We start from the raw sequence: 57671 nt of genomic DNA, 5'->3' as shown, positions 1-57671 counted from the left end.
GTTAAGGCAGCAGCCTCTTTTACTTCGTTATATAACTTAACGGTTTGTTCCGGGTTTAATTGGAAGAAGGTCCTAGCTGAAAGCTCAAATTCTAAGTCCCCTAATGTTTCCTGAATGAACTCTTTCCCTTCTAATTTGACTGTTTCCTCACCAAAAATTAGTGATGTTTTTTGACCGTTAATGTTTTGAACAATGGATTTTACTTCAGGAAGATGCTTCTTAATTCTTGCAATGATTTCTTCTTTTTTCGGAAGCTCTTTTTTGGATGTAATTAATACAATCTGTAGCTCGCCTGTTTGAACACCTGCTCTGGCTACGATTGTACGCACAAGGCCTTTTCTAGTTTTTTCATTATAGATAGGGATTTTTAAATCTTGTAAAATTCGTTTTACTGTTTCAGTAGCTTTATTCGTTAATGGATGTTGAACCACACATTGTTCAATGTCAATTAAACGGTGAGAGTTCAGACCGTAAAGACCTGCTAGTACTTTCCCATCTTGTTGTCCGACCTGGAATTGACTTTTATTTCGGTAATTCCATGGATCTTCCATACCAATCGTCTCTCTAATGTCCAGCTTGTCCACAGCAAGTTTCGTGTGTCTTTCAAGAGATTGTATTACAATATCTCTTTTCTCTTTTAGCTGTTGATCATAATGTAGATGCTGAAGTTGGCAACCTCCGCACTCTTCATAAACGGGACAAGGTGGTTGAACTCGGTGTTCAGACTTTCTTCTAATATTCTTAATTCTCGCTTCTGCAAACTTTGGATGTACTTTTGTAGCCTCAACTACTACTTCTTCCCCTGGTAGAGCTCCTGGTACGAATACGACTTGCTTTTTAAAATATCCGACCCCTTCCCCGTTAATTCCTAATCTTTTAATCGTTAATGGGAAAGTTTGTTTTTCTTGTATTTTCACTGTCTGTTCTTGTTTCATTCTTTTCACTCCATCTATTATTCGATACTTCTCCACAAATAGAGGGAAGCATAACTTAAGTATGGCTCCCAATCCTTCGTGTACTGTAGCATCTGTTCCTTTGTTGGTTTATTTTCGAGATTGTATAGCTTTTTTAATGCATTCTGCAGGCCAATGTCTGCTAGTGGAAAAAGATTAGGACGACCTAGCCCGAACATTAAAAAGTTTTGTACCGTCCATGGTCCTACCCCTCTGATTTTAATCAGCTCGTTTAGAACTTCTTCATCACTTTTTGTATATAAACCTTCTATATCTAATCTACCCTCAACTACCTCTTTTGCAATGCCAATTACATATTCTGCTTTTCTGCCGCTAAATTGTAAGGCTCTCAAGTCCTCTACTGTTAGGGTAGCCACTTTTTCAGGAGTAGGATAAAAATATACCCCATCTACCTGAGACCCAAAAGTTTTAACAAATCTTTCAGTAAGCGTATGGGCAAAAGAGAGGTTTAGTTGTTGATGGACAATGCATTTCATTAAACAATTATAGGGATGAAAATCAAGTACTAAAGGAGTTCCTCTGTGTTGGTTAGAAATATCCTTTAAGTCGGTTTGTTCGAAATGGGAATGGACTTCTTCAAGTGGGTTGTTCCACTGAAAAATATGCGTTAATTTATTTACAGCTTGCTCTTTATCCACCATGTCAATACCATCAATGATAAATTGGGGCTCATTCGTTGTACCGGTTGCCCGCACAGTAGCAACAATAGAAGCCTCACCGACTGTTATAGGGACCTTCACCACTCGTTTCTCTTTGTCTAAGGCGTGTAAAGGATCAAGTGATAATCGATCAAGTACCAGGTCAAAATTATAGGGCCCAGCTATGTTTATCTTTTCCATACTTTTTCCGTCCTTAATGATTTTCACCGTATTATAGCATTTTTTCCTGTTTACTACTAAGAAAGCATGCGAAAAGCCCGAATCAAAATGTAATTCGGGCTTCTTTCTAGTATTTTAACGGTTCAGGTAATTGATTATTGTTTGTTAGGTCGTCCAAACTTTTAAAGGTGTAGCCTTTCTTTTTAAGATCCTGAATGACTTTTTCTAAAGCATCCGCATTATCTTTTGATACCGTATGAAGAAGTAGTATCGCACCTGGGTGGATTTGCTTCATAATATTATCATAAGCATATTGCCAGCCCTTTTGGTTATCCGTGTACCAGTCAACAAAGGCAAGGGACCACATGACATGAATATAACCTTTTTCCTTCGCAAGCTTAAGTGTTCTTTCACTCATAACCCCTCTAGGTGGGCGTAAATACATCATATTTTTTTCGCCTGTGATTTTCTCTGCTTCTTCTCGTACTTTTTCAAGCTCTTTAAACAATCTCTCATCATCTACTTGTGTTAAGTCGGGATGATAATAGGAATGATTCCCAACAATATGTCCTTCCTTAGCCATTCTCACAACTAAATCAGAAGCGGATTGGAGATAATGCCCCGTTACAAAAAAGGTTGCAGGCACATTTTCTTTTTTCAATACATCAAGAATTTTTCCCGTATACCCATTTTCATAACCATTATCAAAGGTTAAATAGATCTCTTTCTTAGATGTATCCCCAAGGTAAAAGCCGTCGTACTTTTCTAATAGTTCGTTTAACTCTTTTCCAGCATCAGGCGGTTGTTCGTTCGCTGCTTTTTTGAATCCCCAATGGATGGGCTTATTTGACACGGCACTGGCTGAACCTATTCCAGAAAAAAGCATACACATGGAAAAAAGGACAATCAGAGGCTTTCTAAACATGCTCATCTGTAATCCTCCTAAACAACATTTTTTACTTATTGTTCGTTTAAGTGAGGAATATGATTCTTTACATTTTTTAGTAAAAAATGGACCGATGTTTAAGCTTCCGTTATTCGAATATAATATCCATTAGGATCCAACAATCTAAAGTCAGTTGATCCCCATTCCTGTTGAGATAATACTTCATCAATCGGATAGCCTGACTCTACTACTTCTTTATACTTTTTCTCAATATCAGGAACCTCAATTACTATTTCAACTCCCAATCCTAATCTCTCACCCTTTTGAGCTTTAAGTGGGTGACGGTCAGGTAATGCTTCTAACAATCCAATTCCGATTTCCACGGTTTCATACACAAGTTCAGCATAAGTCTGACTTGTTCGAACAAGTGTAAGCCCGATAATATCCTTGTAAAATTGAACCGTTTTTTCTATATCACTTGTAAAAAGCTCCATTCTTAATCGCATATTCTTCTACTCCTTAGATTAAATGATAAATTAATCATATCTAATCTAAGATAAACCGTATTGAATAATATGGTTGAGTTTTTCCTACAACTTTAGATGTACGATTTTAGAAACTGAATAATTTGATAAAAAAATAAGAGACTAAATCAAAAATATGATTTAGTCTCTTGCTTAGTGTGCTTTTAACCTTTTTATATAGCTTAGTTAAACACACGATCCTTAAATTGAGCTAATTTTTCTAATGAAGACTTATCAACATCACGGTGTAAGCTGTTTCCGTGTGAATCCATTGTTACAACCGCTGTGAAGCCTTCTACTTTTAAGTGCCACATGGCTTCTGGAATACCGAATTGCATTAAGTCTACGCCTTCTACTGATTTGATACAGTCTGCATAGTATTGTGCAGCTCCACCGATTGCGTTTAAGTATACACCACCGTGTTCTTCTAATGCTGCAAGTGTTTTAGGACCCATTCCACCTTTACCAATAACCGCTCTGATACCGAATCTCTTCATGATATCTCCTTGGTAAGGCTCCTCACGAATACTTGTTGTAGGGCCAGCCGCTTTTACATGCCACTTACCTTCGTCATCCTTTAACATAACTGGACCACAGTGATAAATAATTTGGCCGTTTAAATCAATAGGTGCATCGTTGTCTGATAAATATTTATGAATGGCATCACGGCCTGTATACATCATGCCATCAATTTTAACAACATCTCCTACTTTTAATTCACGGATTTGTTCTTCAGTAATTGGAGCTTGTAATTTTACGATACGAGATTCTTCTGAAGATGCTGATGCTTCCTTTTCAGCTTCTGTAGCTCCAAAGTCAACATTTTCCCCTTCTTGGTACATCCACTCGTTAATTTCCCCCGTTTCAGGGTTAACGGCTACACCTAAGCGACGGAACGCCCAACAGTTGTACGCAACAGATACGAAGAAACTTGCAGGAATACGGTTCATCACGCCTACTTTACAACCTAGAAGCGTTGTTTCACCACCGAATCCCATTGTTCCGATACCTAGTTCATTTGCATTTGCCATCACGTATTCTTCAAGCTTACGAAGATCTTCATTAGGATTTACATCATCGTTCGAACGGAAAAGCTGTTCTTTTGCTAAATCGTAGCCTGAAGAACGGTCTCCACCGATACCAACACCGATGAAACCAGCACTACAACCTTGTCCTTGTGCTTGATATACAGAGTGCATGATACATTTACGAATACCGTCTAAATCACGGCCAGCGCGTCCTAGACCATCTAGTTCACAAGGTAAGCTGTACTGGATATTTTTATTTTCACATCCGCCACCTTTTAAAATCAGGCGCACATCGATGTAATCTTTTTCCCATTGGTCAAACTTAATAACAGGCAGCCCTTCTCCAAGGTTATCCCCACTGTTATCTCCAGTTAGTGAGTCAACAGAGTTTGGACGAAGCTTGCCGTCTTTAGTAGCTTGTGCAATCGCATTCTTGATTGCCTTTTTCATTTCCATTTGGTTTGCGCCAACTGGAGTTTTAATTTTAAACGTCGGTAGACCTGTATCTTGGCAAATAGGTGATACATTGTCATCCGCCATTTTAATATTGTTTGTAATCGTTGCTAAACTCATCGCAGAACGAGTTCCTGCATTCTCACGCTCTTTTGCTAGTTTAATCGCACGACGAACATCTTTTGGAAGCTTAGTTGATGTTTCAACGACTAACTTATACATACTTTCTTGAAACTTTTCGATATTCATAAAAACATTCCCCTCTCCCTTAAGTCCCCATATTGCATCTATTTTATTATGAAATTTACAATTAATTGTACGTTAATTATTATACTCCTATCATGTAGTTATTGAAAGAGTTTCGTGTAATCGGTTGCAGCTAGAAAAGCGGAAGCGCCCCGGTTAGCGACGTATGGACTGGAGCTCCTCGACTGAGATAAAGGAAACACGAAGAGCGTGAGCGATTCGATGTTGACTTATCGTAGGGAGGTAAAAATCCTAAAGCCGATTTTTACTCGAGGAGCGAAGTCCACTAGTCGCTTGGCGCTCCTCGGAAAGAAAACCACTTTCCTTCGTGCGAGGCACCGCTTTCGTAGCTTATTCTTGTGGAGCTAGACAGTAATCTAACTTCAGAAATTATACTACCTTATCAAACAAAAAAGGAGTTAGTATGCTAACTCCTCAGCTTTCTTAACTAATAGATACCTTTGCATTCCTTTTGTTAATTGAATGGCTCTGTCGTGGTGGAGTTTTGCTTTTTCTGTGTTCCCCTGTTTTACACAGATTGCTGCTTGAATTTCTTCTTTCATCCATTCTTTTTGGATAGTAGGCACCATTTCTTGAGCTTTGCTTAGCTCTCCTTGTTCAATATGCATTAGAGCTGTGAAATAGTTCCGTAAGTTTTCTTGTTTAATTTGTTTGATGTCGTTCTCGTGTTGGGATAGTGTTCCTTTGTAGGCAGCATAGGAAACTGTATAAGCGGCAGTCCATTGTGGTGATTTGTATTTCTGTTTTAACTTATCTAATGCAATTTCAGCCTCGTCTTCAAGATTATTCGCTACTGCATAGTAAAAATGAAACAAAGGTTGCTTCTGCCTTTTTAACAGAAATTGTTCTACCTTATTCATATCTGTTGAAAGATAGACATTTGATATAAAAGGCCAATAAACAAATATAAATAGCAGTATTAATAAGACAATTAATACAATCCATGTCGATATATTTAAAAATCCGCCTACTAATCCAACGATCAACGCAATTATAAACACTAAAGCTAACTGATTTCGATCGGTCACTACCTCTTCCTCCTTTGAATGGAAATATATTATCGATTTTAGGAGATATCTCTCTAATTTTTTATATTTTATCGTTTTCGAAGGATATCTCAAAGATTTTAGCATCACTTTTGAGAGATATCTCTTCATTTTTTTATATATATTATCGATTTCAGGGGATATCTCTTCCATTTTTTTAATATATCATCGATTTTGAAGTATATATCATCAAATTTTTCAATATATCATCGTTTTCGAGCAATATATCATCGAATTTTTCTATATATCGTTTTTTCGACAAATCCTATTAAAAATGGAGTGTAATTATACACCCCATTTCTCCTTAACGATTATTAAATTCACGACATTTGTTTTCAATTTCATCAATCATTGAAATTAAGCGATCAATGTCTTCTAATTCCGTATTTTCAGGCTCAATGGAATCTAACACATCCATGAACATATTTAAACGTTGTTTTAAAAACGAAACTTGCTCTGTTTTTTCTTGAATTGGACTTCCCATAGGAATCTCTCCTTTCACTATCGTATCCATCCTACAAAAGATTTCCTTTATTCGCAATGTTTTTCTAATAATTTTAGTTTATAAAACCTATTACAGGCTTAATTAGAGTTTTCCCCACAAATGCCTTTTTAATGGCTATTTACAGAGTTCTTTTAAAACGTGTGATAGCATTGACAGAATGTACATAGGAATTGATAATACTTAAGGATTGATTTTTAAGGAGAATACAGATGAATACGAAAAAGCTTGAAAAAATTACGACTAGCTATGATCCATGGGAAGCTTACATGGATATAGATGAATATGGAAAATTAACTTTATCGAATATCGAGTTCACTACAACCACCCTCTGCAATATGCGATGTGAACATTGTGCGGTTGGCTACACGTTACAACCTAAAGACCCCGATGCCCTACCTATTGATTTGCTGCTCAGAAGGCTAGATGAAATACCCACACTTCGGTCTATCAGTATTACAGGTGGCGAACCGATGCTATCGAAAAAGTCCGTCGAAAACTATGTTGCTCCCCTTTTTGAATATGCACATTCGAGAGGTGTCCGCACACAATTAAATTCAAATCTTACTTTAGATTTAGAGCGCTATGAAAGAATTATTTCTTATTTGGATGTTCTTCATATTTCTCATAACTGGGGAACGGTGGATGATTTCGTTGATGGCGGATTTGCTATGATGGAGCGTAAACCGACTAGAGAGCAAAGAGCCGCTTTATTTTATAAAATGATTGAAAACAGCCGTGCTCTTGTTGATGCAGGTGTCATGGTGTCTGCAGAAACGATGTTAAATAAGAGAACTCTACCTTATTTATCAAGCATACATAAGCAAATCGTTGAAGAGATGAAGTGCCAAAGGCATGAAATTCATCCAATGTACCCTTCAGACTTCGCTTCCAATTTAGAGGTCTTAAATCTAGATGAAGTTCGTACTGCTATCCACCAGTTACTTGATACTCGAGATGAAGATACATGGATGTTGTTTGGTACACTCCCTTTTTATCCTTGTAATAGTAATGAAGACGATCTCATGCTTCTTAACCGCCTTTATCATTCGAAAAATGTAACAGTTAGAAATGATCCAGATGGACGTTCTCGATTAAATGTAAATATTTTTACTGGAGATGTTATTGTTACTGATTTCGGTGATACTCCTGCTCTCGGAAATATTGAGGAGGATAATTTAAATGATATTTTTGCAAAATGGCAAAGTACAGAGCTTGCAAACAGCTTGAATTGCCATTGCCCAAGCATTCGTTGTTTAGGGCCAAACGTGTTGGTGAAAAATAGTTATTACCAAGGAGTTAACTTTAAAGAGCGCTCTACTAATTTAACTTTAAAATAGTTCCATGCCGCTGGGGTTGTACTCCAGCGGTTTTTCTTTGGTTTGTAAAACTTTTGTAAATTTTTTATTACAATGTCTGGTTACACTATTATTAATGGTAAAATCTTAATATCGGATTTCGATATTGATAATCGATATTAGGGGGGGTGTTTATTTGGAAGATAAAGTGTTGCGGAAACTTTTTTTAGGGTTTATACAAATCCATATATTACACCACGCAAAGGAGCATCCCATTTTTGGTGCGTGGATGTTAGAAGAGTTGAAGGAACACGGGTATAACATGAGTTCAGGAACTTTGTATCCTATCCTGCACTCGATGGAATACGATGGGCTTTTGCTAAAAGAAGAGCGGAATGTGGACGGTAAGATTCGAAAGTATTACACCACGACAGAAAAAGGAAATTTAGTTTTAATTGAAGCACGTAAAAAAGCTTATGAATTGTTCGGTGAAATTAAGGATGAAAAGTCGCAATGAAAAGAGGGCTGCATCTAAAACAATTTCTCAAAAAGTCTATTTAAAAAGGAGCTAAAAATGAACAACAAGAAAACTGGATTAAACTCACTTTTAGAAATTTTACTCGTGTCTACTAGACTTGGGCTTACTTCCTTTGGAGGTCCTGTTGCCCACTTAGGTTATTTTCACACAGAATATATTCGTCGAAGAAAATGGATGGATGAAAAGAGTTATGCTGATTTAGTGGCACTTTGTCAATTTTTACCCGGCCCAGCGAGTAGCCAGGTTGGGATTGGGATAGGAGTCATGCGTGCAGGAGTGTTGGGAGGGATTGTTTCCTTTATCGGATTTACTCTACCTTCTGTCATAGCACTAATTTTGTTCGCCCTACTCCTTCAAGGTTTTGATGTTGGAACTGCTGGTTGGATTCACGGGTTAAAGGTTGTCGCTGTTGCTGTTGTTGCCCATGCGATCTTAGGGATGGCACAAAATTTAACACCTGATTTAAAAAGAAAAGCGATAGCCTTGTTCGCCTTAGTTGTTACTCTTCTTTGGCAAACCGCTTATTCACAAGTTAGTGTGATTTTACTATCCGCTTTGATTGGATATTTCATTTATAGAGACCAAAAAGAAACAACAGATGCAAAAATTAATTTTCCTGTATCCAAACTTTTCGCCACTATTTGTTTAGTGTTATTCTTTGCACTACTATTTTTATTACCGATTTTAAGAGAAGTAACTTCATTAAGTTGGGTTGCTATGTTTGATAGCTTTTACCGTTCAGGTTCATTAGTATTTGGTGGAGGTCACGTTGTTTTACCTTTACTGGAACGAGAATTTGTTCCAACTGGCTGGTTAAGTGAAGAAGCATTCCTTGCCGGTTACGGGGCGACACAGGCAGTACCTGGTCCATTATTTACTTTTGCTGCTTACCTAGGAACGGTGATTAATGGATGGCAAGGTGGATTGCTCGCAACTTTTGCTATCTTCTTACCTGCATTTCTATTAATACTAGGAACGTTGCCATTTTGGGATGCTCTTAGAAGAAATCCAAAAATTAAAGCTGCTTTAATGGGTGTAAATGCTGCTGTCGTTGGTATTCTGGTCTCTGCTTTTTATCAACCGATTTGGACTAGTTCCATACTTGCACCAATAGACTTTGCGTTTGCTGCTATTTTATTTAGTATGCTCGTGTATTGGAAGCTTCCTCCATGGGTCGTTGTTGTGACTGGAGCTGTTGGTGGAGCTTTAATTAACCTAATTTAATTGTTAGATGCCCTCCACATGATGAAGGGCATCTTTTATTTTTTCATACTGGAGTAGATACTATGAACTTTTCCAAAAATAAGAGCATCTTTCTCTCTAGTGAATCCGATCTTTTCTGCCACTCGTATCGATTGGATATTTTCCGGGTCGATGATACTGATTAGTTTATCCACATTTAGGTTCTCAAAGCCATAATTTCTGCAAGCTTGGGCAGCTTCCGTAGCATATCCTTTTCCCCAATAATTCCTATCAATGTGATAGCCTATTTCAACTTCCCTCTTATTATCTACTATTTGAGCTACTAAACCACAATCACCAATTAGCTCATTTGTTTCTTTCAAACAAACAGACCATAGTCCAAATCCATCAACTTCATAACGATTTTGATTCTTTTTTATCCATGCTGCTGTTTTTTCCATACTAAAAGGTTCTGGATAGAACTTCATTGTCTCTGGGTCAGATAAAATTTGATATAGCCTATTACAATCTTCTTCTCTAAAGCATCTTAAAGAAAGTCTCTCTGTTTCTAACTTAAACACACAACCACCTCTCCTATAATCTAACATAAAAAAGTGCCAAATCTTTAAGATTTAGCACCCTTCAATCTTATCTTGGCCTTTCCGTTGCTGAAAAACTGAATGAAACGTGGTCTTGAATTGGGATCCACGCGCCAATTCCTTGGGAAGTTACATTTTTAACGACAATTAATTTCTTACTGCCTTTTAACATTATATAAACTTCTCCGTAAGTAACTTTTCCTTTTTCATTAACCGCTGGAGCAAAGCCATATAAATACCCTAATCGTTTAGGAGGGATATTATAAATTTGATCTTTCTTTGTTCCTCCCCCAATAACGGTTTCAAAAGCTAATGGAAGGCCGGTCTTTTGTGCAGCTTTTAATAGCATCATTTTTTTCACATCTTCACTATCAGGAACCTTTGCTGTTAATCCACCACGGACAATCTTCTGAGCTTCTTGAACGTAGTGTATTTGATAGTTCTTTTTTCCACCACGGTTATCAAAGTAGTTTGTATTTATTTTTTGATATTCCCAGTTAGGTGCCGTTTCTGTTGATTCGTAACTTAACGGCCATTGACCTAAATAAATGATGGCTCGATATCCAACAGCAAAAGGAGTACTGTTGACGGAGGATTCATTTAACATTCTAATTAAGTCAGGATTTTCAATTTTAACCTTAGAAGAGTCAATAAGTGCCTGTGTGAGTTCACTTGGCTGTAAAGTAGGCATATCCTGTGTCGGATTAGGATAAGTATTTTCCTTTGTGATATTCATTACTGAATTTGGAATCTGTACAGCTTGCTTTGGCTGTGCTTCCTTTTTTTCAACTTGCTGTTCCGCTGCATAAACAGCATTAAAGGAAGACAACATGAGAAGAACCCCTGCTAGTAAAACAGTAATGTATTTTTTCATGATGTTGATTATACTCCTTTCAACTAATACATCTAGTATCTGCTGCCATCGATATTTGTTCCTTTAACTATGTAGTTTTAGAGTAACAAAGATACAGCAACAGCTTTATTTATAGTTTTTTCGGAGTATCTGAAAATTATCCACACTAAGCTTCCTTTATTAATTTATTTAGCCATTTTTCAAAATAAGGATAAAAAACTTGGATGCATGGACCCATACAAAATGTAATGATTAATGTCCCAATACCAATCGGCCCCTTAACTAAGAGGGCAAGTATTAAAGCAATGATTTCCGCCACTGTTTTAGCTATCATTAGATTTACTTTTAACCGGTATTTCAACGCCAACATAAATTGATCAATGGGGATTAGAGGGTATTTAGGTTGTAAGTATATGGCTGCCCCTAGCCCCACTGTGACCATCCCTACTACCAATACAATGATTTGTAGTAAAAGAGTCTCTAAGTGAAAGTTTTTCAATATAACTAACATCCAAAAGTCAATTAAGGCCCCGACAATCATGATTGTTAATAACGCTAAGTATTCGGGTTTTGTTCTGAGTAAGTATGCATTCATTAGCATTAAAAATAGCCCGACAATGATTACCCAACTTCCTATTGTTAAACCAATTTCTGTAGACAAACCCACGTTAAGAGCATCCCACGCTCCTGCCCCAAGGTCTGCCTTTATGGTTAAGGACACGCCAAACGTTAAAATAATCAATCCAATGATGAAAAATAAAGTGCGATACACATGCGCCAAAAGCCATCCTCCTTTTCCAATCTTTGTAACACAATTTTAATAATCTGAATATTTACAATCTTTGTTTTATTTATTATAATTAACGTACATTAAAAAAAGGAGGGTAGCCGATCAAACGCTAAAATTTTTAATAGGAGGTTTATTGATTATTAATTGTAGCACTCTCAAGTTCATTTCAATTTATGAATCCTAGTCTAGAGAGGTGGTTGATAACTTCTAAATTAATAGCGCTTGAAAGACTAACCTAAAAGCAATTTGTATTAAAAATACCTAAGTTTCACTTAATAAAACATATTCTTTAACATTCAGTTCAAGTACGCTTGTTTGATAGATAAAAAATTTTATAAAGGAGAGAAAAAAAGACTTTAGGGGAAACTCTAAAGTCTTTTTGCTGTACTTACTCATAAAAAACAACAATAGTGACAAGATTAAAGATAGTACTTAAGCTTTTTTCGCTTTTTCATTTGCAAGGAAAATTGCTTACATAAAGGAGAGAACAATAATGAGTGACTTAAAACAAAAGGTTATGGATATGTTTGAGAAACACCAGGTTGGTACTCTAGCTACGATTCGTAATGGCAAGCCATACAGTCGTTTTATGCTCTTTTTCCATGAGGATCTAACTTTATATGCCGCAACAAATAAAGAAACTCATAAAGTGGAGGATATGGAGAGCAACCCAAATGTTCATATCTTATTAGGATTGGATGCAAAAGGCTTTTCTAGTGCTTACTGTGAAATCGAGGCAACCGCTTCAGTAGAGGATTCCAATGATTTGCGTACAAAATACTGGAATGACCATTTGAAAGAATGGATGTCAGGTCCAGATGATCCGAATTATGTTTTATTAAAATTACAACCGGATTTGATTCGTTACTTTGATAAAGCTGGAAGCAAACCAGAAGAACTCACTTTATAGGATGCAAAAAAGGAAGAGTTAAGCCACTCTTCCTTTTGATTTTGGCGATTATCATTAACTTGGATATCATTTTTTCAAGAGATATCAAGATTTCAATTGAAACATCCTCATTTTTCAGAGATATCTAATCGATTTCCGATGATATATCATCACTTTGCTGCTATATATCTATGCTAATTGAAACATCCTCATTTTTCAGTGAATCTAATCGATTCCCGATAGTATATCATCACTTTCCTACTATATTTCATCATTTTAGTTGAAATATCCTTATTTTTCAGAGATACATCCCCGATTTAATTGATACATCTTCTATTTAAAATCATATATCATCACTTTCAAGAGATATATCATCGACTTCAATAAATATATCATCACTTTTCAGCAATATATCATCGATTTTTTCCATATATCGTTTTTTCGACAAAACTAGCTACAAAAAGCCATTCCCCCTACTTCACAATCTCAAAAGTCTCCTCAACCTCTATGCTTCCAATAACAGACTGCACCATGGAACAGTTCTTCTTAGTTAACTCCATTGCTTTATGTATTTTATTTTCATCTAGATCTGTTCCTGTAATTTTAAAATGAAGGTGTATTCTTTCTACTTTATTTGCCTCGGCCTCATTTCTTTGTACATCCGCTGAAATAGAAATATCTTCATAATTTAATCGCATTTTACCTAAAATGGTTCTTAACACCCCTCCGCTACAAACAGCAATTGAAGAAACTAGAAGTTGGTATGGACGAAATCCATGCTGCTCGTCTCCTGAGATATTCAGTCTCCCGTTTGCTGTTTCTGTGAAAAAACCTACTTCTTTCATTTTAAATTCCAATTCAGACACCTCTTATAAACATATTTTATTTTGAGATTACACTAAAATATAAAATTTAAAAAGAAACTTTTCTTGCAAAACCTTATTATTCCCGATACCATCATTTAGGAACACATAAAAGTTTGGAGCTAAAAAAATGTTAAAAAATATTGATTTTCGATTTTGGATACTGATTGCGATTGTTTCTGTTTCTGGATTCTCGCAAGGAATGTTGTTGCCATTAATCGCCATTATATTTGAACAAGACGGTGTACCTTCTTCCATTAACGGTTTACATGCTACGGGGCTTTATCTAGGAATTTTATTTGCTTCCCCTTTCATGGAAGGGCCACTGCGAAGATTTGGCTATAAGCCTATTATAATCATTGGTGGGATAGCGGTTATTATTTCACTCGCTTTGTTCCCTCTTTGGAAATCCTTTTGGTTTTGGTTTTTACTACGTTTGATTATTGGAATTGGAGACCATATGCTCCATTTCGGTACACAAACCTGGATTACCTCCTTGTCACCTGAAAGCAAACGTGGGAGAAATATTTCCTTGTACGGCCTATTTTTCGGCTTAGGGTTTGCAGCAGGACCGATTATGACTAGATTAATAGAGGTGAATCAAGCACTACCGTTTATGATTTCTGCAGGAATTAGTTTAATTGCTTGGGTCTCCATTTTTGCTTTAAAAAATGAACATCCTGATCAAGATATTGGAACGACTTCTTTCTTTGGTACTTTCCAGCGTTTTGGCCGCGTATGGAAATATGCTTGGATCGCGTTTCTTCCTCCTTTTAGCTATGGCTTTTTAGAAGCGTCACTGAATGGAAATTTCCCCGTTTATGCACTAAGAACGGGCATTGGAATTAATGCTGTTTCCATTATTTTACCTGCATTTGCTATTGGAGCAATCGTGTTTCAGCTTCCATTGGGGATTTTAAGTGATAAGTTTGGGAGAAAGAATATTTTAATGACCGTTATGCTGTCTGGATTCATTAGTTTTACAGTTGCTGGTTTTTTTCAAGAATCTGTACTCGGTCTAACTATTTGTTTCTTCATAGCTGGAATGTTAGTGGGCTCAACTTTTTCACTTGGAATTGCTTACATGGCGGATTTACTTCCCCGCCAACTCCTTCCATCTGGGAATTTAATGTGTGGAATATTCTTTAGCTTTGGCAGTATTAGTGGACCGTTTATTGGTGGGCTAGCAATTCAATACTTAAAAGGGGCAAGTTTCTTTTATGTGATTAGCAGTATGTTACTCATTATATTCTTCGCCTTAGTGAGTTTTAAACCAAACTTAGATTGGCGAACCGAAACGGTTAAGTGACAGAATAGAGAATCTTGTTCCCAACATATTCTAACCTTCATAAGTTAATAGTATAATAGGGATAAATTAAATAACTGTTTTTCAGAAGCCAGTACTGCTGTCATCTATATGATGACAGCTTTCGTCGTTTTATAAGGGTATTGAATGTGATTATTCTTCTCATTAAGCTTGATTGAAAATCAAAATTTGGATGGTGAAAACATATGAACCCAGAAGCAAAAGTACTTCCGGCTGCACAACCGAAAAGCCTATTTCTTGAAAAAGTAAAACAGCAATGGGAGTTAATCGCTGCAGCTACAAGTGGACTACTCATTCTCCTCGGCTGGATATTAGATAAAAATGAGTGGTCTACCCCTTCTGTCATTACTTTTCTTTTAGCCTTTATCATTGGTGGATTTGCCAAAGCAAAAGAGGGAATTTCTGAAACGATTGCCAACAAAGAGTTGAATGTTGAAATGCTTATGATTTTTGCTGCTACTGGTTCGGCCATCATCGGATACTGGATAGAAGGTGCCATATTAATTTTTATTTTTGCCATGAGTGGTGCTTTAGAAACTTATACGAAGAACAAAAGTCATAAAGAAATATCAGCTTTAATGGAATTGCAACCGGAAGAAGCATTAAAAATTACTAATGGAATGGAACAAGTCGTTCATGTATCAAGCCTTCAGATAGGGGATTTCATTTTAGTAAAGCCAGGCGAAAGAGTTCCTTCAGATGGAAAAATTGCAAAAGGGCAAACCTCCCTCGATGAAGCTGCTATTACAGGGGAATCGATTCCTGTTTCAAAAGGAGTGGATGAAGAGGTATTCGCCGGAACGGTTAATTTAAATGGTGCTGTTACTGTCGAGATAACCAAACCCAGTAGTGAAACACTTTTTCAGAAGATTATCCAATTGGTTCAATCCGCACAAAGTGAAAAATCACCTTCTCAACTTTTTATTGAAAAATTTGAAGGTAGCTATGTAAAAATTGTTTTAGTAGTTGTTGGTCTAATGATGTTTCTACCCCATTATTTGTTAGGATGGAGCTGGACGGAGACTTTTTACCGAGCCATGATCTTATTAGTGGTAGCCTCCCCCTGTGCCCTTGTTGCATCTATTATGCCAGCCTCACTTTCAGCCATATCAAACGGGGCAAGGCACGGAATATTGTTCAAAGGTGGAGTCCACTTAGAAAACTTAAGCCACTTAAAAGCAATTGCTTTTGATAAAACAGGGACCTTAACGAAAGGAAAACCAGAAGTAACAGATGTTTTAGTCCTGGATGGGTTAGCAGTCGATGATGTGTTGCTAAGAACAGCATCTATTGAAAACCACTCTAATCATCCTCTTGCACAAGCCATTGTTAAATATGTAAAGGCTAAATTAGATGATCACCCCCTTTTATATCCAGACTCTCTTGAAGATGTTTCTGGTTGGGGTGTTAAAGCTCAATTTGATGGGGATGAATGGAAAATTGGAAAGGCAGCATTTGTTGGTCATAGTGCGGCAGAAGCTTTTAAAAATGGTGCTTCTAAACAGTTAGCTAGTGAAGGAAAAACGGTTGTATTTGTCCAAAAGAATGATGAAATCGTAGCCATCATTGGATTAAAAGATGTGGTTAGACAAGAAACAAAGAACGCTATTGATCAATTAAAAACAAGAGGAATTTACACGATTATGCTAACGGGAGATAGTGAAAATACCGCTCAGGCTATTGCTAAAGAAAGCCATGTAAATGACTACTTATCGGAATGTTTACCTGAGAAAAAAGTGGAGCATCTTAAGGATTTGAAAAAACGTTTTGGAAATGTGGCAATGGTTGGGGACGGAATTAATGATGCTCCCGCTCTAGCAACGGCCAACGTTGGGATTGCCATGGGAGAAGGATCAGATGTTGCGCTAGAGACAGCTGATGTTGTTTTAATGAAAAACGATTTACCTCGTATTGCTGAGGCTATACATCTCTCAGAACGAATGAATCGAATTATTAAACAGAACATTGTGTTTTCCATCTCAGTCATTATGTTATTAATCGCTTCAAACTTCTTACAAATTCTAGATTTACCTTATGGAGTAATTGGTCATGAAGGAAGTACGATTTTAGTTATACTGAACAGTTTACGGTTGCTAAATCAACATGAGTGCAGCCAAATATTAAAAGGCCGGAATCCCGGCCTTTTCGTAACTTAGTGATATCCGTTCTGTCCGTTAGCAGAACCAGACGTTTTTTGCTTTGGCTTACTTTTACCCTTTTGCTTTGTTCCACCGTCTTTTTTGTTTGGCATTTCAGTGCCCCCCTTAATAAAATTACTTTCCCCTATCATAGTTTTTGCTATTAGAGGTCTCCTATTAGAGGGAACAAAAGGGAAATCAACAGCTACTATCTCTTATTTTACTTATAAGTGCATTTATTACGCCACCTAATATGATGATGACACCCGTTATATAAAACCAAATCATCAAGACAATGATGGCTCCAATACTTCCGTAGGTTGCCGTATAGTTACCAAAGTTGTTAACGTAATACGAAAAAGCTAGAGAAGTTAGAGACCACCCTACTGTTGCAAAAATGGCCCCCGGTATGGACCTGATACATTTGAATTTTTTGTTTGGCGCAAACCAATATAAACCTACAAAAACGACAAACAAAATGACCGCACTAACTAGCCATCTTAACGTATTCCAAACAGCTAAGAATTGGCTTGATAAACCAAATTCAGAGAATAAAAATAACCCGATTTGCTTTCCGAAAACAGGTAATAACAATGCTACGATGAATACAAGAATCATCCCGAAGGTCAGAAGAATGGCCATCCCTCTCGCAATTAAAAAAGGCCGATTTTCTTCCACCTCATAAGCTAAGTTAAAGGCTCTCACAATGGCGTTAATCCCATTTGATGCCGACCAGATCGTGGCAATAAACCCGAATGATAATAGCTTTCCATTATTCGTTTTCATAATGTCATTCAAGTTAGTTTCGATCAGCCTCATTGTTTCACCAGGTGCATAATCCTTTATAACACCAAGTATATCTTGCTGTGTGATAGGCAAATAAGGTAACAATGTTACTAAGAAGATTAACAACGGAAATAAGGATAGTAAGAAAAAGTAGGCTAATTGCGCTGCCTTCCCAAATACATCGTCGTTCTCTATCCTTTTCCATAGTAAGGGAAAAAAGCTTGAATTTCGTTGTCCCATTCAACCACCTCTATTTCTTTGTTGTTTTTTAGGAATACTGTCTAACCTTGTCCAACATTTCTATAGGAGCTCAATAATGAATGTTACAACTGTTTTAACTTTCTACCTTTTAAAATAACCTCGCCATTATATTATTTACGGTAAAGGGACATTTTCTTCATCATCTTCTATATTGACTTCATCATGAGTAAAAGCTTCTTTAGTTTCTTTTACAATGCCTGCTACCGCTGGAGTTACCTCTCTAAGCTCATCCACTTTTTCTGCGATAAATGAGACGTCTTCACTCACTTGTTCAAATGTAGTCTTAATTTTTTGTGTTGTTTCCCTAACCTGCTCAACCATTTCGTTAGGGTTCTTTATGTAGTATGAAACATCACTTGAAGTCTTTTTACAATTCTCTACTACAGCTTGTCTTGTTTCGCGGTCCAACAAGGCTACTGCCCCCCCAGCAATTGCCCCAAAGAATACACCTTTCCAAAATCTATTCATGCTCCCCATTATTAAATCCTCTCTTTCGTGATCTCTAATAATTGCTTACAGCCTTGCTCTAATAAATCAAAAACTTCTTGAAAGTTACCAGTAAAATAAGGATCGGGTACATCCTTCGTTACAATATGTGGAAGAAGGTCTAACAGTCTCAAAACTTCAGCTTTTGGATTAGCTTCCTTCAGCTTTTCAATATTCTTTTTATTCTCCGTATCCATTGCAATAATATAATCAAATTCAACTAAATCAGTTGATACGATTTGTCTCGCTTTCAATCCATCAAAACTAATATTGTTTTTCAATAAAATATCCTGTGTCCCTTTATGTGGCGGGTTACCAATATGCCAATCACCCGTACCTGCAGAATCTACAATAATTTTATGTTCTAATCCTTCCCTTTTTACCGTATCCCGAAACATAGCCTCCGCCATAGGGGAGCGACAGATGTTTCCTAGACAAACAAATAAAACTTTTATCATATGTCTTCAAACCTCCTCCCTCTTATTTTCATGGATATGCTCCCTATTTTGCAAATAATTATTTTGGTTATTTACGTTTATAGTAACCCATATATAACCTATGATTTATAATTGACTTTTTAAAATGAAAGTGAAAAGATAATGATAACTATATTGGGTTTTTGAAAGGGGTACATAATGAATTTATCAGAGAAGTCTGTTGAAAATGTTGAATTTATGATTGAAAAAATAAAAGAAAAGCTTAAGGTCCTAAACTTAGGTGCGATTAAACCTTCCCATTTTGATGAAAATATGTATGAAGAATTAAAAGAAATTTATGATTTAGTCATGAAAAAGGATTCTTTTAGCCCGAACGAAATGCAAGCACTTGTTGAGGAACTAGGTAACTTACGCAAGCAATAATACAAAAGCTGTCCGCTAAACAATGTGGACAGCTTTTTGTCTAATTGATACTAGTTACTTCATCAATCACCATTTCTTTTATTAGCAATGTGTAATGATCAGCAAGGGATAGTTCTTCTCCGTTATCTAGGTATCTTATGTATGGCCTTTGTAAGTTGCCGATAATTTTTGTCACAATGGCTTTACGATTATTATTTAATAACACTTTTGTGCCAGGTATGTAATGAGGGACTTCTTGAACAAAAAGCTTTACTAAGTCAGTGGTGAACATGGTGCCACTTTTAGTCATAATATACTCCATCACTTCATGTGGTGGAAGCCCTTCTTTTGATAACATATTTTCGTATAAATTTGCGATTCCACACACTTGGGCAAACTCGTGGATTTCCCCTTCTTTCATCCCTCTTGGTTTCCCGTTTCCATCAATAGTTTCATGGTGACCATAAGCAACGTGAGCCGCTAATAGGCTAATTTCTCTAACTTTCCGTAAATATTCAAAACCTACCACCATATGATCCTCAACCCGATGAGTTAATGCTTTTCCAATATCATGTAAAAGGGCACCCATGGCTAAATCTTTTAATTGCATTTGCGAGATGCCAAGCTTTCTTCCTATTTGTAAAGATAATAGTGTAACGTTCACAGCATGGGCGTACTCTCTTAGTTCCTCAGCAATAGAAGAAGTAGGGATTAAACATATAGCTTTACGTTTCCCCACTTCGTTTACTAATGTTATGACTAGTTTTTGTAATTGGCGAATAGGTAGTTCCTCTTTATTTGCGATTGCTTTAAAAGACATTTGTAATGTCTCAATAGCATCCATCCAAGTTGGCACATCTACCATTTCTTCCATAGAAATTCCAAAAGAAATAGAATCTTCAATGAATAAATAACGAATATCCATTGCAATTAATTTTTTTAAATAAGTAGGGTGGATAGCACGTCCAGCAGCAAGCAAAACTCTTTTATGCTTATCATATATCGGCCTAGCCAGCTGCATCGTTTTATCGTTGTACTCTTCTACGCTAATAAGTCTCATTTGCTGTCTCCTATTTTTATCTTTTTTATCTTTTATCCCAGTATCATTAATTACATTATATTCCTTCGTATCTCTAAATAAAATAAGCTTATTGTAGTATATAGTAGAATTCAAGATTGGCCCTTCGTTTCCCTTCAGAATATACCATATTAAGGTGTGGTTACTATTACCAAATAGGATCCATTGATTCCTACTTCCCAAAAAAACAGCCAACACTCGAGAGCATGGCCGTTAGCTTTAATATTCTTTTGCTTATCTCTCACCTTGGTCCGTTAAAATTATCGGTCCGTCTTTTGTAATGGCAATCGTATGTTCATATTGAGCGGAGTATTTTCCATCAATGGTTCGTGCAGTCCACTTATTGCTATCCATTTTCGTTTGATACTCTCCTACGTTAATCATCGGTTCAATCGTGAACACCATGCCTTCTTTGATTCTAGGACCTTTGCCAGGCAATCCATAGTGAGGAACGTTAGGGCTCTCATGAATGGTTGCACCAATTCCATGACCGACAAAGTCTCTAACAACCGAAAATCCTTCTGCTTCCGCATATGTCTGTATCGCATGACCGATGTCACCGATTCGATTCCCAATTTGAGAAGCCTCAATTCCTTTGTATAGAGATTCTTTTGTCACTTCCAATAGGCGTTTTGCTTCATCGGAAACTTCTCCCACTGCATATGACCAAGCAGAATCTGCTAACGCACCATTTAGGTTAACCACCATATCAATGGTAACAATATCGCCTTCTTTTAAAGGCTCTTTCCTTGGAAACCCATGGCAGATTTCATCATTTATACTAGCACAGGTTGCATATTCATACCCTTTATATCCCTTTTGTTCTGGAGTTGCTCCATGTTCTTTTAAGTATGCATCCACAAATTCATCAATCTCTAGGGTTGTAATACCCGGCTTTATAAGTTTCGCAATTTCTTTATGACAGGATGCCAATAACTCTCCTGCCTTTTTCATCATTTCAATTTCCCTTTGTGATTTCAAAACAATCATTCTTTTCCCTGCCTCTCCTTTAAACAATATATGCAATAAGTTTTCATTTCGTCTTCCTTAATATTATCGTTGTAAAAGAGGAATATCAAAATTTTGAATTCACTTTTCATTGAACAACCGATGTCAAATTTTGTTGAAGTGAGAGGATTTATAGTTAATCAAACGTTTGATTAAATTTTAATAAAACCCCATGCTTATTAGAATTATATTAATCTATCCATGCAAAATATGTAGAATTTAAATAAAAAGCTGTGGCTTAAAAAATCACCTCAGCCTTGATTTTTTATTTAGCTGACAGGTACCTTACACCCCATTATTTCTTCAAAATGTTTAAGGGAAATTAACTCCTCATCCATATATTCATTTAATCCCCATGTTTGATTTAAAAACACTCGAGCTATGATTAATTTTCTATCCCCACCAATAGCCGCATCTTTTAAAGCAACAACACTCTCGTATATCTTTGTCATTAATTTTGCAACACGTTTGCTATGGTATGTCTGGATATCCACGTCCCCTTTTGACAAGAACACTAATAATTCTTTTAAGCTTTCAATCCCTTTGTATATAGGTTCTGTATGTTTAACTAATGTTTCAGGAAGAGCTTCAAGTTCTTTTAAGACCGTTTGTAAAAACCATTCGTGAACTTTGTATTTTTTTATTAACCTAAAAACCTCTAAACCTAATATATTAGCTGTCCCTTCCCATACCGTTAACACTTGGGCATCTCTTAACAGTCTTGGAGTTACGAAATCCTCAATATAACCATTTCCACCGTGCATTTCAATTGCTTCATGTGAGAAGTGTATAGCTTGCTCTGCTGATTCCATCTTTAACAAGGCAATTAGTAGTCTGTTCATGGCTCTATCTTTTTCTGAGATAGCCGAATCATCCCCGACCATTTGATCAAACATGGCAACTAGAGAAAAAACAGCAGATGTCTCTACCTCTTGCTTTGCAGCTAGTTTTACTAAACTTTCCTTTATCATAGGAAATTCTGCTAAGTACTGACCAAATGTATGACGTGTAAAAGCATATTTTTTAGCTTCAAGAAATGCCCTCTGCATAATTCCTATCGATGCAATTGCATTACAAACGCGAGATAAGTTTAGAGCTTCCATCATATAGTAAAAGCCTCTACTTGAATCTCCAACTACAAATGCTTCTGCCCCGTTAAAAACAACTTCTGCAGATGGAACGGCCCTTACTCCGAGCTTATCTTTTAATCTTCTAATTTCTAGATGATTTAATTCCCCGTTATCTTTACGCCATGGAACTAAAAATAAACTTAATCCTTTTGTTCCAGGAGGGGCACCTTCCATTCTAGCTAAAACCATTGCCACCCCGCATTGCCCTGCATTTGAGGCAAAATATTTCTCACCATAAATACGATATTGTCCATTTTCTAATACCGCTTTTACCTCATTTGCCCCTACGTCAGATCCCCCTTGACGTTCCGTTAAAAAGGTTGCTCCTTCAAACAACTCAACATCACCCGTTGAAACAACATGCGGTAAATATTTTGATTTAAGCTCTTCATCTGCATAATGATCAATCAAATAGGCTGTAGCCATTGTTAAGGTTACAGGACAATAAAATCCGGGTTCGGTTTGAGATAACAAATATCCTTGTGCATAGGAATAAATGTAGTTCCCTTTATGACCTAATTCAGGAATTTCCTTATGTACATAACCAACAATTCCAGCGTGATAGGTTTGCTCAACCGTTTTCTTGTAACCCTCGTTCACCCACACATGAGAAATATCATTTCCCATCTGATCATACTTAATCAGCTTAGGTTGCCCTTCTCGGTCCGTGTGGGCTGCCCTCTCATCAATCTCCGTTCCACAAAGTTCTCCAAACTGGTCTAACTCTTTGTCTGCCCATTCAAAAAAGGACTCATCTAAATATTGTTTAAGAATAAATTTCAAATTAGGATCTTCGTTATAAAAGTTCATCGTTCATCACCCTTTTAATAAAATAAAAACATTAACAAAATATTCTGTTAATTAATTATAACATTTCTATTAACACCAGACTTACCTATAAATGTAATTCACTACTTTTTGTAAACTAGTAATATAAATAGTTAACATTTGTGATAAAATAGTTATAAAATCACATAGAACAATCTGTTCTAAATATGGAACTATTTGAATTTATTTGATATGATTAAATTATATATAGACAAAGGTGTGTGAGACTTTATGATCGGTGATCGCGTTAAGAAACTTCGCCAAGAAAGAAAACTATCCCTATCAGAATTAGCTGAGCAAGCTGGGGTCGCAAAGTCTTATTTAAGTTCATTAGAACGTAACTTACAAAGAAATCCTTCTATACAATTTCTAGAAAAAATTTCTGCTGTCTTACATGTACCTGTGGACCATTTAATCCATGAACAGCCAAACAAGGATGAGTTAGATTCTGAGTGGCTTAAAATTGTAAAAGAGGCAATGGATTCCGGGGTATCAAAGGATCAATTTCGTGAATACCTTGAGTTTAATAAATGGAGAGCCAATCAAAGTAAATAAATGTGAAATAATGATATACTATGTATTGAACCTGTCTTGGCAGGTTTTTATTTTTTTCAAACAAAGGCTGTATTCGTAATGATTATTGTTATTTGTAAAAATCCAAAAGCCGATTTTTACCCTTAATAGTTAAAGAGTGCTACAAATTTAGATGGTAAGGCTTTTTCTAAAACTGATAACCTTTTAAGCCCAATAAAGCATGATATATTATAGGCAAAATTATATATGTGAGAAGCAACAAAGTTTTAGAAAAGAGCCTAAACAAAAAAGCATTTCTCAAAAGAAATATCCCTTTTAAGAAACACTTAGCTTTAACAATATTCATCTGTCTATAGCTTTAGCGATTCTCAATAGTCATTTCCTTCATGCCATTTTGACTTAGAAATTCTTTAATGTCTTCTTTTTGTAACCCTAACCTCCTAGCCTCTAATATCAGCTGCATCCATTCAAAGTCAAGTTCCTCGATGACCACTCTAGATTCAATCACATTCTTTCCCCCCAAAATACGATTCGTATTCCAGGCAGTCCAGCCATCATAGCGCTAGTTTCTAACTACCTTAGACCCGAGACTTTGCGTCCCTACCTTTCAATAGGTTTGCCTTTTTCTGTATCTAATGACTTGCTTCCTTACTCCCTATTTATAGTTTACTAGGTTCGGTTCATTATCATGCGGGTTTTTTGTCAATTATAAATATTTTGTGAACTCCTTTCTTCTACAATTCTTGTCATTTTTATACAATATTACGCTATCATATTCTTTATAAAGGTAAATAAGTCAAAAAGTCACTAGGGGGATTTAGACTTATTTGCTATTTTTCATCGAATAATTTTTTTGAACTTTGTCTCCATATAGGACTTTAGTCATTGACAAACTTGTCTTTTTGTTTATACATTTTTAACTTCTTGCTAGACATATTCACATGTATCCTTTCAAAAGTGATGGCATCAAAGAACGGATGATTGGTTAAATCGTTCCCACAAATCGGACAGGCCCACTCACCAAACTCACTACTACTATAAGAAGATCTTAGACACTTATCGCAATCTTTACGGTACATTCTCCTCACCTGTCTTCATGGTTTTTAAAAGCATGTTAACAAAAGAACCTTTATCACAAACAAATCAATCAGTGTTCGACCTAATGAACTTAGGATCATCCAACAAATCTTCTTATACTAAATATGCAATCAAAGTAGATTCATTCTAGGTAATAACACCTTCCTTACTTCAGTTCCTTAGACCTAAGAACACACCAAAACGTTCTTAATAATGAATTATATATTCTATTTTATTGGTTTCATCTATAAAATAGAATGGCACTCAGTTATTTTTGTTCATTTTATCGAACGATTAAATGTAAAAAAAACACTATATTGAACAGGGTAAACAAAAAAAAACGAGCCTTTATTAATTCCTAAGGCTCGTCCAACATATTTTTATTGTTTATTTAGGCTTACTGCGATTTGCGCTCCTACTTCTGCATTGTGTTTTACTAAGGCAATATTGGCTGTCAAGCTAGCTCCTTCAGTCAGTTCTTTCACTTTTCCTAATAAGAAAGGAGTAACCTTTTTCCCAGCAATATTATTTTCCTTTGCTTCTGCTAACGCTTGCTCAATAATATTTGTAATGAATGATTCCTCTAGTGCATCTTTCTCCGGAATTGGATTAGCAATCACTACTCCACCATTTAGACCTAAGTCCCATTTCGTTTTTAACATTTTTGCTGTTTCATTTGCATCTTCCACTCGATAATTTACATGGAAAGGACTTGTTCGAGTATAGAAAGCTGGGAGTAAATCTGTTTTATATCCGATAACAGGAACACCGTGAGTTTCAAGATATTCTAGTGTTAATCCAATATCTAAGATGGATTTTGCACCTGCACAAACAACGGCCACATTAGTTTGAGCTAATTCTTGAAGGTCCGCAGATATATCCATTGTCGTTTCAGCTTCACGGTGAACCCCTCCGATTCCACCTGTAACAAATATTTTAATATCTGCTAATGCTGCACAAATCATGGTAGCAGAAACAGTTGTTGCACCATTTTTCTTGTTAGCCAACAAGTACGGTAAGTCTCTTCTACTTGCCTTCTCCACTTCTTTACTTTGAGCTAAAAACTCTAATTCTTCATCAGACAATCCAATTTTTATCTTTCCATTTAATATAGCGATAGTAGCAGGTACCGCTCCCTTTTGGCGAATGATTTCCTCAACTTCTTTTGCTGTTTGTACGTTCTGTGGATAAGGCATTCCATGTGAAATAATCGTTGATTCTAGAGCAACAACGGGCAGATTTTTTTCTCTTGCTTCAGCAACCTCTTTAGAATATTCAAGATAATTATTTAACATATTTATTCTCCTTTAAGGAAATTTTATTTAAAAATATTGACTATTTGTTTCCTCTATTTTACTTGGACTCAAGTTAGAATTAACCGTTTCTTTTGATTGTAAAGTTAAGATCGAACAGGTCATTCCAACTTTACATGCATTTTCAATATTTACCCCTTTTAATGAAGCATACATAATCCCGGCTACCAAGGAGTCTCCAGCACCTGTTACGTCTACCACTTCTACTTTAGGAGGAATTAAAACCCCTGATCCAAGATCTTTCGTATAGTAGATTAGCCCTTTATCGCCTCTTGTAATAATGACTTTCTCTACGCCTTTTTCCATGATGATCTCAGCGGCTTTAAATAAATCAGCTTCACTGGAAATTTTATAACCTGCGAGAGCTTCTGCCTCGTCTTGGTTAGCAATTAGCCACTTAACACCTTTTAAGCTTACTGGAAGTCGCTTTACTTTCGGTGTGGAAACTGTTGTTATACAAACGGGAATATTCTCTATTTCACAGCGAGTGATTATTTTCTCTAAAACATCTGCTGGGAAGTTTGTATCTATCATCACCAGTTCTGCAGAAGCAAAGTAACCCCACTTCTCATCTACAAAATCAGGATTAATGGAATCATATATAGACATACTAGCAAATGCCACTTGTAATTCTCCATCTTTATCAAGAACAGCTGTGTAAGTACCTGTTGATTGATTAGGAAGTTTTTGTGAAGGATCTACTTCTACAAAAGTTGCTGTTTTTTCGAGTAGCCATTTCCCCTCATGATCCTCTCCAACTACAGTCATTAAGGAAACATCTACATCCAGTCTCCCCAAATTCTCAGCTATATTACGTGCCACTCCACCACAAGAGGCGGAGCTATTAACAGGATTAGATGTGTGATTAACTAACTCTTCTAGCATCTGAAACTTTCTATCAATATTTGCTCCTCCTACGCAAAGAACTCTCTTTTTCTTTGGGATTACATATGCTCTACCTAGGAGTTTTCCTTGCTTTGTTAAAGAAGATACATAACCTGCAACAGCTGAACGAGATAAGCCAGTCTTGTCCGCAAGGTCATTTTGTGAAATAAAAGGATCCTCTTCAATGAGATTCAAGATTAAAGATTCTTTTTCACTCATGGTTTATCGCTCCCAAAATTATTAACAACACATGTCCTTATTATAAACAAATGTCTAAAAATGATGCAAGGTATTTTCTAACAAACCTTAATTTATGTATCGATAATAGCTTTACACGTATTGTCAATATTGATTATTGAATATTTCGTGAATAATAATTGTCTATAATGTGAACTTTGTCATATAATAATACCAAGATAATCCAATACGAAAGGGGTATTTCCATGACGGTGATTCATGTAATTAATTTTACAGTTCCGATTGCATGCATGTTTTTAGCTGGTGTTTTATTAGATCGTATGTGCAAACCGGAAGTACCGAAACAAGAAGTTAACGAGTAAATAAATCTATCAATAGTTTAATTACGAAAAGACGCATAGGTTTATACCCCATGCGTCTTTATTTTTAATTATTAATTTCTCGGTAATATAAGTATTTCTACACGTCTATTCTTCGCTTTACCTTCAGTCGTTTTATTAGAAGCAATCGGGTTAAATTCCCCAAATCCCTTTGCACTAAACCAACTAGGATCTAATTGATCGTTTTCCAACAGAATCTTCATAAAATTAATCGAACGCATCACACTTAATTCCCAGTTTGATGAGAACCGTGCATTCTTGATGGGAACATTATCCGTATGACCACTAATAACAATATTTCTAGGTGGACTCATGACTAACAAGTCTGATATTTCTTCAGCAATTTTTAAGTCCTGTCTTCTTACTTCATCACTTCCTGACTCAAACAACACGTTGTCACGAATCATTACTAGTAACCCTTCGTCAGTCATGGTCGCTTCAAGTTGGTCACTTAACTTCTTATCTTTTATGTAAGAGTTAACCTTTTTCTCAATCGACTCAAGCTCTCTCTTATCTGCTTGTTTAGCCAACATTTCCCGTTTTTCTTGATCAATCTTTGCTTTCTCTTTTTTATCCGTTTTCTCTTGATCTTCTTCTTTTTCTTGCTCATCAGGTGCAGCAGCCTTATCTTCTGGTATTGGACTCGGATATTCGAATATTCCCGTACCACTAGAAAATGCTTCATTAAATACTTCTGACATTGCTTGGAATTTTTTTGCGTCCAACGAACTCATGGAGAAGAGTACGATAAACAGGGCTAGTAAAAGTGTCAATAAATCCGCATATGGAATTAACCATGACTCATCAACGTGCTCTTCATGATGATGCTTTTTTCCCCGCTTACTCATCTTTCTTCACTTCACCTTCTGCAAGGATTTTTTTCCTTTCACTTGCTGGTAAATAGGACGCTAATTTTTGTTCAATAACCCTTGGTGCTTCCCCTTCTAGGATGGATAAAATTCCTTCAATCATCATGTGCTTAATCTTTGATTCTTGCTTTGACTTACGTTTTAATTTGTTCGCAAATGGGTGCCAAAGTACATACCCAGTGAAAATCCCTAAAAGCGTTGCAATAAATGCCGCACTAATGGCTTTTCCTAATCCATCAATATCATTCATATATTTTAACGCGGCAACCAGACCTACTACCGCTCCTAAAACCCCTAGAGTAGGAGCATATGTACCGGCTTGGGTAAAAATTAATGCACCGGCTTGATGTCTCTCTTCCATTGCTTCAATTTCTTCTGTCAATACATCACGAATGTAATCCGCACTTTGACCATCAACAGCTAGAGATAAACCATTTTTCAAGAAATCATCATCGATTTCATTCGTTTTTGTTTCTAACGCAAGTAAACCTTCTTTTCTAGCAAGTTGAGCCCAATCTGAGAACATCTTAATTAACTCAACGGGATCCATTAGCTTTTTTTCTTTAAATAAGATTCCAAAAAGCTTGGGTACCTTTTTTATTTCATCGGTTGGGAAGGCAATGGTTACTGCCCCTGCTGTTCCTAGTAAGATGATTAGAATCGCTGCTGGATTCAACAACGCTGCTGGACTAACTCCTTTAAAAAACATACCTACTAGAACTGCTACAAATCCTAAAATGAGACCTATTAATGACGTTTTATCCATGAATGTTCACCTGTCTTTTTCTGTTATGACTAAAATACTAATCTATTTATAGTTTAAATGTACTAAAAATAGTTTTTAATTGTAAATAAAATCTCTTATTTTTATTTATTTCGACAGATTCCTACTTTTTTTAAGGGATATTTATTTTATTTTTTATATAACTGTACAGGACATTGTAGGAATAAAGGATTAACCTCGTTTCCTCTAACTATAGGAATAAATTACTATTTACTATTGTTAAAAATATAATAAACTACTAAATGAATACATTTGTACTTTACTCTATTAAACAACTAAATTGTTTGTGAATATCGTATAGTACAAAGGATCTAAGGGGGTCAACATGGAGGCTATTCAGACTTTAAAAGCGAATGATATCTCGAAGAAAAATACACTGATGCTTGTCAGTTTTTCCATATCATTAGTCAGTGGTCTATTATTTACTATTTTATCAAACGATGAACTGCTCAAGATGATACTTTATGGTGGGGAGTTATTCTTCTTCCTCCTGTTTTATTTCTTATTTGGGAAGATATTAATAAAGCCTAAGATTTTTCCATATGCTTCGCTTTTGATGATATTTATCTTTACATTTGCTCAACTATTCATTTTTGGTGGGTCAGGGGCCTTTCTATTGGTACTTTTTTTCTTAGCTATTATCTCGTCTGTACATTTTAACAGAAATTTATTTTTATTAGGTTACTCTTTAGGGTTTATCGGCGTTATTCTGAATCATATGTATGCAACAGAGATGGTACCGTTTTTAAAAGAAATATTTCCACTAGCACTACTAGTTTACACACTTATTGGTTTAGTTTTGTTTATCTTAATACGCTTAAACACTGCACAGTATCGATCTCTTGAGACTTTCTTAGAACAGTCTGAATTAGAACAAGAAAAGAAAGAATCTTACAATCAATTACTTCAAAAAGAAATGGCTGTTATTACTGATAGTCTCAAAAAAATAAACAAGCAAGTTCAAACCCATGTTACTGCTCAGAGTGAGATGAGAATTGCTGTTTCAGAGATTTCTGCTGGAAGTCAAGTTCAAACAGAACAGATTAATTATATTGCGGGAAATGCAGAATCAACAAAACTGAAGATGGATGACATGTCTAGAGTGTCCGTTAATCTTTCAAATGAGACCACGATTGCTGCTCAATCAGTCAACAAAGGGGCAGAAAAAATGGAGGATCTTCAGCACGATATGAAGAATCTCGGGGAATCTATTACTGATTTAAGTGAAACATTTGCTAGCTTAACCAACAAAATTGAGGAAACAAATAGCTTTATAGGAAACATTCAAAGTATTACTGAACAAACAAATTTATTAGCTCTAAACGCCTCAATTGAAGCGGCACGAGCGGGTGAAGCAGGGAAAGGTTTTTCAGTAGTAGCAGAGGAAATACGTAAGTTAGCTGAAATTACAAGAGAAACTGCTATTCAAATCACAGAGAATTTATCAGAAGTTAATAAGACAAACTCTACTGCTTTCTCCAAAATGAAAGAAAGTAATTCTAAACTAAAAGAAAGCTTAGTAACAGTTGAAGAAGTTTCTGGATTTTTTAATCAAGTAGAGTCTAACCTAAAGAATTTAGATGTAGAATTTATACAATTCAAAGGGTCGGTTGATGATATCAAAACTCAATCCTTTGAGGTGGAAACAGCTACGAAAGAATTAGCAGCTGTTATTGAACAAGCTACCGCGGGTCTAGAAGAGATGAACGCAACAATCGAAACCTTAAATGAAGACAACCAAAAGATTGCTCGTTATGTGGAAGAGACTGCTGCTGCTGCAGACAAGATTAAGGATATGTAGATTATTACATTGAGGCTCTAATAGTATACGGCTTTTAGTACAAAGTTTTGTTTCAAAGCCCATACGAAGAGCCTCTTTTATTTGCCACAATCCCCCTCATCCTTCTACCCTATTGATAAATTGTTTTATCAGCATGTTTAATTCTTTTGGATTCTTTGTTGGAATTTGATGCTTTGCTTTTTTAATAAACTTCAACTCGTTATTCGGAATTCTTTCGTGAAGAAGATTGGCATAACTGTGAAATTGTTTATCTTTTTCCCCGTATACCAATAATATAGGAGGTTTAATATTTGCTAGACGAGGTGTACAGTTATAAACCATGCTATAGTGGTAATACTGCTCTATATTCTTTATATCCCCTTTTATTGCTTCTTTATATAAGCACTTAAATGTTTTGTTTGAATCTGAATTACCTAAACAAATACCCCCTGCCAAAAGCTTTTTAGCACCTATTTTTGCTAAATTTCTTGCAATAGAGATTTTTTTGTACAGCATTTTTTCTTTGGCATCTGAAATTCCCCCAATGAGCATTCCTCCTAAGGAACGGTCGAAATTGCTTAGTAAAAACTCCAACACAATTGTACCTCCCGTAGAATAACCACATAAAAAAGTTTCTTGAATACCCAAATGGTCTAGTAACTTTTTTATATCTTCAACAATCAGTTCGTATGTAATCGGAGTACTTGAATAATTACTTTTCCCGTGTCCCCTAATGTCAAAAGTAATAACCTTAAAAAATTTGGACAGCTCTTCTTTTTGATATTTAAAATTTTCACCTGTAAGCAGTGGTGGATGAACAAATACGATAGGTGTACCTTCTCCAGCTACAGAATAATGTAGGTTAATATCATCAATAGTAAGCATTGACAATGTCTTTCACCTTTTTCTCATGTGAATTAAAAAACCCGACCAAATCAAATCTTTAGTCGAGTTTTTATTATTATTTAGAATGCAAGTACACAATATTCAAGTATACTACCATTTGCTATTGATTTTTTGTTCATAGTTCTTAAACATAGATGAATGAGAATGCCCTCTCCGTTTATCCATCATTTGATTAAAACGTAAAAGCTTTTCGTTAAGTTTCTTTTTAAGTCCCTCACGCTCTTCGTTATCTTCAGTATTACTAATTAAATCTTCTAATGTCATCATTTCTTGCTTTAGCTTATTTTCTTCTCCTGGAGAGAATCCTGCATTTTTTAACATCCGATAGGCCATGCGTAAATCTTCCGGAATACTAGAAAGATCTTCAAGCTCTAATGGTTTTCCTAAGCCTGGAAGGTTTGTGAATTCCCCGTCTTCATAGGCTTTGCGAATACGCTCTTCTGAGATAACTGTGGAAAAATCCATCCTTGTCCACTCTCCTCGCCCTTTATGCTTTTATTATATCGTAATTCCCTATATTTGTAACTTCACACAGAAGAATCACTAGTAAAAATCCCGCCTATGGGCGGGATTAAATTTTTCCAATGTAATTAGGATCTGGTTTTATCCCTTGCTGGCCAGGAACCCAGTTTGCAGGTACCCCTTCGCCTGTCTGCCTTGCATATATAATTCCTTGCATCATTCTTAGATGCTCTGGTAAGTTTCTTCCAATTTCTCTAGGATAAATAAGTTTAGATACAATGATTTGATCTGGGTCGATAAATACAGATGCTCTAAAGGCAGCACCTGAGTTTTCATCTAATACTCGGTAGGCTCTGCTAATGACATGATTCCTGTCACTAACCATTGGAAAAGTTACATTTTTTAAGGAAGGAGAAGTTTCTTTAAATACTTTATGGGAATAGACACTATCAGTACTAATAGACAAAACTTCAACATTTAACCTTTGAAGATGTGGGTAAATAGCAGCGACCGCCGCTAATTCTGTCGGTCAAACAAAAGTAAAATCACTCGGATAAAAGAATAACAATACCCATCTGCCTTTAAAATCATCAAGATTTATTTTAGTAATTTGACCATTAATCAAGGCACTTGCTGTAAATAAGGGGGCCTTATCATCTCTTGAAGCACAATATACAGTAGGACACTCTGATAACTCTTTTGCTTCTAATCGTTCTTCCAAAGCCTACACTCCTCTCTATATAATCTATTTCTCCTTATAAATATGCTCGTTTTTAAATTATTGTCCTGTTTTTTGTTTTGATTTCCGAAGTCCTTTGCCCACTACATAGAAGTGACGTTTATGGAAATGCTAATGTATGTATGAATGTGTCAAACGACACGAACTAGAATTGAAATTGGAGGGATTAACATGGGACGCGGAAAAGATTTTAATCATAAGAAAAAAGGTCATCCAGGTAACTTCCCTGAAAATACACTTGTTGAAAAACATTCAAAAGATGCTATCGGGGATGAAGAGTTCTTAGTGGTTCGTGAAGCCTTTAAAAACCGTATAGAAACGGAAGATATTGAATAGACCTTGCCATTCGGCAAGGTCTGTCTTACATTATGATTGAACACTTGAAACCTTTTCTTCTCTAAGCCAAGTGGATATAGCTTCAATATCCTTTGAAAATACACGGTCTTTTTTGAATGAAGGAACGATTTTACGAGCATTCATATAGTAATTTCTCGTTTGTTCTGCCATTTTATCTATTCCTCTGTAATCCAATGCCTCCATTGCACAGATCAGTTCAATCGCCAAAACTTTGTTGCTGTTTTGGATAATTTGATAAGCATGCCTAGAACCAATGGTCCCCATACTTACATGATCTTCTTGATTGGCAGATGAAGGAATGGAATCCACACTCGCTGGATGGGCTAGTGTTTTATTTTCTGATACTAGTGAAGCTGCACAGTATTGCATGATCATCGCACCTGATTGCAAACCAGGTTCTGGACTTAAAAATGCTGGTAGATCGTTTAATTGTGGATTAACCAATCTTTCAATTCTTCTTTCAGAAATATTCGCAAGTTCAGCCACTGCAATTTTCATAAAATCCATTGCAAATGCGATAGGCTGACCATGAAAGTTCCCACCGGAAATGATTTTTTCACCATCATCAAAAATAAGTGGGTTATCTGTTGCCGCATTCATTTCGATCTCAATCTTTTCCTTCACGTAATCTAACGCCTGCCATGTAGCACCATGAACCTGAGGAATACATCTTAATGAGTACGCATCCTGTACTCTAAGTTCTCCTTGTCTCGTCGTTAACTGACTTCCCGCTAAATATTCTCTTATTCTTTTGGCTGTTTCTACTTGTTGAGAGTAACCTCTAGCTAAATGGATATCTTCATCAAAAGCATCGGTAATTCCTCGTAATCCCTCCATTGTTAAGGAGGCAATCATTTCACTTTGATAGGCTAATTTTTCTGCTTCTAAGTAACCGATTACTCCCATAGATGTCATTGCTTGAGTTCCGTTGATTAAAGCCAACCCTTCTTTTGCTTGTAAAGTGAGTGGTTCTAACCCTACTATGCTTAGGACTTCTTTGGTTTCTTTTATCTCTCCTTTATAAAATACCTGCCCTTCACCGACTAGAACTAAAGCGAGATGTGAAAGAGGTGCTAAATCTCCACTAGCCCCAAGAGAACCTTGACTTGGCACAACCGGATGGATTTCTCTTTTAAACAGTTCTAACAGTCTTTCAATTAACACGAGTCTTGCTCCCGAATAGCCCTTTAATAAAGCATTCGCCCTTAACAAAAGCATCGTTCTAGAAACAACTTCTGGAAAAAGCTCTCCCACCCCGCAAGCGTGTGAGCGAATTAAATTTAATTGCAATTCCTCAACATGTTCTTCATCTATTAACACATCACTGAACTTTCCAAATCCAGTATTAATCCCATAAATCACTCGTTTTTCCTTCACTATTCTTTGGACAGCCTCATGACTTTTATTGACTCTATCTATACTCTCTTGTGAGATTGAAACCTCTTCTTTATCAAAAACTACTCTACGTACTTCTTCAAGTGTCAAAGTATTCCCTGTTAAAATAACCATTTCTCTTCCCCCTAATAGTATGTTAGCGTGATAAAGAAAAAGGCTGCCTTCCAACAAATGTTAGAAGACAGCCTTTTTTAAATTTATCGAGTTTTGATGAGTTGCTCGCATAATAATCATCCTGAATTTTCATAATTTATGTGCAATTATGATTTATTGTATGATTTACAGTAGTTAGTTGTCAACAAATTCCCTGTATTTACCTTTGTTTTTTAAAGTTGGAGATTACTATTCCATTCCCAACCTCAATCTCTCCCACTTTTGTAAAACCTAGTCCAAGATAAAGTTGGATAGCTGGGGTATTTTTTGCTCCTGTTGAAACAATCATGTCTTTGTCATGATGGAGGTTTTCTATGTATTGGATAAGCTTTTTTGCAATCCCTTTTCTAAAATGATTGGGGTGAACCATTACTCGGTGGATATCTACCTCAGTTGAATTGGTCTTAAATGCCAAAGCCCCAGCTAAATCCTCCCCTTCAAAATAACCAATGAACTGTTCTCCACAAGATAACAGCTCTTCTAAGCTTTCTTTCAATGGCGGAATGTCCGTTGAACCAATCCATTCTGCCTCAACCATATAAGAATCCCTTTGCATTTGTAACACTTTTTTTGCTGTTTCTATATTTTTAATATCTATCTGTTTGACCAAATTAATCATCTACCTTTTTCTAAAGTAAATTTTATTAGAATGGCTTTTTTCGCAAAGATTGATGTTACTAACAACATTTGAAGCATTGAGTGGATTGTAGCGGAGGGCACTTGACTCCAGCAGGATATAGAGGAAAGGTCGAGACCCCACAGACGGAACGGCGAGGAGGCTCGACTTCCTCCCTGCGGAAAGCAAGTGCCTGGAGCAGAAAGGAACGGACAACATATGTATTCAAAACAACAATCATTTAGAAAAAAATCCTTTGAAAAATCTTACAATAAAACGGGTGTGATTACCATTCATTTTTGATTTCAGTTATACTGAGTAAGGGTATCGGTCCGTTTGGATTGGAATATCAGCTACCCGGTTAGAAAGGAAGATTAGATGAAATCACTCATACTTGCTGAAAAGCCAAGCGTAGCACGTGAAATTGCTCGAGTACTTGGCTGTAAGCAATCACATAAAAGCTATATAGAAGGTTCTCAATATATCGTTACTTGGGCACTGGGTCATTTAATCGAACTAAAAATGCCTGAGCACTATGACAAAAAGTATCAAACATGGAAAATGGAAGACTTGCCAATCATTCCAGATGAAATGGGTTTGAAGGTTATAAAACAAACAAGTCATCAATATAAAGCGATTGAACATCTTGCGAAAAGAAACGACATTAAAGAATGTATTATTGCTACAGATGCAGGTCGCGAAGGAGAGCTTGTCGCTCGATGGATTCTAGAAAAAGTCCGTTTTAGAAAACCAATTAAACGTTTATGGATCTCTTCACATACAGACCGTGCCATCCGTGAAGGCTTCCAAAAACTAAAGCCTGGTAAGGATTTTGAAGCATTGTATGCCTCAGCAGTCTGCCGTGCAGAAGCAGATTGGTTAATTGGACTTAATGTCACAAGAGCTTTAACAACGAAATATAATGATCCTCTTTCAGCTGGAAGAGTTCAGACTCCTACACTGGCGTTAATGATGGAACGAGAAAAAGCCATTCAAACCTTTGTGCCGAAAAAATATTGGACTATCCAAGCAGACATTGGCCCTTTAAATGCCGATTGGGAAAAGAATGGTGAGAGAAGAATTTTTTCTTCAGATGTAACAGATCAGACATTAAATAGAATTAAAGACCAAAAAGGAAGTGTCCAAGCAATTAATCGGAAAGAAAAATCAGAACAACAGCCTCTTCCCTATGATTTAACCGAATTACAAAGAGATGCAAATAAACGCTTTGGTTTTTCAGCAAAGAAAACATCCAATGTACTTCAGCGTCTATATGAACAATATAAACTAGTTACTTACCCTAGAACCGATTCGAAGTATTTATCTACCGATATGGAAGCAACTATGCTGGACCGACTTCAAGGAATGATGTCTGGTTATCGTGATGAAGTAAAGCCATTGATCGCAAATAAAGGAAGAGTTCTAGCTAAACGAGTGTTTAACAATGAAAAAGTCACGGATCACCATGCCATCATCCCAACTGAAGAACGATTACACTTGAGTGATTTAGACAATGACGAACGAAAGCTCTATGACTTAATTGCAAGACGCTTTTTAGCTTTATTTTACCCTACTTATAAATATGAAGTAGTTGATGCTGTCATTGATGTTGCTGGAGAAACCTTTGTTGCAAAAGAAACGATTGTTCTCGATTTAGGGTTCAGAGCTCTAACGGGTAAAGACGAACAAGAAAAGCAACAAAGTCTTGCAGCCATTTCTAAGGGACAAAGTTTTACTGTAAAGTCCGTTCAATCTAGTGAAAAATTAACAGAGCCTCCTCTACGTTTTTCGGAAGCTGATTTATTAGCACAAATGGAAAAATACGGTTTAGGTACTCCCGCTACTAGGGCCGATATCATCGAAAAGCTATTAAGCTCTGAGGTAGTTGAACGTCAGAATAGTCGCATGTATCCAACAGCAAAAGGAAAACAATTAATTGAACTAGTGAATGACGAGCTGAAATCTCCAGAATTGACTGCACGTTGGGAGCAGGAACTAGAAAAGATTTCAAAAGGAAAAGGTGACCCAAAAGTTTTCCTACAAAACATTCGAAAACAAACGAAACATTTAATCTCTGAAATTAAAATGAGCGATAAGAAATACCGCGCACATAACTTAACAGGCTCGAAATGTCCTGAGTGCCATTCCTTCTTAAAAGAGAAAAACACGAAAGATGGAAAAATACTTGTTTGTTCTAGTCTGGAATGTAACTATCGCAAACGTAAAGATCCTAAGCTTTCAAATAAACGTTGTCCGCAATGCAAAAAGAAAATGGAAATGCATGAAGGAAAAGCTGGTTTGTACTTCCAGTGTCGTCCTTGTAATGTGGTAGAGAAAGCCGAAGAAAAGAAAAAGGCAGTTAATAAACGAGAAGAACGGAAATTGGTTCAAAAGTATACGAAACCAGAAGAAGATTTCGGAACAAGCCTTGGAGACTTGTTGAAAGCTGCGATGAATAAGAAAGATTAACCCTTTTGCCAAACTCTTTGTGAGTTTGGCCTTTTTATTAAGCTTAACCAGTTGCTTTTATAAACAGAATGAGCAGAACTTATACCATTTTTGCAAAATAATGGTAAAATGCTAAGAGATATTAGAAAGGAGAATTCACTTGAAGAAAAAATACATACTATTAATAGTGGGAATTATTGTTATTCTTAGCACCATGGTTGTACTAGATATGCAGAAAATAAAACGAGAAGAGAAACCTCCCCTACCGATCGTTTCTGTCGGAGATAAAAATATTCCAGTAATCTATAATCTATATAACTGGCATAACGGGAATAAAGAACTAAATAATGAAAGACCTGCTACAACAAAAGTTGAACCATTTAACGACTTGCTAGTTCAATTCCCAGAGGAAGAGGAACCAGATGAGCTTACGATAGAGATAACAAACGGTGAATCCTACTATCTCGAGTATTTAGATGCCATTGTTAAAAATAACCGAATGAAGTTACCTGTTTATCCAACTACCGTACAATTATCCATCCTTGCAAAGTGGAAAGATAAAGGAGAGGCAAGTTATCGAGTAGCAGTTGACATTAAGAAAGAGACGTCCTATCAAAATTGGCTTTCCCCTTCTGAGGATGGCTATGGTCTATTAATAATCCAACCTGAAAATGAATCTAGCTCATTCGATATACCTTCTCATATTTCTGAAAAGGTATTAATGTTTGAAGAGATAAATGCACAATCCATTGAAAAAGTACAAGCAGATTATCCAGATTTAAATATACAGTCTCTTCCTACGTTTATTGCACTAGACCATAAAAAAATCTTACTTAGTACAAATCAGAAAGGGGAATTTACACATTTCTTGGATTCTCTAAAATAGAAACAATCCTAAATACTATCAGTCTATTTCTCTTGTAAATTCTTCCCAAGGAGATGTATGATATTCATATTGTACTCCTTAGGAATCGAGGATTAACACCATGAGAATTAGAGATTGGGATCATAATTTAAAAATTAGACTTTTCGGGGAAGCGGCTATGAATATTACGTTCTGGATGTTCTTCCCCTTTTTAACCATTTACTTCGCTGATGAGTTTGGAAAAGGAAAAGCAGGATTACTTCTTATCCTTTCCCAAGTGCTTTCCGTATTTGCTAATTTAATGGGCGGCTACTGTGCTGATCGGTTTGGTCGTAAAAAGATGATGGTGTATTCTTCATTAGGCCAAGGGTTTTGCTTTTTCGTGTTTGCTATCGCAAGTTCACCATGGCTTGACTCTCCATTAATTGCATTTATCGCTTTTGCCTTTGTTGGCTTTTTTGGATCCATCTATTGGCCTGCCAGCCAAGCAATGGTTGCAGATGTAGTAGATGAAAAAGATAGAAGCAGTGTATTTGCTGTTTTCTATACATCTATTAATATTGCGGTTGTATTAGGGCCGGTACTTGGAGCCATTTTCTATGTTCATTATCGCTTTCAACTATTACTTGTTGCATCCGTTATTTGCATCGGTCTGGCCTTTGTACTTTGGAAATGGACACGAGAAACGGCTCCAACCGTAACCGCTTTTGTTAATAGTAACGAGAATTCCAAATGGTACTCTGTTTTACTTAAGCAAGTTAAAGACTACGGAATTATTTTTAGAGACAAAACATTCTTCTTATTTATTTTAGGTGGAGTGTTGGCTGGTCAAACATTTATGCAATTAGATCTTCTACTCCCTGTCTACTCAAGCGAAGTGATTCATAACCAAACACTTTTATCCTTTGGGGATTGGTCATTTAAGGTTAGCGGAGAACAAGCTTTTGGAATCATTTTAGCTGAGAATGGTTTTCTAGTTGCCTTATTGACTGTTGTTGTAACGAAGTGGATGACAACTTATAGAGAACGGAATGTATTTGTCTTGTCTGCCACTATTTATGGTATTGCCATGCTTCTCTTCGGTCAAACGGAATGGATTTGGGGCCTAATTTTAGCCATGACTATTTTTACTTTCGGGGAATTGATGGTGGTTGGATTACAGCAAAGTTTTATTTCAAAAATTGCTCCAGAACATATGAGGGGACAATACTTTGCAGCAGCCAGCCTTCGTTTTACCCTCGGGAAAACAATAGCCCCTATGTCGATACCATTAAGTTTATGGGTAGGATACCAATGGACCTTTATCATCCTTGCCCTTCTTGCATTTTTGAGTGCGTTTATCTATTGGGTAATGTTTACTTTAGTTGAAAAACAACAAATGACTAGTGCAAATGAAAAAATTGTATAGCGTACTACTACTAGAGGAGCCAGGTATTTGGCTCCTCTATTCTTATCGAAAAATAGAGAAGGGTTTATGTTTCTTTTTATTCCCGAAACATATACAATGTAAAAGAAGATTCTGAAAAAAGGAGACATACATATGAGTAATTTTCAAAATAACTTAGAAAAATATGCAGAGCTTGCGGTTAAAGTCGGAGTGAATGTTCAAGAAGGCCAAACTCTTGTTGTAAACACCACTCTAGACTCTGCCGAATTCGTTCGTTTGGTTGTAAAAAAAGCATACGAAGCAGGAGCTTTTAATGTTGTTGTTAACTGGACAGACGACTTTGTTTCTCGCACAAAATATGACCTTGCTCCAACTGAGGCTTTCAATGAATACCCACAATGGAGAGCAAAGGAAATTGAAGAATTAGCAGAGAACGGTGCTGCCTTTATGTCAATCGTCTCTTCTAGTCCGAATTTATTAAAAGGTGTAGATCCTGAGCGAATCAGTAGTTTCCAAAAAGCTGCAGGTCAAGCATTAAGCAAATACCGTAAATTTGTTCAATCAGATAAAGTGAGCTGGACTGTTATTGCTACTCCATCTCAAGCATGGGCAGACATGGTATTCCCGGATGCACCTGCTGACAAACGTGTAGAAATGTTATGGGATGCTATTTTTAAAGCAACTCGATCAGATTTAGAAAATCCTGTTGATGCTTGGAAAGCACACGACAAATCATTACATGAAAAAGTAGACCATCTTAATGGAAAACGTTATAAAAAGCTACACTATAAGGCTCCAGGAACGGACCTTACAATTGAATTACCTGAAAACCATATTTGGGTTGGAGCAGGTAGTGTAAATGAAAAAGGAAATGAGTTCATGGCAAACATGCCAACAGAAGAAGTATTCACTGTTCCTTTTAAAACAGGTGTTAACGGAACCGTTTCTAGCACAAAGCCTTTAAGCTACGGTGGAAACATCATCGATCATTTCACTTTAACTTTTGAAAACGGTCGTATTGTTGATGTGAAAGCAGAGCAAGGCGAAGATATTCTAAAACGTCTTGTAGAAACAGACGAAGGTTCACACTACTTAGGTGAAGTTGCTCTTGTACCTTTCAACTCTCCTATTTCACAATCGAACATACTATTCTACAACACTTTATTTGATGAGAACGCCTCAAACCACTTAGCAATTGGGAGTGCTTATGCATTCTGTATTGAAGGTGGCAAAAAGATGACTAGTGAAGAGCTAGCTGAAAATGGTCTTAACGAGAGTATCACTCACGTTGATTTCATGATTGGTTCAGATAAAATGGACATTGATGGTATTAAAGAAGATGGAACAGTGGAAGCTGTATTCCGTAATGGGGATTGGGCATTTTAATATAGTTTTTGAAAAGGATCTTGCTTCGGCAGGATCTTTTTTTCATTAGAACCCTGTATTTATAAGGATAATTTCAATTTAATCAAACGTTTGATTAAATAATTTTCGATGTTAGGACAAATAAAGTCATGAAAAAAAGCAGAGAAAGTCTCTGCTTAATTGTTGTATGTTAAGGATGTACTTGCTTTGCCTTCTTCTTTTCTACAAACTTTCACTAACCAATATACGATCGGAGTATCGATAATGGCTGCACAAATTTTAAAAATATACTGGGTTACGATTAAGCCTAATAAAGCAGCTGTCGGCATCGTTCCGTAGAAAGCTACAAAAATAAAAACAGATGTATCCACTAATTGGCTTGCACCGGTAGATAAGTTGTTTCGCAACCATAATTTTTTATCACCATGCTTTTCTTTCAGCTTGTGAAACACCGTTACGTCAAGGTTTTGGCTAATAAAATAAGATAATAGACTAGCAATCGTAATGCGAATACTTCCATTTAAAATGGTTTCGAATTCTCCTTGAGCTTGGAAAAATGGTGCTGATGGAAGTTGAATGGCTACAAAGATGAAGACACTTGCAAAGATTTGTGTAATAAACCCTGCAATAACGGTCTTCCTAGCAGCATCCTTCCCATACACTTCACCAATGACATCCGTTATTGGATAGGTGAAAATATAGACAATAACTGCAGCCGGTAATACAGCCCAGCTACCTAAACTAAATAACTTTACTGCTAATATATTGGATAAAATTAAAAATCCTGCGAAGGCAGCATTTAAATATAATAACAAAGCTGTCTCCTCCTAATTATCGGTTATCAATTGTTTCTGGATATAAATCGTGGTTCATTAAACGGTAGTCTGCCATTTTTTCGTATTTCGTTCCTGGCTTACCATAGTTGCAATAAGGGTCGATTGAGATACCGCCTCTTGGAGTAAATTTACCCCAAACCTCAATGTATCTTGGATCCATTAATTCAATCAGATCGTTCATAATGATATTCATGCAGTCTTCATGAAAATCACCATGGTTTCTGAAACTAAATAGATATAGTTTTAGAGACTTACTTTCAACCATCTTTTGATCTGGAATATAGCTAATATAGATTGTTGCGAAATCTGGTTGCCCTGTTTTTGGACAAAGACTTGTAAACTCTGGACAATTGAACTTAACAAAATAGTCGCGATTTGGATGCTTATTATCAAAAGACTCTAAGATTGATGGAGAATATTCAAATAAATACTTTGTCCCCTGATTTCCTAATAACGTTACACCTTCTAATTCTTCGTCTCTTCTTCCGCCCATAAAAAAATGCCTCCCTATATGATCCGCATCAACAGGAAAGGCATGATTAAGCAAAATATCTCTTAAAATGACTAATAGTAGCTGAGAGAAAAAATAAAACCATATCTTTTTAGATATGGTTGACTTTTTATCATCAGAACCATAGTTTTTTATAGAGGGTTAATTGCTATGAACCTCTCCCGTGATGACGGGATAATTAAATTTAAATTTTAAACAACAAAAGTAACTATAGTGAATTTTTCACTTGTTGTCAATATTGATTTTTCTGATATTCTCTTAATCTATGGTTATCCTCGTATTACAAAAGAGCACCCATTTTAGTCTGGGTGCTCAAAACATACTTATTTTACTTTTTTATGGTTAGTTTTCGTGAAAACTTCATATGAGAATTCTACAGGGTTTTTACTACCTGCAGGTGCAGCGTATGAAGTAATCATATAACTTTTGCCGTCTTTAAATAACTGACGAAGTTCTAATGCCTTTTCGTCTGTTACGTTAAAAGGATCAACATGGATTACTTTGTAATTTGTTTTATTCTTACCAACTGTCTTTTCGTTAATAAAAGTAACAGTGTAGTTAACGTAGTTCTCTAATACTTGATCAACAGATTTAAAGCCTTCTGTAGATGAACCATCAGCACTGAAGCCAATCTCAGGAATCTCAATGTTATCGATGAACCAGCCAGTATCATTGTAACCCCAATCAGTTAAATAACGGAAAGAGACAAGAACTTTTTGACCTGCATAGCTACTTAAGTCAAATGTTTCTGTTTGCCAATCTACTGAATGACCTGTAAAACCTGGTACATTTTCTTTAATTTTTGGATACCCTTCTTCTACTACATCTGAACGAGTATTTTCATTAGCTAAACTCTTCCATGTTTGACCATTATCTGTAGAGACCTGAACAACGCCGAAGTCCCACTGTTCTTCAATATCTATAAAGTTATCAAACTTTAATGTAGCAGTACTTACACCTGTCAAATCTGCTTCAAAGATTAGAGCGTTGTCTGCTTCGTCACCTTCATTGCCCCAAAGAACTTGGTTAGTTGGATTCTTAGGATCTTTTACTGATTTCCAAGGATTTGGAAGGAAGTCAACTCCATCAAATGTAATCGTTCTAATTTTCTCATTGAAGTCAAGTACTTTAAAGTCTCCACCCCAAGCAGGAACTCCTTCTTTTTCAACTTTTAACGCTTCTTCGTAGTTAACCGTAATTCCACGTTTTGTTCCATTACTATCAACTGGTAAATCTCTCAAATCAATACTATCAAAATTATAAACACCATTTCCAACTTTATCTGTATCAAGAGCTAATGCCGTAATAAAGTTTTGATAAAGCTCAGTGAACGTTAATTTTTCACCATACGCCTTTAACGTAGCATTTACGCTATCGATTCCCGTAAGTTTACTTGTAGCTAACTCACGGATAAACTCTTTACCGAATTTGTCATACATGTATAGTGTGAATAAGTAAACTTGACCATAGTCTGCAATTGTTTCAGGACCCGTTTCTGTCACTCTATGCTCATCCCAGTTTACAAGGGAATTTTCTGGATGATCTAGATAGAAGTTGATAGATCCTTCACCATGACCATATCCACCTAAGAACTCAGAGAAAGTTGACATCCCTTCATTAATCCACGTTTCTTCTGAACCATCATTGTCAGCATGAATTAAGTGCTGTAATTCATGGATAGTAGTTGAAAAGAATGTAGATTCTAAACGAGTTTCCCAGCTATTTGTATCGATAGTGATGATATTTCTGTCAATATAGTTTTCTAGTGTTTGCCAGAAGAAACCAGCAACGAAGAACGGATAGGTTGGATCATTATAGTTATCATCTTGGATATTATCAACTAGCATAATAACTTTATCGCTACCTTCGTAATAACCATCCGGTAGTCCTACCATGGATGGTAGTGGTGAATGTGAACCGTCATGAACCTCAGGTACTCCAAAGAATTGTGTAGCCTTTGGATAAATATTGCTATCAAACTCATCTCTTAGCTTATCCACTTGCTCTTGTGTAACTACATGTGCTGGGCGCGTATCTCCCTCAGGGAAAGAAAGATCGTTTGCAACCCAAATCTCAACATTCTCACCTACACTACGTAAAGTGAATTTTTTAAATCCTAAATTTCTATCTAGGAAAAATTTAGTTTCTCCTTCATATGTAAAATTGCTACTAGCATTCTGTTCTGTGGAAGACTCTGTTTCGTTAAAATTAATCTGTTTAGCCTGTTCCTTTAACTGCGACTCAGCATTTTTCAAAAATGACTCATTACTAGATAACTCATTTAAGTAGGTATCAATATCTATTCGATCCCCATATCTTTCAGTGTTCCAGTTAGGTACCGATGTGTCCACTTTTGCCGTTGTTGTGCTAGTTGGACCAAATAATGATAAGGCTAGAGCCCCAGTCGATAAGACGGATAGTATTTTTTTCTTCAACCCAATTCCTCCTTATAGATTATATTTCATTCAATAATTATCATAACATGCATAATTTTCAGAATTAATAGTCTATTATAACCTAAATTTCAGATGGGGTTTGTGGGTATTTTTACTAGCCAATACCATTATTAGGTTAATCATTGGTTATTTAGATACAAAAATGGATTATTATACTACTTTTGTATTAAACTAGTGTCAATAATATGTTATTAGAACTGAGGTTTTGAACATGAAGTTAACCGTACTTGTAGATAACAATACTTATATAGACCGTTATTTTATTGGGGAGCCAGCTGTTTCCTATTACATTGAAGTAGATGGGTTGAAGATATTATTTGATCTAGGTTATTCGGATGCTTTCATTAGAAATGCAGCTAAGCTAGATTTAAATCTTAAATTGCTAGATTATGTGATTTTCTCCCATGGGCATAGTGATCACACTTGGGGACTGGACCCCTTTATAAGACTTTTAAGTGAAGCTGAACTTGAGTCTCTCTCTTATAAAAAGCCTACTTTCCTTTCTCACCCAAGTGCATTTGAAAGTAAACTATATGGAAGTCTTGAAATTGGTAGTATTCTTTCTGAGGAAAAACTGAAAAGACAATTTGATTTGAGGTTTTCGAGTGTACCCGTTCAGCTAACGGAGCGATTTTATTACTTAGGAGAAATAGAGAAAAGGAATGACTTTGAAGGGAAAGAGCCGATAGGAAAAACCTATATAAATGGCTCATTAGAAGAAGATTTCATTTTAGATGATACAGCTTTAGTGTATAAGAGTAGTCAAGGTTTAGTGATTATTTCAGGATGTTCACATTCCGGAATATGTAATATTATCGAGTATGCCAAGAAAGTGACAGGAGAAACTAGAATTCATGATGTCATTGGAGGATTCCATTTGCAAAATCCATCTCCAGAACAGCTACAACAAACCGTTGAATACTTTGCTGAAATCAAACCAGACCATTTACATGCATGCCACTGTACAGATTTAAAATCGAAAATTGCTCTATCGACTGCGGGGAACTTACATGAGGTAGGAGTTGGATTAAAGCTTCAGTATGATTAGAAAAGCGGAAGCGCCCCGTTTAGCGAAGTCCACTAGTCGCTGGGCGCTCCTCGGAAAGAAAACCACTTTCCTTCGTGCGAAGTATCGCTTCCGTAGCTACTTGTGGAGCTAGACAGTTGTCTAACTTCAAAAAGCTTATTAAGTTTGAAAAAAGGAATAACTACGCTCTAGTTATTCCTTTTTCCCCTTCGTCAATTCCCAAATCTCCCGCAGCACTGGCATTTCTTCCATTTCCTCTTCAGTAACTAAATCCCACTGAATTCCATTTGGCTTTTCAAAAGGAGTATGGGTTTGTATCAGCCCTTCCTCTGTTGCAATCCAATCAACGGTTAAATCAAAACGATCAATTGGAATGTCTTCCTCTACTACTTGTGCGCTATGTACGGTACCGATTACAGGAACAAGAGGATTACCTAGTTCTCTCAAGATTGCATACTCCCGGTCTGCATATCCCTCTCCTTTTCCAGCACGTCTTCCGTCTTTGTTCAATGCAACTGAGCCGGCAAAGATCAGATCAATCCTTGGTATGTCTGTTAACGGAATCTCTTTTCCATAGTTTTTAATATGAGAGAGACTTGCAGCTTTTTTCTCTTCACCAGCAGGGACCCACTCAGGCTTAACCATAATAAAACCTGCTTTCAAGCGCGGCGTCGGAACAAGGATCGTCTTTCCATCTCTTAATGCTTGTGCCCTGATTGGTAATTGAGGAGAATCAGGATTTACTTTAATAACCTTAGCATTTTTATATTCAGGCATTTGAAACACGAAATGAGCTGCCTTTTCAGCACCTTTAAAATTGGGTATTCTCCCTTTCAAAGGGAAAGGAAACCGACCAAGCTTCTCCTCCGTCATTTTTGTCCATACAAGGTTACGGATTTCATCTTTGTTCATATCAACCACTCCAGAATTCAATAGATAGTTTTAGTGTACACAAATCTCTCATTTAGCACAAAATACGAAAAAGCCCGCTATTTTGAAAATAGCGAGCCTAGCAAAACCAGCATAACCTAATTATTCAACGGTTACAGCTAACTCTTTAATGATTAATGATGGTGAACCGATATAGCCTGGTGCAACGAATGACATAGCAAACTCTAAATCTGAACCAAAATCCTCAACTTGATTTAACAGTTCAAAAAAGTTTCCTGCAATCGTCATTTGGTTTACAGACGTTTCAATTTTTCCATTCTTAATATAGAAACCACTTGCAGCTACAGAGAAGTCTCCAGATACTGAATTAGCCCCAGAGTGTAAACCTGATAAATCGGTTATTAACACTCCTTCTTCTATACTTGCCACTAACTCTTCAAAGGATTTCTCACTTGGCTGAATGAATAGATTCGTTGGAGCAACCGTTAACGTGCCTTTATAGGAAGCTTTATAACCATGTCCAGTTGACTGAACGCCTTCCTTCTTAGCCGTTTTCTGATTATGAAGTAAGGTCACTAGCTTTCCTTCTTCGACAACGACTCTTTTACTAGTAGCTACCCCTTCACTATCAAATGTTCGACTTAATAAACCTTCTTTTAAGGTAGGATCATCGACTATTGTTAGAGTAGAAACAGCAATTCCCTCTCCTACTTTATCTTTTAAAAGAGATTCGCCCTTTTGTGTTCTTTCAGCTGAGAAAATTGGTGAAAAAGTGTTAAATAAGCTACCCGCTGCATCATGGCGCAGTAATACACGATAGTTTTTACTATCGATAGATTTTGCACCTAATTGAGATAGTGCTTCCTCTACTGCTTGCTTAGCAATTTCTTGAGGATTTAGAGACTCAAAATCTTTTGTAAACTTTGAGTAAGCGCCATTTTTAATTTCGTCCCCTTGTTTCACGACAACAGAAACATAGAGTCCTAAATAATTTTGCTTTTCTTGAAGAGATAGTCCTTTAGAGTTTAAGAGAGCTCTTTCCGTCTCAGCACTGCTTAATTGAAAATAATCTGTACCTGTTACTCTCTCATCATATTCATAAATATATTTTTCAATTTCTTTAAGTAAATTCATTTTCTCTGGAATCGACACTTCTCTTAAGGGTTCAGAATAGAATGTACCTTCTTCATAGCTCTCGCTTCCTGCAAAGATTTCTTCATTCTCTTCTTCCACTATTTGAGAGTTTTCTTTAGCGTTCTCTAATAAAAATTGGATAGACTCCTCGTCTAATTTTTCAGAGAAGGAATTTCCCATTTTCCCGTTAAACACGCCGCGAAATGCAACACCAAATACTTCTGAAGTATCATACGAATCGATCTCACCTTTATATAACTCACAGCCAAACTTCTCTTCACGCTCATAAGCAAGCTCCATGTCTGTAAATCCATGTTCCTGACCGGCTTTAAATAGAAGGTCCTTAAATTCTAATAAGTTCATATTATTCTTCCCCCTTTCTTCCACCAACAGTCATTTCACTCACACGAAGCGTTGGCTGACCAACATTAACTGGAAGGCTTCCACTTGAAGCTCCACACATTCCTGCACCGTGAGCTAAATTATTTCCAACCATATCAACTAGGTGGAGTGTCTTTGGACCGTTTCCGATTAAAGTTGCCCCACGTACTGGTTTGTCTATTTTTCCATTCTTTACAAGGTAGGCTTCCATAACAGCGAAGTTATAATCACCCGTAGTTGGATTTACTTGTCCTCCACCCATGTATCTGGCAAAAATACCATTCTCCGTATTTGAGATGATTTCTTCACGTGTTGATGCACCTGGAGCAATGAACGTATTCGTCATTCTGGAAGTAGGAGCAAATCGATAGTTTTGTCTTCTACCAGAACCTGTTGAAGGCATTTCCATGCGGCGGCTATTGAATTTATCAATCAAGTAACCTTTTAAAATACCATTCTCAATTAACACATTTTTACCGACTTTTTCCCCTTCATCGTCAATGTTAATAGAGCCCCATTCGTTTTGAAGAGTACCGTCATCAATATATGTAACAAGATTAGATGCCACTTTTTCACCTATTCGGTTAGCAAACACAGAATTATTTTTTGCAACAGCCGATGCTTCTAAACCATGTCCACATGCTTCGTGAAAAATAACTCCTCCAAATTCGTTATCAATAATAACCGGGAACTTTCCACTTGGACAAGGGTCTGCTCCAAGCATAGCAACCGCTATACGAGAAGATTCTGTTGCATAGTGTTCTAGATTAAGATTTTCTAGAAATTCAAATCCACTATGTGCACCAGGGCCATAGAAACCATTTTGCATTCTGTTTCCATCGGCTGCAATCGATTGGATTGCTATACGGCTTCTCACTCTTCGATCTTCTACAAATTTCCCTTCAGAGTTTGCAATCAGGACGTTTTGCTCTTCATCCATATAGCGAACCGTTACTTGTTGGATTAGAGAGTGATAGTTTTTAGCAATTTCATATGCCTTCTTCATAACATTCACTTTACGAATTTTCTCTACTTCTCTTGGATTAAGAGGAATCGGGTGCTCTGACACTACTAATTGATTAACAAAGGCTTGAGGTTGAATGATTCTTTCCCCATTAATTGCATGGGCAGCATTTCTAGCAGCTTTTAATAAACCTTCTCTAGATGAATCGGTTGTATATGCATACACGCTTTGTAGTCCCTTAAAAATACGAATACCTACACCAAAGTCTCTACCAGACATACTACTATCAACTTTTCCACCTTGTAGGGATAAATTATTAGTATAGCGGTCCTCAACAAACACCTCTGAAAAATCACCGCCTGTTTCTAATGCAGCGTTTAGAACATCCTCTATTACGGATTTAGATAGCATGGAACCCCTCCTTGAATTACTATTCTGAATATTTTTATACTTTATATTATACTATATCTTTTTTACAAAATAGACCAATTTTAAGAATGAACTTATCTCCGTCTTGAGACGTAATTGGTATGAAAAACCCCCAGCCAATGACTAGGGATAAAAATCTGGTAGATTCAATTAGTTAATAGGTGAGTTTTACCAAGGTAGATCCGTGCCGTACTTCTGAGCCCACATTTCACTCTCTTTTCTTCTCTTTTTCCTAAGCTCAGCTCTTTCTTTTGCTGTATCGTATAAATTTTTTTCTTCTTCTGTCTGTGGTACAACCTCTGGTATCACAGTTGGTTTACCCTTTTCATCAATGGCAACCATGGTTAAAAACGATAAAGCACAAACATTTCTATCTCCGGTTATTAAGTTCTCCGCAATCACTTTTACAAAAACCTCCATAGAGGATCTTCCTGTATAGGTTACAAATGATTCCAAGCATACGGAGTGACCTTGAAAAATGGGGTGAAGGAAATCTACTGAATCAGTAGATGCCGTCACTACAGTACTACGCGCATGTCTCATAGCTGATATAGCTGCCACATCATCTATGTATGCCATGAGCTTCCCTCCAAAAAGTGTTCCATAACTGTTTGTATCTGGTGGTAAGACGATACTTGTCTTCACTACAAAGGACTCTCTGCAAAACTTTTTTTCCATCTACTTCATATCTCCCTTAAATAGCTCTATTCTCTTTATAGTATTTGTTTTTACAGCATGTGTATACGGAACTTAACACTCTGCTGAAAAATATGGAAAATTTTTTTGAAAATCTCTTGCCAACATTAGGAAAAAGAGTTATATTCTTATTGACCGGTGTTCAATAAAACTGTTCTAGTTGAAAGGTGATTCCATTGACTCCTAGAAAATCTGCTCAAGATGAACTTACTAAAGATGCAATCATTGATGTGGCCAGGGACCTTTTTGTCGCTGAAGGGTATGACTCAATCTCCATGAGGAAGATTGCAAAAGTGCTCCAATGCAGTCACGGTGCCATTTATTATCATTTTAAAAACAAAGCAGAACTATTTTACGAAATTATCAACCACGACTTTCAACAACTAAATCAAGAGTTAGAAGATACTATAAACGAAAATCAGATTTCCAATGAAGAGAAATTATTTTTAATTCTATATCGCTTTATCAAGTTTGGACTCACACATCAAAATCATTATGAAGTGATGTTCCTCATTAAAGATGATGAAGTAAAAAGTTATCTTGCAAATGGTCCATATGTAAGCTATCAAAGGTTTGCAGAGGCAATCGCTAAGCTTAGTCCAAAGCAGGTTCACATGAAAGATATTTGGTCATTATTTATTGGTCTTCATGGGTTTGTCACCCATTATAGTCGAACAGAAACGACTTTTGAGGAAGTTGAAGACTTAGTAAAATCTCACTGTCAATTTTTATTAAAGGCTCTATCCTAATAGAGCTCATATTTTTACAACAAATTGAACAGTGGTCAATTAAATAATATAGAGGAGAGATTTTAATGAAAAAAGCACTTGTATTAGGAGCAACTGGTGGTATGGGTTATTCGCTTGTAGAGGAATTAGTGGGACGTAATATTGAGACGATTGCATTTGGTCGCTCACAACAAAAGTTACAAGAGAACAAAGAAGATTGGGGCCCACTTGCCTCCATCATGGTTGGAGATGCTCTAAACAAAAATGACCTTAAAGAAGCTATATCAAAAGCGGATCTAGTTTTTCATTCCATTAATATTCCATATGAAAAATGGGACCCTACTCTACTAACTATACTTACAAACATCCTCGAGGAATGCCACAGCCAGAATAAACCATTCATCTATGTCGATAACATTTATTCCTATGGAAGACATTCGAATTTAGTGACAGAAGATACACAAAAGAACCCACATACGAAAAAAGGAAACTTTAGACTTAAGTTAATAAATGAGATCAAAAAGTCAGGGGTGCCTTATCTTATTGCCCACTTCCCAGATTTTTATGGTCCTAAAGCTGATAACACACTACTTCAATACACTTTTGAACAGGTGTTGAAAAAAGGAAAAGGTGGATACGTTGGAGATCCTACTATCAAGAGGGAATTTATCTATATAAAAGACGGGGCAAATGCTCTTGTTGAGCTTGCATTAAGAGATGATACTTACAACGAAAGCTGGAATATTCCAGGGGCGAGTACCATCACTGGCGAAGAGATTTCTGTAATTGCCTCCCAATATTTAAATAAAGATGTTAAGTTTAGTAAGGTCACTAAGTGGATGATTGCTATGATTGGAATCGTGGATCCTTCCATGAGAGAATATGTAGAAATGACATACTTAAATGAGACACCTGTTATTTTAAGTGGCTCGAAATATGAGCAAAGAATTGGACCAGTACCTAGAACTCCTTATGAAGTTGGAGTTGTAAACACCTTAATCTCTCTAGCAAAATAGGTTTGAATGTTTAATTTTAATAGATTCGGGTAAAGAAATACTAGAACGATCAAAAAATAGAAGGAGCTGGTATGATGGCAACCTCTCGAAATTTACGTTCTTATATTGCCGCAGGAATTGGTGTAGGGAGTGTGGTTATTCTCTCTGTAAAGCCGAGTAGGACAAAAATTCAATGGATGTTTGAACAACTAAGAGAGAAAATTGAAAGAACTAGGAAGAAAAACATCCCTATGGAAAAAACTGGTCACCCTGACCCATATGATGTAAAAGACAATGAAATGGTAAGTGAAGGTGCTCTTTACGCCGTAGATTATTATAATAGAAAAGAGCAATAGAAGTATATTAGACTAGCAAAAAGCTTGCTGTAAATTACAGCAGGCTTTTTATTTTTCCATAGTTAAAACAGCTTATGATGATATTCATTTATTAGAGAATAGGACCCATCCCTCTAGGTCATTCCACATTAATAACTGACCTCGAAATATGTAGAAATGATAATTCCCCTCGCCTATTAACGAATGTCCTAGCTTTCTGTACCATTATTAATAGTAAATACTTTTATTTACGAAATATCTTATACTAGGGGGATTTTTATGAAGAAAAAGATTTTATCTGTATCTTTATCAGGCATTATGGCACTAAGTTCTTTTGCCATGGTTGCTCCATCTGTTAGTGCTGTAGGTGAAGGGCCGAACTACAATGGGAATGAATCCATCCAAACTTCAATTTTACATACGTATGAAAGCATGGTTGACTACTTAAAGAAACAAGATGCTAAACAAGATGCTCTAGAACTTGAAGTAATTGGCCAAACGGTAAAAGGCCGAGATATTTATATGGCTAAATATATATCTAACCCTGATAATCCGACTATTCTATTTCTAACTCAACAACATGGAAACGAGCAGTTAACGACTGAAGGTGCATTAGAATTCATCAAGCATTTGGGAACGAATAAAACAAAAGGTGTACTAGATAATGTAAACGTTTTAGTGATCCCTATGTTAAATGCGGATGGTGCTATGGGAGATGTTAATTTCTCATTAGAAGACTATGTAGCAGATGGCGGTAGACACTTAACGCGTGCAAATGCTAATGGTTTTGATATTAACCGTGAGCATGATAAAGCAACTAGCGAAATGGTTGCTGAGGCTAGAGCTTTACATGAAAATGTACTAGCTAAATATAATATTGATTACATGATTGACCTACATCACCAAGGTACACAAAGTCAAATCAATGGCAAATACGTTTCTGGCTCAATCTTACATCCAACTAGCCCTAATGTGAAACCTGAGGTATTAGAGAAATCAAAGAAACTAGGAGCAGTGGTTTATCATTCAGTAGACTCTACAGGCTGGGGATTAATTGGAAAATATGCTGGTGGTAGTACGGAAAACATAGGTCGTAATGGAATTGCGTCTCGCTATGATATTTCTACTCTACTATTTGAAATGCGTGGAATGTCTGACCATTACTATGAGCCTTATGCACTTGGTCAAAAGAGTAACGGTTACTTAATCAAACAAACCATTACTACTCTAGACTCAACAGTAAGAGCTATTGCAGATAACTCTATTGAAACAGCTGACACAAGCTTCTGGGATACCCTTCCTTTCCAGACAAATAGACCTTCTGAGGAAGCGGATGAATAATATGATTTAAGTTAAAAGGAGAGTAAGTTTTAATATACTTACTCTCCTTTTAACTTCCTAGCTTCTTACCATTTGATATTTATTTTTCAAATTTTGTATACCTTCTTTACATACCCCATATGCGAGCCAAGAACAATCTTTACATAAATAGTCAAGGTCATCGGGATTTACTTTTGCTGCTGTTAACGATACTAACACAGACTTCGAATAAGTTTGTTCTTTCTCTAAACCAAGATGATTAATCACCTTTTCGTCCATGGATAAAACATGTTCGTTAGATCCTTCACTTGCTTCACATCTTGTTTTTCCTCTATGAGGACAAGCCATACAGGCAGTATCAAAGGCAGCAACTACTTTTATAGGGTAATCTTTATTATCGTTCCTAATATCTTTGACGATTTCTTCCATCCTCTTTACAAAATCAGGACTATACCCCATTCCTTTAAAACCGTGTACACAAAGGAGGTGGTGTCCTCGAAGTACTCTTTCCACTCGTTTCGGCCTCCGTTAACTAATTATTTTTTTAGTTAACATTTCTAGAAAACTAGTTAAAAACCCTTCCCCGTTTATAAAAATTAAGGTTGTTTTCGTAATGATTGTTTTTTTGTAAAAATCCAAATGCCGATTTTTACTCCTTAATAATTCAAAAGTGCTACAAATTTAGATGGTAAGGCTTTTTCTAAAACGGATAACCTTTTAAGCCCAATATAGTTGTATAATTTTATAGGTAGATTTATATATGCGAGAAGCAACAAAGTTTTAGAAAAGAGCCATATTAATATTGATTATCTACAATTCTTCTAAGAGACAATGAGACTCCGATTTTCTTGCAGATGGTAAAGTAGTGCATGAGTGTCAGTAAGACTGCTCCTACATTCATCCCTATCATAATTCCATCCATTTGGAATTCATGCATGGATCCCATTACATACATCATTCCGAAAGAAATAGCATGTGACCAGACGGTATGATAGAAAGCGTCCTTCATTAAACCTAGACCTATTAAGTAGGCTTGCATAGGAATTACGAAGAAGTGGAGCAAGAAATATGGCCAAAGAACTTGCAAATAACTAGCCGCTACACTGGAATCAAAGAACATTTGAGTTAGTGGTTCTGCAAAGAAATAGAAAGCAATTACAGCAGGAACACCATAGCATAAAGTAATTAACATCACCTGTTGTAATAGTTTTTGTAGTTTAGAGAAATCTTTTTCCGAGTAAGCTTTTGATACAGTTGGGATCAGCATAATCAGTAAGGAATGAGCAATAAAAGCTGGAAAGAAACCAATAGTCATGGCGACTCCCGCTAAAGCCCCGAATTGTTCTGTTGCTATATCTGAAGTTAATCCCGATTTGACCAAGGCAAATTTTATTAGAAAAGGCTGTACCGCATGCGTAAGGGAATGGAAAATTCTAAGTCCTGTTGTTGGAATTGAGACAGCCATTAAATTTTGTCTAACGGCTTTACCACTAATAAACTCTGAACGACGATTTTTAACCTGTTGATACTGAATATAGAACATATGAAGTAAATAAACTACAATCACGAATTCACTTGCAACAAATGTACAGAAAGCAATTAAAACTGAAGTGGTCATATCGAATTCAAATAATTGATAGAGAAATACTAACAAACCTAATTGAACTATTTTACGTAAAAAATGAGCCGTTGCAATCTTACTCATTTGCTGTTTACCCATGAAAAAGCCGCGGGCAATGGATGAGAAGGAGACCATTGGTATTAGAGCTATAACGAGCCATCTAAATAGTGGATGATATTGGTCAAATGCTGGAATAAAAGGGAGGAATATGGTTGCAAGCACTAATAGAACAGCTGTAAATATAATGGTAAGTTTTATTACATGCTGAAGCATACTTTTATGATATTTTTCTTCCTTCTCAGCTATAAATTTAGAGATCGATACTGGTAACTCAAAACTAGCGAGTAAAACAATTAAAAAGACCGTCGGGAGGACAGACATATACAAGCCTAACCCTTTTTCCCCTAACTCCTTTGCTAGCACCATATTAACTAGGAACTCTACACATTCCCCTAAGAAAGTTGCTCCAATGAGTAACAATGTACCCCTAAAAAAAGAATTCATGTTGTCTCTCCTAACTTAAAATGTTTCACTCCCTAAATATATGAGACAAGCCGAAAGAATATTTCAAACTTTTACCTTTAATCTTCTGCTTACAGGACTGCCTTGGGGAATTTTACTTTTACACTATAAAAATAGTAATAAATACCGATAAGAGAAATATGCTATTTATAAGGAGAAAGGAGGAGAGAAGATGAGCTTATACGGTTCAATTGTACTGATTCATATCATTGCTGCAGTTGTGGGTCTAGGAGCAAGCTTTGCTATGCCACTTGTATTAAAAGGGGCAAAAACTGCTTCTGAAGCAAGGTATTCATTAGATTTAAACATGAAGATTGAGAAGTTTGCGAAGATTGGTAGCATTGCCCTTTTACTCACTGGTCTTATTCTAGGTTTCTTAAATACTAATCTTTTTACAACAGGATGGTATATTACTTCTTTAGTTATTTACGTGGCTGTTCAGCCGATTGTTGCTGCTATCATGCCTAAGAAAATTAAGGCGGTAACAGAAATGATGAACGAACACAAAGGCGAAGAATTACCGGAGTCATATCAAAAAATGAATCTAGAATTACGTCCTTATAATATGGTTCTACATACTTCTGTTGTTGTTCTTATTATTTTAATGTCGATTAAGCCGTTTTAAGTAAAAGGGGGCTGTACAAAAAGTCTGTTACATGACTTTGTACAGTCCCCTTAGTTTTTTAGTTTTAGCGGCTTGCCTTAAAATAGTCTGTTGATTTCCGTTCCAGGCACTTCGCTTTCCGCGGGCGTGCCGGGGAGCCTCCTCGTCGCTGTGCTCCTGTGGGGTCTCCCCCACTGGCTTTGCACACCTTCCAAAATAAGTAAGTTGATGTATGAAGTTATAGACAAACGCAAAAAAAGCTCCTATTGTAGAAATGTTGAATGTTTGTTCCCTAAAACAAACTTCTACAAAGGAGC

Annotated in this window: 57 protein-coding genes and 1 riboswitch (1 of these 58 running past the window's edge); of the genes, 20 read left to right on the top strand and 37 right to left on the bottom strand. The window is 36.3% G+C overall.

The annotated features are described in order from the left end of the window. The 7 genes from rlmD to SM124_RS17625 all read right to left on the bottom strand — a co-directional run. A protein-coding gene (gene rlmD, locus SM124_RS17655) for a 23S rRNA (uracil(1939)-C(5))-methyltransferase RlmD (protein WP_322447843.1) crosses the window boundary here: on the bottom strand, nucleotides 1-935 show its 5' portion. 445 nt of this gene lie to the left of the window's left edge; 935 of the gene's 1380 nt are visible here — the first part of the coding sequence; its start codon is at nucleotides 933-935; its stop codon lies beyond the left edge, outside the window. Between the two features lie 17 nt (nucleotides 936-952). Further along, the gene (locus SM124_RS17650) at nucleotides 953-1813 is read right to left on the bottom strand and encodes a DNA-3-methyladenine glycosylase family protein (RefSeq protein ID WP_322447842.1); all 861 of its coding nucleotides are present in this window, start codon (nucleotides 1811-1813) and stop codon (nucleotides 953-955) included. A gap of 106 nt (nucleotides 1814-1919) precedes the next feature. Further along, entirely contained in the window at nucleotides 1920-2684 is a 765-nt protein-coding gene (gene pdaA, locus SM124_RS17645; RefSeq protein ID WP_407691420.1) for a delta-lactam-biosynthetic de-N-acetylase, read from the bottom strand. A gap of 131 nt (nucleotides 2685-2815) precedes the next feature. After that, on the bottom strand, nucleotides 2816-3184 hold the full coding sequence (locus SM124_RS17640) for a VOC family protein (RefSeq protein ID WP_322447841.1): 369 nt from the start codon (nucleotides 3182-3184) through the stop codon (nucleotides 2816-2818). Between the two features lie 200 nt (nucleotides 3185-3384). Beyond that, complete coding sequence (locus tag SM124_RS17635) at nucleotides 3385-4998, bottom strand: fumarate hydratase (protein WP_322447894.1); 1614 nt, start codon at nucleotides 4996-4998, stop codon at nucleotides 3385-3387. Between the two features lie 350 nt (nucleotides 4999-5348). Further along, nucleotides 5349-5978 (bottom strand): hypothetical protein, encoded by a 630-nt coding sequence (locus tag SM124_RS17630; RefSeq protein WP_322447840.1) that lies wholly within the window; start codon nucleotides 5976-5978, stop codon nucleotides 5349-5351. A 322-nt stretch (nucleotides 5979-6300) separates the two neighbouring features. Beyond that, a complete protein-coding gene (locus SM124_RS17625) occupies nucleotides 6301-6480 on the bottom strand; it encodes an SE1561 family protein (RefSeq protein WP_322447839.1) in 180 nt (59 codons plus the stop codon). Nucleotides 6481-6710: 230 nt separating this feature from the next. On the opposite strand from SM124_RS17625, the gene yfkAB reads away from it, so the two are divergent. From yfkAB to chrA, 3 genes are all read left to right on the top strand, one after another. Next, nucleotides 6711-7838, top strand: a complete 1128-nt coding sequence (yfkAB, locus tag SM124_RS17620) for a radical SAM/CxCxxxxC motif protein YfkAB (protein ID WP_322447838.1) — start codon at nucleotides 6711-6713, stop codon at nucleotides 7836-7838. Nucleotides 7839-7992: 154 nt separating this feature from the next. Continuing rightward, nucleotides 7993-8313: a PadR family transcriptional regulator gene (locus SM124_RS17615; RefSeq protein ID WP_322447837.1), complete on the top strand. Its 321-nt coding sequence runs from the start codon at nucleotides 7993-7995 to the stop codon at nucleotides 8311-8313. A 57-nt stretch (nucleotides 8314-8370) separates the two neighbouring features. Then, nucleotides 8371-9558 (top strand): chromate efflux transporter, encoded by a 1188-nt coding sequence (chrA, locus tag SM124_RS17610; RefSeq protein ID WP_322447836.1) that lies wholly within the window; start codon nucleotides 8371-8373, stop codon nucleotides 9556-9558. 35 nt (nucleotides 9559-9593) lie between these two features. Here chrA and SM124_RS17605 read toward each other — a convergent pair whose 3' ends face one another. The 3 genes from SM124_RS17605 to SM124_RS17595 all read right to left on the bottom strand — a co-directional run bounded on the left by SM124_RS17605 (nucleotide 9594) and on the right by SM124_RS17595 (nucleotide 11740). After that, the gene (locus tag SM124_RS17605) at nucleotides 9594-10097 is read right to left on the bottom strand and encodes a GNAT family N-acetyltransferase (RefSeq protein ID WP_322447835.1); all 504 of its coding nucleotides are present in this window, start codon (nucleotides 10095-10097) and stop codon (nucleotides 9594-9596) included. Between the two features lie 67 nt (nucleotides 10098-10164). Further along, entirely contained in the window at nucleotides 10165-10989 is an 825-nt protein-coding gene (locus SM124_RS17600; RefSeq protein ID WP_322447834.1) for a YfkD famly protein, read from the bottom strand. 145 nt (nucleotides 10990-11134) lie between these two features. Then, nucleotides 11135-11740 (bottom strand): YczE/YyaS/YitT family protein, encoded by a 606-nt coding sequence (locus tag SM124_RS17595; RefSeq protein ID WP_322447893.1) that lies wholly within the window; start codon nucleotides 11738-11740, stop codon nucleotides 11135-11137. Nucleotides 11741-12251: 511 nt separating this feature from the next. Between SM124_RS17595 and SM124_RS17590 the strand changes: the two genes are divergently transcribed. Beyond that, entirely contained in the window at nucleotides 12252-12668 is a 417-nt protein-coding gene (locus SM124_RS17590; protein WP_322447833.1) for a pyridoxamine 5'-phosphate oxidase family protein, read from the top strand. A 452-nt stretch (nucleotides 12669-13120) separates the two neighbouring features. Here SM124_RS17590 and SM124_RS17585 read toward each other — a convergent pair whose 3' ends face one another. After that, the gene (locus SM124_RS17585) at nucleotides 13121-13504 is read right to left on the bottom strand and encodes an OsmC family protein (RefSeq protein ID WP_322447832.1); all 384 of its coding nucleotides are present in this window, start codon (nucleotides 13502-13504) and stop codon (nucleotides 13121-13123) included. 136 nt (nucleotides 13505-13640) lie between these two features. Between SM124_RS17585 and SM124_RS17580 the strand changes: the two genes are divergently transcribed. Both SM124_RS17580 and SM124_RS17575 read left to right on the top strand, forming a co-directional pair. Further along, entirely contained in the window at nucleotides 13641-14819 is a 1179-nt protein-coding gene (locus SM124_RS17580) for an MFS transporter (protein ID WP_322447831.1), read from the top strand. Nucleotides 14820-15022: 203 nt separating this feature from the next. Continuing rightward, complete coding sequence (locus SM124_RS17575) at nucleotides 15023-16993, top strand: heavy metal translocating P-type ATPase (protein ID WP_322447830.1); 1971 nt, start codon at nucleotides 15023-15025, stop codon at nucleotides 16991-16993. A gap of 180 nt (nucleotides 16994-17173) precedes the next feature. Here SM124_RS17575 and SM124_RS17570 read toward each other — a convergent pair whose 3' ends face one another. The 3 genes from SM124_RS17570 to SM124_RS17560 form a co-directional block, all read right to left on the bottom strand. Next, nucleotides 17174-18001: a YihY/virulence factor BrkB family protein gene (locus SM124_RS17570; RefSeq protein ID WP_322447829.1), complete on the bottom strand. Its 828-nt coding sequence runs from the start codon at nucleotides 17999-18001 to the stop codon at nucleotides 17174-17176. Between the two features lie 135 nt (nucleotides 18002-18136). Further along, on the bottom strand, nucleotides 18137-18499 hold the full coding sequence (locus SM124_RS17565) for a YtxH domain-containing protein (protein ID WP_322447828.1): 363 nt from the start codon (nucleotides 18497-18499) through the stop codon (nucleotides 18137-18139). A 2-nt stretch (nucleotides 18500-18501) separates the two neighbouring features. Then, nucleotides 18502-18966, bottom strand: a complete 465-nt coding sequence (locus SM124_RS17560) for a low molecular weight protein-tyrosine-phosphatase (protein ID WP_322447827.1) — start codon at nucleotides 18964-18966, stop codon at nucleotides 18502-18504. Nucleotides 18967-19143: 177 nt separating this feature from the next. Between SM124_RS17560 and SM124_RS17555 the strand changes: the two genes are divergently transcribed. Then, nucleotides 19144-19368 carry a DUF1128 domain-containing protein gene (locus tag SM124_RS17555; protein ID WP_322447826.1) on the top strand — a complete coding sequence of 75 codons (225 nt, stop codon included), beginning with the start codon at nucleotides 19144-19146 and terminating at the stop codon, nucleotides 19366-19368. Nucleotides 19369-19408: 40 nt separating this feature from the next. Here SM124_RS17555 and SM124_RS17550 read toward each other — a convergent pair whose 3' ends face one another. The 3 genes from SM124_RS17550 to SM124_RS17540 all read right to left on the bottom strand — a co-directional run bounded on the left by SM124_RS17550 (nucleotide 19409) and on the right by SM124_RS17540 (nucleotide 23373). Then, nucleotides 19409-20407 carry an HD-GYP domain-containing protein gene (locus tag SM124_RS17550; protein WP_322447825.1) on the bottom strand — a complete coding sequence of 333 codons (999 nt, stop codon included), beginning with the start codon at nucleotides 20405-20407 and terminating at the stop codon, nucleotides 19409-19411. A 252-nt stretch (nucleotides 20408-20659) separates the two neighbouring features. Further along, nucleotides 20660-21415: a type I methionyl aminopeptidase gene (gene map, locus SM124_RS17545; RefSeq protein WP_322447824.1), complete on the bottom strand. Its 756-nt coding sequence runs from the start codon at nucleotides 21413-21415 to the stop codon at nucleotides 20660-20662. A 287-nt stretch (nucleotides 21416-21702) separates the two neighbouring features. Beyond that, nucleotides 21703-23373 (bottom strand): acyl-CoA dehydrogenase family protein, encoded by a 1671-nt coding sequence (locus tag SM124_RS17540; protein ID WP_322447823.1) that lies wholly within the window; start codon nucleotides 23371-23373, stop codon nucleotides 21703-21705. 249 nt (nucleotides 23374-23622) lie between these two features. Between SM124_RS17540 and SM124_RS17535 the strand changes: the two genes are divergently transcribed. After that, nucleotides 23623-23946, top strand: a complete 324-nt coding sequence (locus tag SM124_RS17535; RefSeq protein ID WP_322447822.1) for a helix-turn-helix domain-containing protein — start codon at nucleotides 23623-23625, stop codon at nucleotides 23944-23946. Between the two features lie 337 nt (nucleotides 23947-24283). On the opposite strand, the gene SM124_RS17530 is transcribed toward SM124_RS17535, so the two are convergent. The 6 genes from SM124_RS17530 to motA form a co-directional block, all read right to left on the bottom strand. Then, the gene (locus SM124_RS17530) at nucleotides 24284-24433 is read right to left on the bottom strand and encodes an anti-repressor SinI family protein (RefSeq protein ID WP_322447821.1); all 150 of its coding nucleotides are present in this window, start codon (nucleotides 24431-24433) and stop codon (nucleotides 24284-24286) included. A 30-nt stretch (nucleotides 24434-24463) separates the two neighbouring features. Then, a riboswitch (cyclic di-GMP riboswitch) is annotated at nucleotides 24464-24556 on the bottom strand. Nucleotides 24557-24803: 247 nt separating this feature from the next. After that, on the bottom strand, nucleotides 24804-25004 hold the full coding sequence (locus SM124_RS17525; RefSeq protein WP_322447820.1) for a hypothetical protein: 201 nt from the start codon (nucleotides 25002-25004) through the stop codon (nucleotides 24804-24806). 378 nt (nucleotides 25005-25382) lie between these two features. Further along, on the bottom strand, nucleotides 25383-26297 hold the full coding sequence (locus SM124_RS17520; RefSeq protein WP_322447819.1) for a pseudouridine-5'-phosphate glycosidase: 915 nt from the start codon (nucleotides 26295-26297) through the stop codon (nucleotides 25383-25385). A 27-nt stretch (nucleotides 26298-26324) separates the two neighbouring features. Next, nucleotides 26325-27419, bottom strand: a complete 1095-nt coding sequence (locus SM124_RS17515; RefSeq protein WP_322447818.1) for a carbohydrate kinase — start codon at nucleotides 27417-27419, stop codon at nucleotides 26325-26327. A gap of 412 nt (nucleotides 27420-27831) precedes the next feature. Further along, nucleotides 27832-28626: a flagellar motor protein MotB gene (motB, locus tag SM124_RS17510; protein WP_322447817.1), complete on the bottom strand. Its 795-nt coding sequence runs from the start codon at nucleotides 28624-28626 to the stop codon at nucleotides 27832-27834. Further along, nucleotides 28619-29413 carry a flagellar motor stator protein MotA gene (gene motA, locus SM124_RS17505; protein WP_322447816.1) on the bottom strand — a complete coding sequence of 265 codons (795 nt, stop codon included), beginning with the start codon at nucleotides 29411-29413 and terminating at the stop codon, nucleotides 28619-28621. The genes motB and motA overlap by 8 nt, the downstream gene beginning before the upstream one ends. A 343-nt stretch (nucleotides 29414-29756) precedes the next feature. Between motA and SM124_RS17500 the strand changes: the two genes are divergently transcribed. Next, nucleotides 29757-31232, top strand: coding sequence for a methyl-accepting chemotaxis protein (locus SM124_RS17500; protein ID WP_322447815.1), 1476 nt, complete (start codon nucleotides 29757-29759; stop codon nucleotides 31230-31232). Between the two features lie 96 nt (nucleotides 31233-31328). Here SM124_RS17500 and SM124_RS17495 read toward each other — a convergent pair whose 3' ends face one another. The 3 genes from SM124_RS17495 to SM124_RS17485 all read right to left on the bottom strand — a co-directional run bounded on the left by SM124_RS17495 (nucleotide 31329) and on the right by SM124_RS17485 (nucleotide 33300). Continuing rightward, nucleotides 31329-32102, bottom strand: a complete 774-nt coding sequence (locus SM124_RS17495) for an alpha/beta fold hydrolase (protein ID WP_322447814.1) — start codon at nucleotides 32100-32102, stop codon at nucleotides 31329-31331. A gap of 105 nt (nucleotides 32103-32207) precedes the next feature. Next, nucleotides 32208-32582 carry a DnaJ family domain-containing protein gene (locus SM124_RS17490; protein WP_322447813.1) on the bottom strand — a complete coding sequence of 125 codons (375 nt, stop codon included), beginning with the start codon at nucleotides 32580-32582 and terminating at the stop codon, nucleotides 32208-32210. Nucleotides 32583-32688: 106 nt separating this feature from the next. Next, the gene (locus SM124_RS17485; protein ID WP_322447812.1) at nucleotides 32689-33300 is read right to left on the bottom strand and encodes a peroxiredoxin; all 612 of its coding nucleotides are present in this window, start codon (nucleotides 33298-33300) and stop codon (nucleotides 32689-32691) included. A 189-nt stretch (nucleotides 33301-33489) separates the two neighbouring features. Between SM124_RS17485 and SM124_RS17480 the strand changes: the two genes are divergently transcribed. After that, nucleotides 33490-33654, top strand: coding sequence for a hypothetical protein (locus tag SM124_RS17480; protein ID WP_322447811.1), 165 nt, complete (start codon nucleotides 33490-33492; stop codon nucleotides 33652-33654). A gap of 30 nt (nucleotides 33655-33684) precedes the next feature. Here the strand turns inward: SM124_RS17480 and hutH are convergent, their stop codons facing one another. Together hutH and SM124_RS17470 are read right to left on the bottom strand one after the other, a co-directional pair. Next, nucleotides 33685-35184 (bottom strand): histidine ammonia-lyase, encoded by a 1500-nt coding sequence (gene hutH, locus SM124_RS17475; protein ID WP_322447810.1) that lies wholly within the window; start codon nucleotides 35182-35184, stop codon nucleotides 33685-33687. Nucleotides 35185-35383: 199 nt separating this feature from the next. Further along, on the bottom strand, nucleotides 35384-35833 hold the full coding sequence (locus SM124_RS17470; protein ID WP_322447809.1) for a GNAT family N-acetyltransferase: 450 nt from the start codon (nucleotides 35831-35833) through the stop codon (nucleotides 35384-35386). Between the two features lie 384 nt (nucleotides 35834-36217). Here SM124_RS17470 and SM124_RS17465 point away from each other — a divergent pair, with 384 nt between their 5' ends. The 4 genes from SM124_RS17465 to SM124_RS17450 all read left to right on the top strand — a co-directional run bounded on the left by SM124_RS17465 (nucleotide 36218) and on the right by SM124_RS17450 (nucleotide 41925). Continuing rightward, nucleotides 36218-38308, top strand: a complete 2091-nt coding sequence (locus tag SM124_RS17465; protein WP_322447808.1) for a DNA topoisomerase III — start codon at nucleotides 36218-36220, stop codon at nucleotides 38306-38308. 139 nt (nucleotides 38309-38447) lie between these two features. Continuing rightward, a complete protein-coding gene (locus SM124_RS17460) occupies nucleotides 38448-39173 on the top strand; it encodes a hypothetical protein (RefSeq protein ID WP_322447807.1) in 726 nt (241 codons plus the stop codon). Between the two features lie 100 nt (nucleotides 39174-39273). Next, on the top strand, nucleotides 39274-40560 hold the full coding sequence (locus SM124_RS17455; protein ID WP_322447806.1) for an MDR family MFS transporter: 1287 nt from the start codon (nucleotides 39274-39276) through the stop codon (nucleotides 40558-40560). Between the two features lie 132 nt (nucleotides 40561-40692). Beyond that, complete coding sequence (locus SM124_RS17450; protein ID WP_322447805.1) at nucleotides 40693-41925, top strand: aminopeptidase; 1233 nt, start codon at nucleotides 40693-40695, stop codon at nucleotides 41923-41925. Nucleotides 41926-42080: 155 nt separating this feature from the next. Here SM124_RS17450 and SM124_RS17445 read toward each other — a convergent pair whose 3' ends face one another. The 3 genes from SM124_RS17445 to SM124_RS17435 all read right to left on the bottom strand — a co-directional run bounded on the left by SM124_RS17445 (nucleotide 42081) and on the right by SM124_RS17435 (nucleotide 45686). Further along, complete coding sequence (locus SM124_RS17445; RefSeq protein WP_322447804.1) at nucleotides 42081-42719, bottom strand: queuosine precursor transporter; 639 nt, start codon at nucleotides 42717-42719, stop codon at nucleotides 42081-42083. Between the two features lie 16 nt (nucleotides 42720-42735). Then, the gene (gene queF / locus SM124_RS17440; protein ID WP_322447803.1) at nucleotides 42736-43233 is read right to left on the bottom strand and encodes a preQ(1) synthase; all 498 of its coding nucleotides are present in this window, start codon (nucleotides 43231-43233) and stop codon (nucleotides 42736-42738) included. A 341-nt stretch (nucleotides 43234-43574) separates the two neighbouring features. Next, the gene (locus tag SM124_RS17435) at nucleotides 43575-45686 is read right to left on the bottom strand and encodes an immune inhibitor A (protein ID WP_322447802.1); all 2112 of its coding nucleotides are present in this window, start codon (nucleotides 45684-45686) and stop codon (nucleotides 43575-43577) included. Nucleotides 45687-45918: 232 nt separating this feature from the next. Here SM124_RS17435 and SM124_RS17430 point away from each other — a divergent pair, with 232 nt between their 5' ends. Next, entirely contained in the window at nucleotides 45919-46755 is an 837-nt protein-coding gene (locus SM124_RS17430; protein ID WP_322447801.1) for an MBL fold metallo-hydrolase, read from the top strand. A gap of 171 nt (nucleotides 46756-46926) precedes the next feature. Here the strand turns inward: SM124_RS17430 and SM124_RS17425 are convergent, their stop codons facing one another. The 4 genes from SM124_RS17425 to SM124_RS17410 all read right to left on the bottom strand — a co-directional run bounded on the left by SM124_RS17425 (nucleotide 46927) and on the right by SM124_RS17410 (nucleotide 51211). Then, a complete protein-coding gene (locus tag SM124_RS17425) occupies nucleotides 46927-47646 on the bottom strand; it encodes a 5-formyltetrahydrofolate cyclo-ligase (RefSeq protein ID WP_322447800.1) in 720 nt (239 codons plus the stop codon). 120 nt (nucleotides 47647-47766) lie between these two features. After that, on the bottom strand, nucleotides 47767-49122 hold the full coding sequence (locus SM124_RS17420; protein ID WP_322447799.1) for a TldD/PmbA family protein: 1356 nt from the start codon (nucleotides 49120-49122) through the stop codon (nucleotides 47767-47769). Between the two features lies 1 nt (nucleotide 49123). Further along, nucleotides 49124-50515, bottom strand: a complete 1392-nt coding sequence (locus SM124_RS17415; protein WP_322447798.1) for a TldD/PmbA family protein — start codon at nucleotides 50513-50515, stop codon at nucleotides 49124-49126. 186 nt (nucleotides 50516-50701) lie between these two features. Further along, the gene (locus SM124_RS17410; protein WP_322447797.1) at nucleotides 50702-51211 is read right to left on the bottom strand and encodes an acyl-CoA thioesterase; all 510 of its coding nucleotides are present in this window, start codon (nucleotides 51209-51211) and stop codon (nucleotides 50702-50704) included. Nucleotides 51212-51405: 194 nt separating this feature from the next. Here SM124_RS17410 and SM124_RS17405 point away from each other — a divergent pair, with 194 nt between their 5' ends. The 4 genes from SM124_RS17405 (at nucleotide 51406) to SM124_RS17390 (ending at nucleotide 54628) form a co-directional block, all read left to right on the top strand. Beyond that, entirely contained in the window at nucleotides 51406-51978 is a 573-nt protein-coding gene (locus tag SM124_RS17405) for a TetR/AcrR family transcriptional regulator (protein WP_322447796.1), read from the top strand. A gap of 65 nt (nucleotides 51979-52043) precedes the next feature. Further along, nucleotides 52044-52973, top strand: coding sequence for an NAD-dependent epimerase/dehydratase family protein (locus SM124_RS17400; RefSeq protein ID WP_322447795.1), 930 nt, complete (start codon nucleotides 52044-52046; stop codon nucleotides 52971-52973). Nucleotides 52974-53044: 71 nt separating this feature from the next. Next, nucleotides 53045-53308 (top strand): YbyB family protein, encoded by a 264-nt coding sequence (locus tag SM124_RS17395; protein ID WP_322447794.1) that lies wholly within the window; start codon nucleotides 53045-53047, stop codon nucleotides 53306-53308. Nucleotides 53309-53566: 258 nt separating this feature from the next. After that, nucleotides 53567-54628 carry a M14 family zinc carboxypeptidase gene (locus SM124_RS17390; RefSeq protein ID WP_322447793.1) on the top strand — a complete coding sequence of 354 codons (1062 nt, stop codon included), beginning with the start codon at nucleotides 53567-53569 and terminating at the stop codon, nucleotides 54626-54628. Nucleotides 54629-54685: 57 nt separating this feature from the next. Here SM124_RS17390 and SM124_RS17385 read toward each other — a convergent pair whose 3' ends face one another. Beyond that, nucleotides 54686-55066 carry a DUF1284 domain-containing protein gene (locus tag SM124_RS17385; RefSeq protein WP_322447892.1) on the bottom strand — a complete coding sequence of 127 codons (381 nt, stop codon included), beginning with the start codon at nucleotides 55064-55066 and terminating at the stop codon, nucleotides 54686-54688. A 337-nt stretch (nucleotides 55067-55403) separates the two neighbouring features. Beyond that, nucleotides 55404-56732, bottom strand: coding sequence for a polysaccharide biosynthesis protein (locus SM124_RS17380; RefSeq protein WP_322447792.1), 1329 nt, complete (start codon nucleotides 56730-56732; stop codon nucleotides 55404-55406). A 190-nt stretch (nucleotides 56733-56922) separates the two neighbouring features. Between SM124_RS17380 and SM124_RS17375 the strand changes: the two genes are divergently transcribed. After that, on the top strand, nucleotides 56923-57375 hold the full coding sequence (locus SM124_RS17375; protein ID WP_322447791.1) for a DUF2269 family protein: 453 nt from the start codon (nucleotides 56923-56925) through the stop codon (nucleotides 57373-57375). Nucleotides 57376-57671: the final 296 nt, after the last annotated feature.

It is taken from the genome of Robertmurraya mangrovi (genome assembly GCF_034427655.1).
Taxonomy (GTDB): domain Bacteria; phylum Bacillota; class Bacilli; order Bacillales; family Cytobacillaceae; genus Robertmurraya_A; species Robertmurraya_A mangrovi.
Note: the sequence above shows the minus strand (reverse complement) of the source record. Positions and strands in the feature narration are given on the sequence as shown.

Bases quoted from the DNA above. Each gene is read 5' to 3' on its own strand.
- SM124_RS17580 (WP_322447831.1), top strand. From the start codon at position 13,641: ATGTTAAAAAATATTGATTTTCGATTTTGGATACTGATTGCGATTGTT.
- SM124_RS17550 (WP_322447825.1), bottom strand. From the start codon at position 20,407: ATGAGACTTATTAGCGTAGAAGAGTACAACGATAAAACGATGCAGCTG.
- SM124_RS17450 (WP_322447805.1), top strand. From the start codon at position 40,693: ATGAGTAATTTTCAAAATAACTTAGAAAAATATGCAGAGCTTGCGGTT.
- SM124_RS17540 (WP_322447823.1), bottom strand. From the start codon at position 23,373: ATGAACTTTTATAACGAAGATCCTAATTTGAAATTTATTCTTAAACAA.
- SM124_RS17515 (WP_322447818.1), bottom strand. From the start codon at position 27,419: ATGAGTGAAAAAGAATCTTTAATCTTGAATCTCATTGAAGAGGATCCT.
- SM124_RS17570 (WP_322447829.1), bottom strand. From the start codon at position 18,001: ATGGGACAACGAAATTCAAGCTTTTTTCCCTTACTATGGAAAAGGATA.
- SM124_RS17465 (WP_322447808.1), top strand. From the start codon at position 36,218: ATGAAATCACTCATACTTGCTGAAAAGCCAAGCGTAGCACGTGAAATT.
- SM124_RS17455 (WP_322447806.1), top strand. From the start codon at position 39,274: ATGAGAATTAGAGATTGGGATCATAATTTAAAAATTAGACTTTTCGGG.
- SM124_RS17425 (WP_322447800.1), bottom strand. From the start codon at position 47,646: ATGAACAAAGATGAAATCCGTAACCTTGTATGGACAAAAATGACGGAG.
- SM124_RS17375 (WP_322447791.1), top strand. From the start codon at position 56,923: ATGAGCTTATACGGTTCAATTGTACTGATTCATATCATTGCTGCAGTT.
- SM124_RS17395 (WP_322447794.1), top strand. From the start codon at position 53,045: ATGATGGCAACCTCTCGAAATTTACGTTCTTATATTGCCGCAGGAATT.
- SM124_RS17555 (WP_322447826.1), top strand. From the start codon at position 19,144: ATGAATTTATCAGAGAAGTCTGTTGAAAATGTTGAATTTATGATTGAA.
- pdaA (WP_407691420.1), bottom strand. From the start codon at position 2,684: ATGTGTATGCTTTTTTCTGGAATAGGTTCAGCCAGTGCCGTGTCAAAT.
- SM124_RS17410 (WP_322447797.1), bottom strand. From the start codon at position 51,211: ATGGAAAAAAAGTTTTGCAGAGAGTCCTTTGTAGTGAAGACAAGTATC.
- SM124_RS17520 (WP_322447819.1), bottom strand. From the start codon at position 26,297: ATGTTAAATAATTATCTTGAATATTCTAAAGAGGTTGCTGAAGCAAGA.
- SM124_RS17640 (WP_322447841.1), bottom strand. From the start codon at position 3,184: ATGCGATTAAGAATGGAGCTTTTTACAAGTGATATAGAAAAAACGGTT.
- SM124_RS17500 (WP_322447815.1), top strand. From the start codon at position 29,757: ATGGAGGCTATTCAGACTTTAAAAGCGAATGATATCTCGAAGAAAAAT.
- hutH (WP_322447810.1), bottom strand. From the start codon at position 35,184: ATGGTTATTTTAACAGGGAATACTTTGACACTTGAAGAAGTACGTAGA.
- SM124_RS17575 (WP_322447830.1), top strand. From the start codon at position 15,023: ATGAACCCAGAAGCAAAAGTACTTCCGGCTGCACAACCGAAAAGCCTA.
- SM124_RS17650 (WP_322447842.1), bottom strand. From the start codon at position 1,813: ATGGAAAAGATAAACATAGCTGGGCCCTATAATTTTGACCTGGTACTT.
- SM124_RS17480 (WP_322447811.1), top strand. From the start codon at position 33,490: ATGGGACGCGGAAAAGATTTTAATCATAAGAAAAAAGGTCATCCAGGT.
- SM124_RS17625 (WP_322447839.1), bottom strand. From the start codon at position 6,480: ATGGGAAGTCCAATTCAAGAAAAAACAGAGCAAGTTTCGTTTTTAAAA.
- motB (WP_322447817.1), bottom strand. From the start codon at position 28,626: ATGAGTAAGCGGGGAAAAAAGCATCATCATGAAGAGCACGTTGATGAG.
- SM124_RS17565 (WP_322447828.1), bottom strand. From the start codon at position 18,499: ATGGGGAGCATGAATAGATTTTGGAAAGGTGTATTCTTTGGGGCAATT.
- queF (WP_322447803.1), bottom strand. From the start codon at position 43,233: ATGGGCGGAAGAAGAGACGAAGAATTAGAAGGTGTAACGTTATTAGGA.
- SM124_RS17400 (WP_322447795.1), top strand. From the start codon at position 52,044: ATGAAAAAAGCACTTGTATTAGGAGCAACTGGTGGTATGGGTTATTCG.
- chrA (WP_322447836.1), top strand. From the start codon at position 8,371: ATGAACAACAAGAAAACTGGATTAAACTCACTTTTAGAAATTTTACTC.
- SM124_RS17600 (WP_322447834.1), bottom strand. From the start codon at position 10,989: ATGAAAAAATACATTACTGTTTTACTAGCAGGGGTTCTTCTCATGTTG.
- SM124_RS17390 (WP_322447793.1), top strand. From the start codon at position 53,567: ATGAAGAAAAAGATTTTATCTGTATCTTTATCAGGCATTATGGCACTA.
- SM124_RS17385 (WP_322447892.1), bottom strand. From the start codon at position 55,066: ATGGGGTATAGTCCTGATTTTGTAAAGAGGATGGAAGAAATCGTCAAA.
- SM124_RS17380 (WP_322447792.1), bottom strand. From the start codon at position 56,732: ATGAATTCTTTTTTTAGGGGTACATTGTTACTCATTGGAGCAACTTTC.
- SM124_RS17525 (WP_322447820.1), bottom strand. From the start codon at position 25,004: ATGTACCGTAAAGATTGCGATAAGTGTCTAAGATCTTCTTATAGTAGT.
- SM124_RS17590 (WP_322447833.1), top strand. From the start codon at position 12,252: ATGAGTGACTTAAAACAAAAGGTTATGGATATGTTTGAGAAACACCAG.
- yfkAB (WP_322447838.1), top strand. From the start codon at position 6,711: ATGAATACGAAAAAGCTTGAAAAAATTACGACTAGCTATGATCCATGG.
- map (WP_322447824.1), bottom strand. From the start codon at position 21,415: ATGATTGTTTTGAAATCACAAAGGGAAATTGAAATGATGAAAAAGGCA.
- SM124_RS17560 (WP_322447827.1), bottom strand. From the start codon at position 18,966: ATGATAAAAGTTTTATTTGTTTGTCTAGGAAACATCTGTCGCTCCCCT.
- SM124_RS17490 (WP_322447813.1), bottom strand. From the start codon at position 32,582: ATGGATTTTTCCACAGTTATCTCAGAAGAGCGTATTCGCAAAGCCTAT.
- SM124_RS17430 (WP_322447801.1), top strand. From the start codon at position 45,919: ATGAAGTTAACCGTACTTGTAGATAACAATACTTATATAGACCGTTAT.
- SM124_RS17420 (WP_322447799.1), bottom strand. From the start codon at position 49,122: ATGAACTTATTAGAATTTAAGGACCTTCTATTTAAAGCCGGTCAGGAA.
- motA (WP_322447816.1), bottom strand. From the start codon at position 29,413: ATGGATAAAACGTCATTAATAGGTCTCATTTTAGGATTTGTAGCAGTT.
- SM124_RS17415 (WP_322447798.1), bottom strand. From the start codon at position 50,515: ATGCTATCTAAATCCGTAATAGAGGATGTTCTAAACGCTGCATTAGAA.
- SM124_RS17535 (WP_322447822.1), top strand. From the start codon at position 23,623: ATGATCGGTGATCGCGTTAAGAAACTTCGCCAAGAAAGAAAACTATCC.